The 57,671-nt window shown below is 49.7% G+C and carries 47 protein-coding genes, 1 tRNA gene and 1 pseudogene (1 of these 49 running past the window's edge); 15 read left to right on the top strand and 34 right to left on the bottom strand.

Annotation, left to right across the window (positions count from 1 at the left end):
• The 6 genes in view from moaC to HK25_RS03490 are tightly spaced (at most 37 nt apart) and all read right to left on the bottom strand, a layout consistent with a single transcriptional unit that may run on beyond the window.
• Positions 1-442, bottom strand: the 5' portion of a protein-coding gene (moaC, locus tag HK25_RS03515) for a cyclic pyranopterin monophosphate synthase MoaC (RefSeq protein WP_086554061.1). The gene continues 41 nt to the left of window position 1, outside the view; only the first 442 of its 483 coding nucleotides appear in the window; its start codon is at positions 440-442; the stop codon falls past the left edge of the window.
• Positions 442-1,299 (bottom strand): indole-3-glycerol phosphate synthase TrpC, encoded by an 858-nt coding sequence (gene trpC / locus HK25_RS03510; protein WP_086635325.1) that lies wholly within the window; start codon positions 1,297-1,299, stop codon positions 442-444. Before trpC ends, moaC begins: the two co-directional genes overlap by 1 nt.
• A 17-nt stretch (positions 1,300-1,316) precedes the next feature.
• The gene (gene trpD / locus HK25_RS03505; protein ID WP_086635324.1) at positions 1,317-2,426 is read right to left on the bottom strand and encodes an anthranilate phosphoribosyltransferase; all 1,110 of its coding nucleotides are present in this window, start codon (positions 2,424-2,426) and stop codon (positions 1,317-1,319) included.
• A gap of 4 nt (positions 2,427-2,430) precedes the next feature.
• Positions 2,431-3,027, bottom strand: coding sequence for an aminodeoxychorismate/anthranilate synthase component II (locus tag HK25_RS03500; protein WP_086635323.1), 597 nt, complete (start codon positions 3,025-3,027; stop codon positions 2,431-2,433).
• Between the two features lie 37 nt (positions 3,028-3,064).
• Entirely contained in the window at positions 3,065-4,600 is a 1,536-nt protein-coding gene (gene trpE / locus HK25_RS03495) for an anthranilate synthase component I (protein WP_369824727.1), read from the bottom strand.
• Positions 4,601-4,605: 5 nt separating this feature from the next.
• On the bottom strand, positions 4,606-6,522 hold the full coding sequence (locus HK25_RS03490) for a peptidyl-prolyl cis-trans isomerase (protein WP_086635321.1): 1,917 nt from the start codon (positions 6,520-6,522) through the stop codon (positions 4,606-4,608).
• A 215-nt stretch (positions 6,523-6,737) separates the two neighbouring features.
• On the opposite strand from HK25_RS03490, the gene tpiA reads away from it, so the two are divergent.
• The 4 genes from tpiA (at position 6,738) to kdsA (ending at position 10,459) form a co-directional block, all read left to right on the top strand.
• A complete protein-coding gene (gene tpiA / locus HK25_RS03485; RefSeq protein ID WP_086554067.1) occupies positions 6,738-7,478 on the top strand; it encodes a triose-phosphate isomerase in 741 nt (246 codons plus the stop codon).
• A gap of 26 nt (positions 7,479-7,504) precedes the next feature.
• Entirely contained in the window at positions 7,505-7,870 is a 366-nt protein-coding gene (secG, locus tag HK25_RS03480; protein ID WP_086635320.1) for a preprotein translocase subunit SecG, read from the top strand.
• Positions 7,871-7,991: 121 nt separating this feature from the next.
• Positions 7,992-9,623: a CTP synthase gene (locus tag HK25_RS03475; RefSeq protein WP_086635319.1), complete on the top strand. Its 1,632-nt coding sequence runs from the start codon at positions 7,992-7,994 to the stop codon at positions 9,621-9,623.
• A complete protein-coding gene (kdsA, locus tag HK25_RS03470; RefSeq protein ID WP_086554070.1) occupies positions 9,623-10,459 on the top strand; it encodes a 3-deoxy-8-phosphooctulonate synthase in 837 nt (278 codons plus the stop codon). The genes HK25_RS03475 and kdsA overlap by 1 nt, the downstream gene beginning before the upstream one ends.
• Before the next feature lie 261 nt (positions 10,460-10,720).
• On the opposite strand, the gene gyrB is transcribed toward kdsA, so the two are convergent.
• The 6 genes from gyrB to mutM all read right to left on the bottom strand — a co-directional run bounded on the left by gyrB (position 10,721) and on the right by mutM (position 18,710).
• A complete protein-coding gene (gyrB, locus tag HK25_RS03465) occupies positions 10,721-13,162 on the bottom strand; it encodes a DNA topoisomerase (ATP-hydrolyzing) subunit B (RefSeq protein ID WP_086635318.1) in 2,442 nt (813 codons plus the stop codon).
• A gap of 105 nt (positions 13,163-13,267) precedes the next feature.
• Positions 13,268-14,377, bottom strand: coding sequence for a DNA replication/repair protein RecF (recF, locus tag HK25_RS03460; protein WP_086635405.1), 1,110 nt, complete (start codon positions 14,375-14,377; stop codon positions 13,268-13,270).
• A 62-nt stretch (positions 14,378-14,439) separates the two neighbouring features.
• Positions 14,440-15,564: a DNA polymerase III subunit beta gene (gene dnaN, locus HK25_RS03455; RefSeq protein ID WP_086554072.1), complete on the bottom strand. Its 1,125-nt coding sequence runs from the start codon at positions 15,562-15,564 to the stop codon at positions 14,440-14,442.
• Positions 15,565-15,684: 120 nt separating this feature from the next.
• Positions 15,685-17,133: a chromosomal replication initiator protein DnaA gene (gene dnaA / locus HK25_RS03450; RefSeq protein WP_086554073.1), complete on the bottom strand. Its 1,449-nt coding sequence runs from the start codon at positions 17,131-17,133 to the stop codon at positions 15,685-15,687.
• Positions 17,134-17,471: 338 nt separating this feature from the next.
• On the bottom strand, positions 17,472-17,741 hold the full coding sequence (rpsT, locus tag HK25_RS03445; protein ID WP_086554081.1) for a 30S ribosomal protein S20: 270 nt from the start codon (positions 17,739-17,741) through the stop codon (positions 17,472-17,474).
• A gap of 99 nt (positions 17,742-17,840) precedes the next feature.
• On the bottom strand, positions 17,841-18,710 hold the full coding sequence (gene mutM, locus HK25_RS03440; RefSeq protein ID WP_086635317.1) for a bifunctional DNA-formamidopyrimidine glycosylase/DNA-(apurinic or apyrimidinic site) lyase: 870 nt from the start codon (positions 18,708-18,710) through the stop codon (positions 17,841-17,843).
• A 29-nt stretch (positions 18,711-18,739) separates the two neighbouring features.
• Between mutM and HK25_RS03435 the strand changes: the two genes are divergently transcribed.
• From HK25_RS03435 to HK25_RS03415, 5 genes are read left to right on the top strand one after another with little or no spacing between them, the layout of a single operon-like run.
• Positions 18,740-19,522 carry a class I SAM-dependent methyltransferase gene (locus HK25_RS03435; RefSeq protein ID WP_086554075.1) on the top strand — a complete coding sequence of 261 codons (783 nt, stop codon included), beginning with the start codon at positions 18,740-18,742 and terminating at the stop codon, positions 19,520-19,522.
• A 3-nt stretch (positions 19,523-19,525) separates the two neighbouring features.
• Positions 19,526-20,761, top strand: a complete 1,236-nt coding sequence (coaBC, locus tag HK25_RS03430; protein ID WP_086635316.1) for a bifunctional phosphopantothenoylcysteine decarboxylase/phosphopantothenate--cysteine ligase CoaBC — start codon at positions 19,526-19,528, stop codon at positions 20,759-20,761.
• A gap of 21 nt (positions 20,762-20,782) precedes the next feature.
• Positions 20,783-21,262, top strand: a complete 480-nt coding sequence (gene dut, locus HK25_RS03425) for a dUTP diphosphatase (RefSeq protein WP_086635315.1) — start codon at positions 20,783-20,785, stop codon at positions 21,260-21,262.
• A complete protein-coding gene (locus HK25_RS03420; protein WP_086635314.1) occupies positions 21,259-23,016 on the top strand; it encodes a hypothetical protein in 1,758 nt (585 codons plus the stop codon). Before dut ends, HK25_RS03420 begins: the two co-directional genes overlap by 4 nt.
• A gap of 16 nt (positions 23,017-23,032) precedes the next feature.
• Positions 23,033-24,391 carry a nitrate/sulfonate/bicarbonate ABC transporter ATP-binding protein gene (locus HK25_RS03415; RefSeq protein ID WP_086635313.1) on the top strand — a complete coding sequence of 453 codons (1,359 nt, stop codon included), beginning with the start codon at positions 23,033-23,035 and terminating at the stop codon, positions 24,389-24,391.
• 15 nt (positions 24,392-24,406) lie between these two features.
• Here the strand turns inward: HK25_RS03415 and msrA are convergent, their stop codons facing one another.
• The 4 genes from msrA to HK25_RS03395 form a co-directional block, all read right to left on the bottom strand.
• On the bottom strand, positions 24,407-24,943 hold the full coding sequence (gene msrA / locus HK25_RS03410; RefSeq protein WP_086635404.1) for a peptide-methionine (S)-S-oxide reductase MsrA: 537 nt from the start codon (positions 24,941-24,943) through the stop codon (positions 24,407-24,409).
• A 62-nt stretch (positions 24,944-25,005) separates the two neighbouring features.
• Complete coding sequence (locus tag HK25_RS03405; protein WP_086635403.1) at positions 25,006-27,705, bottom strand: valine--tRNA ligase; 2,700 nt, start codon at positions 27,703-27,705, stop codon at positions 25,006-25,008.
• A 123-nt stretch (positions 27,706-27,828) separates the two neighbouring features.
• A complete protein-coding gene (locus HK25_RS13340; RefSeq protein ID WP_233127647.1) occupies positions 27,829-28,878 on the bottom strand; it encodes a DUF2497 domain-containing protein in 1,050 nt (349 codons plus the stop codon).
• Positions 28,879-28,908: 30 nt separating this feature from the next.
• The gene (locus tag HK25_RS03395; RefSeq protein WP_086635402.1) at positions 28,909-30,339 is read right to left on the bottom strand and encodes a TolC family outer membrane protein; all 1,431 of its coding nucleotides are present in this window, start codon (positions 30,337-30,339) and stop codon (positions 28,909-28,911) included.
• A gap of 237 nt (positions 30,340-30,576) precedes the next feature.
• Between HK25_RS03395 and HK25_RS03390 the strand changes: the two genes are divergently transcribed.
• A tRNA-Cys gene (locus HK25_RS03390) sits at positions 30,577-30,650 on the top strand.
• A 123-nt stretch (positions 30,651-30,773) separates the two neighbouring features.
• Here HK25_RS03390 and HK25_RS03385 read toward each other — a convergent pair.
• A complete protein-coding gene (locus tag HK25_RS03385) occupies positions 30,774-31,556 on the bottom strand; it encodes an SDR family oxidoreductase (RefSeq protein WP_233127645.1) in 783 nt (260 codons plus the stop codon).
• A gap of 93 nt (positions 31,557-31,649) precedes the next feature.
• Here HK25_RS03385 and HK25_RS03380 point away from each other — a divergent pair, with 93 nt between their 5' ends.
• Positions 31,650-32,801 (top strand): hypothetical protein, encoded by a 1,152-nt coding sequence (locus tag HK25_RS03380; RefSeq protein WP_086635311.1) that lies wholly within the window; start codon positions 31,650-31,652, stop codon positions 32,799-32,801.
• 7 nt (positions 32,802-32,808) lie between these two features.
• Here HK25_RS03380 and thiL read toward each other — a convergent pair whose 3' ends face one another.
• From thiL to nrdR, 3 genes are read right to left on the bottom strand one after another with little or no spacing between them, the layout of a single operon-like run.
• On the bottom strand, positions 32,809-33,792 hold the full coding sequence (gene thiL, locus HK25_RS03375) for a thiamine-phosphate kinase (protein ID WP_369824726.1): 984 nt from the start codon (positions 33,790-33,792) through the stop codon (positions 32,809-32,811).
• A complete protein-coding gene (nusB, locus tag HK25_RS03370; RefSeq protein ID WP_086555527.1) occupies positions 33,767-34,261 on the bottom strand; it encodes a transcription antitermination factor NusB in 495 nt (164 codons plus the stop codon). Before nusB ends, thiL begins: the two co-directional genes overlap by 26 nt.
• Before the next feature lie 55 nt (positions 34,262-34,316).
• A complete protein-coding gene (gene nrdR / locus HK25_RS03365) occupies positions 34,317-34,793 on the bottom strand; it encodes a transcriptional regulator NrdR (protein ID WP_086555528.1) in 477 nt (158 codons plus the stop codon).
• 130 nt (positions 34,794-34,923) lie between these two features.
• Here nrdR and HK25_RS03360 point away from each other — a divergent pair, with 130 nt between their 5' ends.
• Positions 34,924-35,412, top strand: a complete 489-nt coding sequence (locus HK25_RS03360; protein ID WP_086555529.1) for a copper chaperone PCu(A)C — start codon at positions 34,924-34,926, stop codon at positions 35,410-35,412.
• Positions 35,413-35,464: 52 nt separating this feature from the next.
• Here HK25_RS03360 and glpK read toward each other — a convergent pair whose 3' ends face one another.
• The 8 genes from glpK to cydD form a co-directional block, all read right to left on the bottom strand.
• Positions 35,465-36,955 carry a glycerol kinase GlpK gene (gene glpK, locus HK25_RS03355; protein WP_086555530.1) on the bottom strand — a complete coding sequence of 497 codons (1,491 nt, stop codon included), beginning with the start codon at positions 36,953-36,955 and terminating at the stop codon, positions 35,465-35,467.
• Positions 36,956-36,999: 44 nt separating this feature from the next.
• Positions 37,000-37,803: an MIP/aquaporin family protein gene (locus HK25_RS03350; RefSeq protein WP_198945941.1), complete on the bottom strand. Its 804-nt coding sequence runs from the start codon at positions 37,801-37,803 to the stop codon at positions 37,000-37,002.
• Positions 37,804-37,857: 54 nt separating this feature from the next.
• The gene (gene glpD, locus HK25_RS03345; RefSeq protein ID WP_086635309.1) at positions 37,858-39,378 is read right to left on the bottom strand and encodes a glycerol-3-phosphate dehydrogenase; all 1,521 of its coding nucleotides are present in this window, start codon (positions 39,376-39,378) and stop codon (positions 37,858-37,860) included.
• Positions 39,379-39,487: 109 nt separating this feature from the next.
• Positions 39,488-40,279, bottom strand: a complete 792-nt coding sequence (locus HK25_RS03340; protein ID WP_086555532.1) for a DeoR/GlpR family DNA-binding transcription regulator — start codon at positions 40,277-40,279, stop codon at positions 39,488-39,490.
• The gene (locus HK25_RS03335; RefSeq protein ID WP_233127641.1) at positions 40,279-41,826 is read right to left on the bottom strand and encodes an ATP-dependent DNA helicase RecQ; all 1,548 of its coding nucleotides are present in this window, start codon (positions 41,824-41,826) and stop codon (positions 40,279-40,281) included. The genes HK25_RS03340 and HK25_RS03335 overlap by 1 nt, the downstream gene beginning before the upstream one ends.
• 32 nt (positions 41,827-41,858) lie before the next feature.
• Entirely contained in the window at positions 41,859-42,236 is a 378-nt protein-coding gene (locus HK25_RS03330) for an OmpA family protein (protein ID WP_086555533.1), read from the bottom strand.
• Positions 42,237-42,344: 108 nt separating this feature from the next.
• The gene (gene cydC, locus HK25_RS03325; protein WP_086635308.1) at positions 42,345-44,030 is read right to left on the bottom strand and encodes a thiol reductant ABC exporter subunit CydC; all 1,686 of its coding nucleotides are present in this window, start codon (positions 44,028-44,030) and stop codon (positions 42,345-42,347) included.
• Positions 44,023-45,750 carry a thiol reductant ABC exporter subunit CydD gene (gene cydD, locus HK25_RS03320; RefSeq protein ID WP_086635307.1) on the bottom strand — a complete coding sequence of 576 codons (1,728 nt, stop codon included), beginning with the start codon at positions 45,748-45,750 and terminating at the stop codon, positions 44,023-44,025. Before cydD ends, cydC begins: the two co-directional genes overlap by 8 nt.
• Positions 45,751-46,159: 409 nt before the next feature.
• Between cydD and HK25_RS03315 the strand changes: the two genes are divergently transcribed.
• The gene (locus HK25_RS03315) at positions 46,160-47,965 is read left to right on the top strand and encodes an ABC-F family ATP-binding cassette domain-containing protein (RefSeq protein WP_086635306.1); all 1,806 of its coding nucleotides are present in this window, start codon (positions 46,160-46,162) and stop codon (positions 47,963-47,965) included.
• A gap of 63 nt (positions 47,966-48,028) precedes the next feature.
• Here the strand turns inward: HK25_RS03315 and HK25_RS03310 are convergent, their stop codons facing one another.
• The 4 genes from HK25_RS03310 to guaB all read right to left on the bottom strand — a co-directional run bounded on the left by HK25_RS03310 (position 48,029) and on the right by guaB (position 53,738).
• Complete coding sequence (locus HK25_RS03310) at positions 48,029-48,745, bottom strand: response regulator transcription factor (RefSeq protein WP_086635305.1); 717 nt, start codon at positions 48,743-48,745, stop codon at positions 48,029-48,031.
• A 165-nt stretch (positions 48,746-48,910) separates the two neighbouring features.
• On the bottom strand, positions 48,911-50,758 hold the full coding sequence (locus HK25_RS03305) for a sodium:proton antiporter (protein WP_086635304.1): 1,848 nt from the start codon (positions 50,756-50,758) through the stop codon (positions 48,911-48,913).
• Between the two features lie 202 nt (positions 50,759-50,960).
• Entirely contained in the window at positions 50,961-52,250 is a 1,290-nt protein-coding gene (locus HK25_RS03300) for an RsmB/NOP family class I SAM-dependent RNA methyltransferase (RefSeq protein ID WP_086635303.1), read from the bottom strand.
• A gap of 9 nt (positions 52,251-52,259) precedes the next feature.
• Positions 52,260-53,738, bottom strand: a complete 1,479-nt coding sequence (gene guaB / locus HK25_RS03295) for an IMP dehydrogenase (RefSeq protein ID WP_086635302.1) — start codon at positions 53,736-53,738, stop codon at positions 52,260-52,262.
• 358 nt (positions 53,739-54,096) lie between these two features.
• Between guaB and HK25_RS03290 the strand changes: the two genes are divergently transcribed.
• Positions 54,097-55,371 carry an Nramp family divalent metal transporter gene (locus HK25_RS03290; protein WP_369824725.1) on the top strand — a complete coding sequence of 425 codons (1,275 nt, stop codon included), beginning with the start codon at positions 54,097-54,099 and terminating at the stop codon, positions 55,369-55,371.
• On the opposite strand, the gene HK25_RS03285 is transcribed toward HK25_RS03290, so the two are convergent.
• Positions 55,368-56,372, bottom strand: a complete 1,005-nt coding sequence (locus HK25_RS03285) for an asparaginase (RefSeq protein WP_086635301.1) — start codon at positions 56,370-56,372, stop codon at positions 55,368-55,370. The two genes, HK25_RS03290 and HK25_RS03285, sit on opposite strands and share 4 nt — an antisense overlap.
• A 125-nt stretch (positions 56,373-56,497) precedes the next feature.
• A complete protein-coding gene (locus tag HK25_RS03280; RefSeq protein WP_086555542.1) occupies positions 56,498-57,133 on the bottom strand; it encodes a LysE family translocator in 636 nt (211 codons plus the stop codon).
• 169 nt (positions 57,134-57,302) lie between these two features.
• Between HK25_RS03280 and HK25_RS03275 the strand changes: the two are divergent.
• A pseudogene (locus HK25_RS03275) lies at positions 57,303-57,480 on the top strand (IS5/IS1182 family transposase); the annotation flags it as partial.
• Between the last annotated feature and the right edge of the window lie 191 nt (positions 57,481-57,671).

Genomic DNA, 57,671 nt, shown 5'->3' with positions numbered 1-57,671 from the left:
GGAGCAGGTGAATATCAGAAATACACATGCCACGGTCAGCAGCCTTGCACATATCGTACAGCGTCAGTGCTGCCACAGACACTGCCGTAAGTGCCTCCATTTCAACACCGGTCGCCCCGCTGGTGGAGACAGAGGCCCTGATTTCAATTCCTCTGCCGTCGGGGATGAGGTCAACCTCAACGCTGCTTAATGACAGAGGGTGACAAAGGGGAATAATATCCGATGTTTTTTTTGCGGCCATAATTGCAGCGATACGTGCGGTTGCAAGAACGTCCCCCTTAGCTGCCCGCCCGGAAAGGACAAGCTCAAGGGTTTCCTTCGTCATAGAGATATGACCTTTAGCGACTGCTTTACGGCGCGTCGGTGCTTTTGATGAAATATCCACCATACGCGCCTCGCCGGCATCATTCAGATGTGTCAGGCCGGAATGACGGGTTGTCATCAGGCACGACCAAGAAGTACACGAGCCGCCTGCCCCGGATCCGGCTGGCGCAGCAGCGATTCACCAACAAGGAAGCCTGTCACACCGATATCAGTCAGGCGTGTTACTTCAGCATGCGTTTTAATGCCGCTTTCAGAAACAATAATCCGGTCAGGTGGCACCAGAGGCGTTAAGGCGACGGTCGTCTCGATGTCTGTGATCAGCGTTCTGAGATTGCGGTTATTAATACCAATCAAAAAGGCATCAATTGCCAGGGCCCGGTTGAGTTCCTCTTCATCATGGACTTCGAGAAGAACATCCATTTCCAGGCCTTTAGCGTGGTCAACCAGTTCCTGCAGTTCTTCATCACTCAGAATCCCAACAATCAGCAGGATACAGTCAGCGCCAATGGTGCGGCTTTCATAAACCTGCCACGGGTCTATAATGAAGTCTTTGCGTAAAACCGGCAGAGATGTTGCCGCACGTGCTACCTGGAGATCCTCATTGCTGCCGTGGAAGCATGAGCTTTCAGTCAGAACAGAAAGGCATGCTGCACCGGCCTGTTCATAAGCCTGAGCGATAGCTGCAGGATTATAATTCTCCTGCAGAATCCCGGCTGAAGGAGAGGCTTTTTTAAGTTCCGCAATGAGCCCGACAGAGCGATCTGCCGACTTTTCTTTTAATGCACGACAAAACCCACGTGGTGCCTCTTTTACGTCCTGTGCTCTTGCCGTGATCTCTTTGAGAGAGACAAGGGTCGAGCGATGTTCAACTTCCAGGCGCGTTCGTGCACAGATACGTGCCAGCACATCGGGCAGCTCATCTGATGTTTTTATGTCAGAAGGGGTTGCGGTTGATGGCGTAGTTGTTTCGGTCATAATTATCCTGTGGTGTTTTAAACGTGCGATTCAGACGATGAGAGACGTAAGTCCTGTAGCAAAGCCATAGCTGAGCCATCGTCAAGCGGGCGACTAACAACGGAAATAACTTCCCGCAAAGCGCGCGTGTCAAAACTATCATTTTTCAAAATAGATACCCGGCCTGAAACATGCAGGGCGCAGGCGGCATTGAGCAGAACTGTATCACGATACGGCCCGGTTGCACCATGCAAAAGTTCTGTCAGAGCCAGAGCGTTCTCCCCGGGGCTTCCTCCCCTGATAGCTGAAACCGGTGCAGATATGAGGCCGCTCATCTCCGGTTCAAGTAACAGGGTATTTTTTTTACCCTGCTCACAGCTGACAATATGTGTCGGGCCGGCAAGAGTAACTTCGTCAATACCCTGTATTTCACCATCAGGCATGCCGCATACAGCCCAGGCCATCTCGGCCCCAAGTGTCGCCAGAACATCAGCAATAATACTGAGCCATTCTGTTGAAAAAACACCGGTCATCTGTCGTTTAACGCCGGCGGGGTTTGAGAGTGGCCCTATCAGGTTAAAAAGAGTGCGAATGCCCAGCGCTTTTCGTGCCTGTGCCGCAAATCGCATTCCAGGGTGATGGTTAGGAGCCGCCATAAAAGTCAGATTGTGTGTATTCAGCTGCGCAGAAAGAGCCGCCGGGTCACTAAGCAGAGGAATACCCAGGGCTGAAAGCACATCAGAGGCGCCCGTCTGAGAAGAAACCGCTCTGTTACCATGCTTGGCAACAGGCACACCAAGAGCGGCAAGAACAAAAGCTGTGGCTGTGGAAACATTAAGGGTATTATAGCCGTCGCCACCCGTGCCGCAGACATCCATTGCTCCGGCTGGTGCGCCGGGAACAGCTACCATGGCATTGCGCATGGCAGTTACGGCACCCAGAAGTTCAGGCAGATCTTCTTTTTGCATACGCAGGGCAACGGCAAAAGCTGCAATGCACTCAGAAGGAACGTGCCCTTCCATAATCAGGCGGAAAGCATATTCTGTTTCTGCCTGGCTTAGTCTTTTTCCCTGACACAGATTGTTAAGATAATCTTTAAAAACAGAACGATAGTCTGATAGTGCAGGTTGCGCTGGATGTATTGTCATGCGTTCAGGCTGGAGATGTCTGTCTGGCCCATGCGCGGGCCTGGGTCATGAAGTTGCGCAAAATCTGATGGCCGCACTCTGACGCAATGCTTTCAGGATGGAACTGCACCCCGGATACCGGAAAGTGGCGGTGCCTTACACCCATTATAACATTATCTTCAGTCCAGGCCGTAACTTCCAGTTCATCAGGTATGCTGTCAGGGGCCAGTGTCAGGCTATGGTAGCGCGTGGCCTTAAACGGGTCAGGCAAATCTTTAAAAACATCACTGTTATTATGAAATACCGGGCTGACCTTACCATGCATAGGCACAGGCGCTCTTACAACTTTTGCTCCGAACACCTGCCCTATGGACTGATGCCCCAGACAAACCCCGAAAACCGGGATTTTACCGGCAGCCTTAGAAATCAGGTCACAACAGATTCCGGCCTCGTCCGGTGAGCACGGGCCGGGTGAGAGAACAATAGCTTCAGGTGCAAGAGCAACCGCTTCAGCGGCACTCAGGGCATCATTGCGATAGACGCGACACGTCTCCCCGAGTTCACCAAGATAGTGAACCAGGTTGAATGTAAAGCTATCGTAATTGTCGATAAGCAGGATCATGACGTGATGATGCCTTTGTGCAGAGATGAGGTCAAATTCAGGATGGGGATGAGAGTTTCTGAGCCTGAAGAATGGCAGATTCAGCGGCCCTAAAAACAGCACGGGCTTTATGTTGCGTTTCGGCATATTCGGCATCAGGCACACTATCTGCCACGACACCGCAGCCAGCCTGCACGTACATCATACCATCTTTTACAACAGCCATACGCAGGCCGATACAGGTATCCATATCGCCACCTGCACCAAAATAGCCAATACAACCAGCATATGTCGCACGGCGGGTTGGCTCGACTTCGTCAATAATTTCCATGGCGCGGATTTTGGGCGCGCCGGTTAGTGTACCTGCGGGAAAGGCTGCAACCAGCGCATCAAGCGCATCAAGGTCAGGAGAGAGCGTGCCTTCAACGTTAGAAGAAATATGCATAACGTGGCTAAAACGCTCAATGACAAACTGCTCTGTGACTTTTACTGAGCCTGGTTTGCACACGCGCCCGACATCGTTGCGCCCAAGGTCGATGAGCATCAGGTGTTCTGCCAGCTCTTTCTGATCGCTGAGCAGATCCTGCTCAAGGCGACGATCTTCCTCAATATCTTTCCCTCTTGGGCGGGTACCTGCCAGAGGGCGAACGGTCATTTTTCCTTCGCTTAGCCGCACCAGAATTTCCGGAGAAGACCCGACAAGTGAAAAACGACCAAAATCAAGATGGAACAGGAAGGGCGCAGGGTTAATACGCCTCAGGCTACGATATAAACTCAGAGAAGGCAGAGTAAATGGTGTAGAAAAGCGCTGGCTCGGCACAACCTGAAAGGCGTCCCCTGCCCTGATATAATCCTGGATACGTTTTACAGCCTCACAAAACTGCTCTTTCGTGAAGGTTGATCCAGGCTGCTGAAAGTCAGCAACCGGCGGGGTTATGCTTTCCTCAGGTAACCCGGCATTCAGGCAGGCACGCGCCTGAGCCAGCAGTGCCTGAGCGTTTTCCCAGCTGTCTTCACAGCTCTGCCCGGTCTTCGGGCGTACTGGTGCAGCAAGAATAAGCTCATCACTGACCGTATCAAAAACAGCAAATAAACCGGGGCGAATCATAACAGATTCGGGCAGGTTGAGGTCATCTTCAGGAGGGTGCGGCAGCTTTTCCATCTGCCTCACCATGTCATAACCGAGATAGCCAAAAAGACCCGCTATCATGGGGGGGAGCCCATCGGGCAGATCAAGCTGAGTTTCGTTAATCAGGCTGCGTAAATGGGTCAGAGCAGCTTCGGTAATCTGTTCCGGTGCGGTGTCTGCATCTTCCGGTGCGCGGTCAAGCAGAACTTTGCCCTGATGGCAGGTCCAGACAAGATCAGGTTTAAGAGCGATAACAGAGTAGCGACCACGGGCAGCCCCTCCCTCTACACTTTCAAGCAACAGACTATACTGCTGCGACGTCGCATCAAGGGACCTGAGGCGTATATAAGCAGAGACCGGCGTAAGGAGGTCGGCAGGCTCGACAGAAAACACAACACTCGCCTGGCCATTATCCCAGCGTGCTCTGACCTCCTGCAGGGAGGGAGAGGTCTGCATATGGGTCATAACACTCATCGTTGTGTATTTCCGCCAAAGCCAAGAGCGTTAATAACAGCTGCTACGGCCTGATTGTTGATCTGAGGAGGGCTCTTTTTGACCAGAGCATTGACATAAGAAGATGCAAGATCATCCGCATTGCTGCGTGCCAGACTTTGTCTGATGTTTTGCATAGCAACGACATTCTTGTCTGACTGAGGCTGATAAACCTTTGTAACCGTCGCGATGATAAAGCTGTCATCATTCTCAGTCATGGCAGACTGCCCGGCTTTCATGTGCATCAGCAGTGCCATCAGATCCTGCGGGATGGCAGAGTTTGGTGCTGAGCGTGAGAAAGAGGCATTTTTCACGACAGAAGGAGAATCTGAGGCAGCTGAAACGCCACCTTTCTGCTGTGCTGCAAGATAAACGTCAGTTGCATGTTTATTGGCTGCCTGTCGCATCATATCAGACTGCCATGCGCTCAGCACATCCTGGCGGGCCTGCTCAAACGTACGGGGCCGGGCCGGTGTGACCTCGTCAACCTGCACGGCATACCAGCTATTGTCGGGCCCTTCGATCAGGTTAGGCTGCTCTCCTTTTTTTGCAGAGAAAATTTTCTGAATAATGGCAGCGCGCAATTTACCCGATGCAGGGAGAGGGGCTGGCTCTTTATCCTGTGTATTGCCCTGAGCATCAAGGCTGCCGGCAGCAGCAACGGCACCGATATCAGAAGGAATAGTATCAAGGCCATTGCTGGCAATAACATCCTGAAGCTGACGGCTGCGTTCGCTTATCAGCTGAGGAGCCTTTGCGGTGCGGTACTGGTCAAGAATTTCAGCACGTGCCTGTTCAAAGGATGTGTTTTTAGGAGGGATAATTTTCAGCACCCTGAAAATCGCCCAGCCGGCTTCTGTTTTCACCGGACCGTCGATCTGTGAAACGGGGGATGCAAAAATAGCACTGGCGAGTGCTTCTGACGGAATAGCAGATGGTCTGATACCAGACATTTCGACCGAAGCACTGCCTTTTGATGCCGCCTGCATACCGGCCCAGTCAGTGCCGTTTTTCCACATTGCAGCAAGTTTTGCAGCTTCATCCTGGTTGTTCAGTGTGATGATCTGAACATCGCGGGTTTCAGGTACATTATAATGTGATTTCTGGCCGTCATAGGCGCGCTGAAGCAATTTATCTTCAACGGTGATGCTTTTTGCTATCGTTTCAGGCGAAATGACAACAATTCTGGCATGGCGATACTCAGGAAGCTGAAACAGCCAGGGGTGATTGCTGTAATAACGATGCAGGACTGCTTCTGAAGGCTGAGCAGGAGGCTGAAAATCAGAGAAAGGAATTCTCAAAAAATCAACAACCCGTGTCTGCAATCCGTAATCAGCCAGGTAGCGCGCAACAGTTGATGAAGAACCAGCCCCCAGCTCTATCGGCTGAAGAACGGCGCGGATAGCAAGGTCATTATGTACCAGCTTTAAAAACCCCTGCTCTGTCATGTTATTGCTGCTCAGCACAGAATTAAACAGAGTGCGGTCAAAAGTTCCTGCGGCATTATGAAATGCAGGAACAGAAAAAACTTCATCACGAATAGCTGAATCAGGCACCCTGATATCAGAATGCTGGCTGGCCAGAATAAGTTCCTGACGCTGAATAAGCTGATTCAGGCTCTGATAAGCGGCCTGCTGCCCGACATAAGGCGGAATTTGTGCAGGGTTGCTGACACCAATCCGCTTTGTAATGTCGGGGAGGCTTTTTCTCAGCTGTTCATCAAGACTCATGGTCGTGATTTCGTCACTGCCTATTTTGGCAGCAACATCATTCCCGGTGCCCATAAAGTTGATGATGTTACCTGCGCCAAAGCCAATAAAGGCGAGGAACACGCCAATGACCATAACGCGGCCCAGCCATGACTCAACAAAAATACGACGCAGGGATGAAAGCATAAATGAAAATCCGTAACAAAATCAGAGTTTGGAAAGCCGCTCAGAAGGTGGCAATATAAACAGCCCGGACACTCTTGACCAGATACAACCGTTTCATCTTCTCAGATGAAACGGAGATGGCTCACTGTGTATGGTAAAAATATGGTTTAGGCGGCAATATAGCTGAGCTGCACCTGTTTGAAGGTTGTGGCAATCGCTGCATAAGGAAAGCTGATATGAGCAGACAGATAATTGTTGGCAACTGGAAAATGAACGGAACGACCCGTGATTCGAAAGCGCTGGTCCAGGCGATTTCGGGCGGTGTGAAGGCTGAAGGTCCTGATGTTGTTATCTGTCCGCCATTTACGCAGCTCTCACTGGCGGCATCACAGCTTGAAGGCACTTCAGTCAGGCTTGGAGCTCAGGATTGCCATAAAGCGGCGTCAGGCGCTTATACAGGAGATATCTCCCCTGCGATGCTGACAGATCTTGGCGTGTCACACGTTATTCTGGGGCATTCTGAACGTCGTCAGGGGCATGGTGAACTTGATGAAACAGTAAGAGAAAAAGCCGTGGCAGCGGCAAAAGCCGGGCTGACACCTGTTGTCTGCATTGGCGAGACCGAAGATCAGCGTGAAAGCGGTGATCATTTTGATGTGCTTGGCTGGCAAATTAAAGGGTCGTTACCGGATGATTTTTCAGGTATACTGGCTTACGAGCCTATCTGGGCAATCGGGACAGGTCGCGCAGCAACGACAGAAGAAATAGCCGAGACAATGGTTTTTCTGCGTCAGGAGCTGGTGCGTCAGTTTGCTGAAAATGGAAAAAAAGTCAGAATTCTGTATGGCGGTTCCGTTAATAATGAAAATGCGGCTTCCATTCTGTCCATTCCCGAGGTAGCAGGTGCACTGGTTGGCGGCGCAAGCCTGAAGCCTGATGCGTTTTTATCTATTATTCATGCCGCTTCAGCATCCTGAGCAGTATATTCTATTCGGAAGACAATATGACCACAGTCCTGCTGATTCTCCATTTTTGCGTGACCATCGCTCTTATTGGCGTTGTGCTTATTCAGCGCAGTGAAGGCGGCGGGCTTGGTATTGGTAACAGCCAGGGCATGGGTGCGTTCATGTCAGGTCGTGGCACTGCCAATCTGCTGACCCGCAGCACAGCCGTACTTGCCGGTCTGTTTATGCTGCTGTCTCTGGTTCTTGCTGTACTGAACCGTGGCTCAGTCAGTGGTTATGGTCATGATATTCTGGCACAGCCAGCCCCTGTTGCGGCACCGGCTTCGCCCGCATCAGTTTCAGCGCCGGCTAAGCCCGCGCCAGCTCCTGTCGGCCAGGCTGCACAGCCAGCGGCGGGACACTGAGCCCCCGGAGCACTCTCACTATACTGTATCAGGCAGCTGAGAGTGCTCTGTCAGGAAACAGAAAACCTTTTTTTGTGCCTGTCTTTACTCATTTTGCTTTGTGCGTGTAGAAAGTCTGTCCATGACTCGCTTTGTATTTGTTACCGGTGGTGTTGTTTCCTCTCTTGGTAAGGGAATAGCATCAGCTGCACTTGCCGCATTGCTGCAGGCCCGTGGGTATAAAGTTCGCTTACGCAAACTTGACCCGTATCTTAACGTCGACCCTGGTACGATGAGCCCGTTTCAGCATGGTGAAGTTTTTGTCACTGATGATGGTGCCGAAACTGACCTTGATCTGGGCCATTATGAGCGCTTTACCGGCGTGAATGCGACCCGGGAAGACAACACAACAACCGGAAAAATTTACTCTGATGTGATCGCGCGTGAGCGCCGCGGTGACTATCTTGGTGGAACTGTTCAGGTTATTCCGCATATTACTGATGCGATTAAAAATATCGTCGTTGCTAATACAGACCATCTTGACTTCGTGCTGGTTGAAATAGGCGGTACTGTCGGTGATATTGAAAGCCTGCCTTTCCTTGAATCGATCCGTCAGCTTCGTAATGACCTGGGCATGGCCCAGACAATGGTTGTCCATCTTACTTTGCTGCCATGGATCCCCTCAGCAGGTGAGCTGAAAACGAAGCCGACCCAGCATTCTGTTAAAGAACTGCAGAATGTTGGCCTGCAGCCACAAATTCTCTTGTGTCGTTGCGACCGCCCTATTCCTGAAAGCGAACGCAGCAAGATTGCGAACTTCTGTAACGTCAGACCTGAAGCAGTGATTGCTGCCCGTGATGTTGATACAATCTATGCCTGCCCCCTCTCCTACCATGCTGAGGGTATGGATAACGAAGTTCTGCGTTACTTTGGTCTGCCATTTGAAGATGAACCTGACCTTTCCGGCTGGGAGAAAATTGTAGACGCTATTCGCCACCCTGAACGCGAAGTGCGTATTGCAGTGGTTGGTAAGTATACCGCCCTGCTGGATAGCTATAAGTCGCTCAATGAGGCGCTGCTTCATGGGGGTATCAGCCACCGCACGAAGGTGAAACTGGACTGGATTGAAGCTGAAAAGCTTGAAAAGTCTGACACCGCCCTTGAACAGCTGGCGCAGGCTGATGGTATTCTGGTCCCCGGTGGTTTTGGTGAGCGCGGTTCAGAGGGCAAAATTGCCGCTATCCGTTATGCTCGTGAAAATAAAATTCCATTCCTGGGTATTTGCCTGGGGATGCAGATGGCTGTTATTGAGTGCGCCCGTAATCTTGCAGGCCTGCCGGATGCGTCATCAACTGAATTTGGCCACACCCCGGAGCCTCTTGTCGGTATTATGACTGAGTGGGCACGCGGCAAAGAACGTCTGCGTCGTAGTGAAAGCGGAGAGCTTGGCGGCACGATGCGTCTGGGCTCTTACCCGGCTCAGTTAGTCGCGGGGTCAAAGATTGCACAGCTTTATGGTTCAACGGCCATTAACGAGCGCCATCGTCACCGTTACGAGGTGAATATTCACTACCGTGAAAAACTTGAAAAAGCCGGAATGGTTTTTTCAGGTCTGTCGCCCGATGGGATTTTGCCAGAAGTTGTTGAATATGCTGATCACCCCTGGTTTATGGCGGTGCAGTATCACCCTGAGCTGAAATCAAGGCCTTTTGCACCTCACCCTCTTTTCTCAGGTCTGATTGGCGCTGCCCTGCAGAAGAAAGAAGCTTGTTAATGAGTAACTCAGCCCATAATTTTCAGCTCGGTGAGCTGAAAATTGGCAACGATCAGCCTTTTGTGCTGATCGCCGGGCCATGTCAGATAGAATCTGCAGCTCATGCTCAGGAAACAGCGCAGGCTCTGAGGGAAATCTGTGGTGCTCTTGGGCTTGGGCTGATTTATAAAAGCTCATACGATAAAGCCAACCGTACCAGTGTTTCAGCGCAGCGTGGCATTGGCATGAATGAGGGGTTGCAAATTCTCTCTGATATTCGTGAGACATTGCAGATACCTGTGCTGACTGATGTACATACTGCTGAGCAGTGTGCTCCTGCTGCACAGGCTGTTGATGTGTTGCAAATTCCCGCCTTCCTGTGTCGTCAGACAGACCTGTTGCTGGCAGCGGGACAGACCGGTGCCGTGGTCAACGTGAAAAAAGGGCAGTTTCTCGCCCCCTGGGATATGCAGCACGTTGCTCATAAAATTGCATCTACAGGCAATAAGCGCATTATGCTGTGTGAGCGCGGTACCAGCTTTGGTTATAACACACTGGTGAATGACATGCGTGGCCTGCCGATTATGGCACAAACTGGCTACCCGGTTGTTTTTGATGCCACCCATTCAGTGCAGCAGCCTGGTGGTCAGGGCACCTCATCTGGTGGACAAAGAGAGTTTGCTCCGATCCTGGCCCGTGCGGCTCTGGCAACAGGTGTCGCTTCATTGTTTATTGAAGTGCACCAGGACCCTGATCGTGCTCCCAGCGATGGTCCTAATATGCTGCCAATTTCAGCACTCCCCAGGCTTTTTGAGCAGTTCAGGCAACTGGATAGCCTGGTAAAACAGTTTATCTGAAACTAAGACCCTCTGGTTTATAAAATCAGAGGGTTTTTTATACTTCGATTTTAATATTTATGACGTGTCGGTATTACGAGCTATCTTGCTGTAAACCCTGTGTTTTGTCAGGTCATCTGCAAAAATATAAAAACCAGAGAGATGGTCAGGCAGCGAGAGGCAGCCTGATCAGTCCTGACTGTTATTCCGTATAACATGATTATGAAGTGTTATGGCCGCTAAGAGCACGCGCAGGGTCACGCATGCTCTTAGCCTGTCAGATTAAACGTCGAGATTTGCCACTCTGAGAGCATTACCGACAATGAAGTCACGGCGTGGTTCAACAACATCGCCCATCAGAGTGGTAAAGACCTGCCCGGCTTCTTCAACGTCACCGATTTTCACCTGGAGTAAAGTACGCATGGCCGGGTCCAGAGTGGTTTCCCACAGCTGCTCGTTATTCATTTCGCCCAGACCTTTGAAGCGGTTAATGGCAAGACCACGCCGCCCCTGTGCCAGAAGATGTGCATAAAGTCCTGCCGGACCAGCAAATTTTGTCTCTGACGTTTCATAACGCAGGGTGACACCCGTACCAAACTGCTTTTGCAGGCGCGCAAGCTGTAAGGTAAGCCAGCGGCTGTCCCCACCAGCAAGAGCTGTGGGATCAATACGGTAAGTTTCCCCTACGCCTCTGACTTTGCGTGAAAGCTCAATGCCTGTCTCACTGATATCAACAGACCAGCCACGTTCATTTTCAGCTGAGGCGGCATCAAGTCTGGCCTGAAGATCAGAAGCTCTTTCACGCTGAGTGGCTGGTGAATCAGTGAGTATACCTGCCAGAGCAGCCTGTTCGATAATCCAGCGTGGCGTGCGTGTTGCCAGACGATTAATCGCCTGGGTAGCCTGCTGGATAAATGGCAGGTCTGCTTCAATCCCTTCTTCGCTGCGCTCTTCTTTATCGCTGTAGACAAAGGTGGCTTTATTGAGCGCTTTTTCGAGCAGATAAGCTTCAAGAGCCGCATCATCTTTCAGATAATGCTCTTCATTGCCACGCTTTGCCCGGTAAAGAGGAGGCTGAGCAATATACAGGTAGCCTCGTTCAATCAGTTCAGGCATCTGCCGGAAGAAAAAGGTCAGAAGCAATGTACGGATATGCGAGCCGTCAACGTCAGCGTCAGTCATAATGACGATGCGATGATAACGAAGCTTGTCGATAGAGAACCCGCCCTGATCGACTTCCCCGCGTCCGATGCCTGTACCCAGTGCGGTAATCAGAGTGCCGACTTCCTGTGAGCCGAGCATTCTGTCAAAACGCGCACGCTCAACGTTGAGAATTTTACCTTTCAGAGGCAGGATTGCCTGAAAACGTCTGTCCCTGCCCTGTTTTGCTGTACCACCGGCGGAATCACCCTCAACGATAAATATTTCAGCTTTAGAGGCATCGCGTTCCTGACAGTCTGCGAGTTTTCCTGGCAGCGAAGAAATATCCAGGATCCCTTTGCGGCGTGTCAGTTCACGGGCTTTACGGGCTGCCTCACGGGCTGATGCAGCATCGAGCACCTTAGAGACAATAATTTTTGCCTCTTTAGGGTGTGTTTCAAACCAGTGGCCAAGCATGTCAGCAACAACCGTGTGCACCACAGGCTGCACTTCTGAAGAGACCAGCTTATCTTTTGTCTGAGAGGAGAATTTAGGATCAGGCACCTTAACTGAGAGAACGGCCGTCAGCCCTTCTCTCATGTCATCACCGGTCAGAGAGAGAGAGTCTTTTTTGATAATACCTTCGGCATATTTACCAACAACGCGGGTCAGAGCCTGGCGGAAGCCAGCCAGATGCGAGCCGCCGTCACGCTGAGGAATGTTGTTGGTGAAGCACAGCATGGTTTCGTGGTAGCTGTCGTTCCAGGAGAGTGAAAACTCCACCTTAATGCCGCTGTCTTCATTTTCGATTTCACCGCTTACGGGTGGTGTAATCAAAGGGGTACGGGCCCGATCCAGCCAGGAGACGAAAGCTTCAAGGCCGCCTTCAAAATGAAAAACTTCTTCACGTTTTTCTTCAGTGCGGTGGTCACGCAGTGTGATTTGCAAACCTGAGTTCAGGAATGCCAGCTCGCGCAGCCGCCGTTCAAGAATAGTGAAGTCGAAAACAGTTTTAGGAAACGTCTCGCTACTTGGTTTAAACGTAACAAGCGTGCCACGCTCTTCTGACGATGTGCCGACAACAGCGAGGGGAGCGTCTCGTTCACCATGGCGGAAGCAGATAATGTGCTCCTGCCCGCCACGCCAGATGCGCACTTCCATTTTTTCAGAGAGGGCATTAACGACGGCCGCACCAACCCCATGTAGTCCACCAGAGACTTTGTAGGAGTTCTGGTTAAACTTACCGCCGGCATGAAGGCGTGTCAGAACAACCTCAGCTGCGCTGATCCCCTCTTCCTCATGCATATCGGTCGGAATACCGCGCCCGTTATCACGTACACTCACGCTGCCATCAGCGTTCAGGGTGACAAGGCAGTAGGTTGCATGACCAGCCTGCGCCTCATCAATCGCGTTATCGATGATTTCAAAAGCCATATGATGCAGACCTGAGCCGTCATCAGTATCGCCAATATACATGCCGGGGCGTTTTCTGACCGCATCAAGACCTTTGAGGACAGAAATAGACGAAGCGCCGTATTCTTCTTCCGCACCGGTTTCAGACGTAAACTGAGTTTTGTCGGTCATGAATATATGATACTCCGGATGAGGAAGAGTGAAAAAACTTGCATTGCTATCTTATACGACGGCAGGCTGCGAGACGCCAGATTAGAGGGGCTTGTTTTCTTATTTTTAAACCTGAAAAGAACCATTTTTCAGGGTGATAAACCGGGCCATATCTGAAATTTTTTCAAAAGGCGCGGAATCTGTTCCTGTAAGCAGAATTGTCGTTTGCAATGATGGCAAATATTCCAGCAGTGCTTCGCGTTTGTAACGATCAAGATGCACAAGAGGTTCATCAAGCAGCAGTAAAGGCGAAGCCTTGCGGTATTCTCTCACCAGTGCCGTCTGCGCAAGTGTTAAGCCCAGCAGCATAGCCTTTTGCTGGCCTGTGCTTGCAGTATGGGCTGGTAAGCCGGTTTTCCAGTCAGAAAGCATAAAGTCACTGCGATGTGGCCCGATACTGGTGCGGCCCCTTTGCCGGTCTTCACTGCGGCTCAGGTTTAATTTTTCTTTAAACCAGTCTTCTACGGTGAGCGCAGGTTTTTTCTGAATTTTCTCACTGAGGTCACAGTCAAAAGTGACGTGGGAGGCAGGAAAAGCTGATTTATGTGTCTGTGCAAACGATGAAAGATAATAAGCGATTTCGTTACGTGCCGCACTGATAGCGACACCGTGCCGGGCCATTGTGCTTTCAAGGCCGCTCAGCCAGCTTGTCTCTGTCGGGCGGGTTAACAGGAGCTTGTTGCGCTGTGTCATGGCGCGTTCATAAGCTGCCAGCTCACGGGCATGCCCAGGAAGAACAGTCATGACCAGGCGGTCAAAAAAACGCCTCCGGCCAGAAGCATTCTCGCTAAACAGTCTGTCCATCTGGGGGGTTATCCAGATGACGGACAGCAGATCTTCAACCCCCTCTTTTTTAGGGAATGGCTTGCCATTAAGCAGGAAGTTACGACGTTGCCCCCTGCCGGTCTCACTGATAGCCGTGCCAAGGTCAATTATTTCATCATTAAGCTGAAAGCGTGCAGCGACACCCCAGCCTGATGTTTCATTATGCCCCAGCTGCGACAAAGAAGCTCTGCGCAACCCCCTGCCCGGAGCAAAAAGTGACAGAGATTCGAGAAGATTGGTTTTGCCGCTGCCATTTTCACCGGTCAGAACGGTGAGTGCATTCTCGGGCTGCCATGTAAGATGGCGATAGTTTCTGAAAAGTGTCAGGGTGAGTTTTAAAAGGCGTGGCATAAAAACTGTCAGATCACGCAAAGAATGTGATGTTGATCAGCTCAGCCACGCCTATGTAAAACTCAGACCCGCATAGGCATAAGAACGTACAGCACTTCCGGGCTGTCAGCATCGCGCACGATGGTAGGAGATGCGCTGTCAGAGAACGCGAACTCCACGTCTTTTTCTACCTGATCGGTGATGTCATTAAGGTAGCGCGCCTGGAAACCAATTTCCAGGTTACCTTCCTCAAAGGTGATGTATTTATCGTCCAGCTCTTCGCGGGTTGTACCCTGCTCCGGGCTGCTGGCAGAGAGAGTAAGCAGGCCTGGCTCAAGCATCATTTTAACAGGCTTGGAGCGTTCCTGACTAATGGCTGCAACACGGGCCACAGCGTTAGCAAAGTCCTTTTTGCCAACACGCAGAATACGGGTGTTATTGCGGGGAATAACACGATCATATTCAGGGAACGTACCATCAATCAGCTTTGAAGTGATGGTTACCGGCCCGACAGAAAACTGAATGCGGGTTTCTGACAGAGCAACACCGATTTCCTCCGGTGCTTCATCAATCAGTTTGCGGAGTTCTGCAACGGTCTTGCGTGGAATAATCACACCAGGCATTGCCTCTGCACCAGCCGGGAGAGCGGTTTCAGCGCGGGCAAGACGATGGCCGTCAGTTGCAACGCTACGCAGCACGGGCGTGCCTTCACCCGTTATGGCATGAAAGAAGATGCCATTGAGGTAATAGCGTGTTTCTTCTGTTGAAATGGCAAAGCGTGTGCGGTCGATCAGCTGCCTGAGTGCTGCAACAGGCAACGTAAAGCTGCACGGAAAGTCACCTGCACCCATAGATGGGAAGTCATCAACGCTCAGAACATTCAGGCGTGTTGCGAATCGTCCGGCTCTCAGGTGGAGAGGCGCTTCGTTTTCGCTCTGATCAAGCTCAACCGTTGCATTGTCAGGTAATTTTCTGACGATTTCATAAAGCACTGAGGCCGGAGCAGTCGTTGCTCCGTCCTGCATAACATTTGCAGGGATAACCTCAACAACCTCAATTTCCATATCAGTGGATTTAAGGCTGATCTGATCTTTCTGCGCCTGTATCAGAACGTTGGCAAGTATGGGGATAGTATTACGCTTTTCAGCTACACTCTGGATGTGCGCCAAAGCCTTGAGCAATGTTGTCCGCTCAGCTGAAAACTTCATTTATACCTCGTCTCTGTGAACGACCCTTCAGCATTAATGCTGCCAGAGAAGTAAAATTATCCACGATGTTTAACAGTGCTCTGCAACGAGGTCCAGAAACAAAGTGCGCATCAGTTTAAATCAGTTTTCAAGCATCCGGCGCATCAGTTCAACGTCTTCAGCAAAAGCGGCATCACGTTCCATCAGTTCTGCGACGCGGGCCACAGCATGCATGACCGTTGTGTGGTCACGATTGCCGAATTTCCGTCCGATCTCTGGCAGAGAGCGGCTGGTGAGCTGTTTGGCCAGATACATCGCAACCTGCCGCGGGCGTGCTACTGCACGGGCACGGCGGGCTGAAGACATATCTGTGAGGCGGATATTCCAGTGTTCTGATACTTTTTTCTGAATTTCTTCAATCGTCACACGTCGGTCATGTGCTTTAAGAATGTCGTGCAGTACATCCTGCGTGGCTTCTAGCGTAACCGGGCGGCCAAAGAGGTTTGCATGTGCGATAAGACGGTTCAGCGCACCTTCAAGTTCACGTACATTGGTCGTAATCTTGTGAGCCAGAAATTCAAGAACCTTAGCCGGAACAATGACCCCTGATGCCGCAGCTTTGGCTTCCAGAATGGAAATGCGCAGCTCAAAGGTCGTGGCATGAATGTCTGCCACCATGCCGCACCCAAGGCGCGTGCGCAGCCTGTCTTCAAGGCCTGACAGATCAGAAGGTGATTTATCGGCAGAAACAATGATCTGACGCCCGGCATCAACCAGCGCATTGAATGTATGAAAAAACTCTTCCTGCGTATTATCTTTCCCGATCAGGAACTGGAGATCATCAATCATCAGCACATCGACTGAACGGAGCTGCTCTTTAAACTCCATCGTCGACTGAGAGCGGATCGCAGCGATAAAACGATACATAAATTTTTCGGCTGACATATAAGCGACAGAGACATTGCCTCTTTGCAGCAGTTCAGCGCCAATGGCGTGCATCAGGTGCGTTTTACCCAAGCCAACGCCACCATAAAGAAAGAGCGGATTAAAACCGACGCTTGATGGTTTTTCGGCAACGCGGCGTGCGCAGGCATAGGCAAACTCATTTGGTTTGCCGACCACAAAATTATCAAAAGAAAAACGGGTATCGAGTGTCGCGGCTATATCATTTTTATTTTCAAGACGGCCGATATCGTCAGCATCAGCTGGCAGGCCGGGAGAGAGCGGAGCCGGCGTCGGTGCTGATACAGCCGCAACCTCACTGGTAATGACCGGAGCAGCCGGGTCACCAGGGCGGGCAACCTGAAGCTCAACATGACGAATAGAGGAAACTTCCTGGTTCCAGAGCTCACTAAGCCGGTCACCATACTGACTACGGACCCAGTCACGCAGGAATCGTGTTGGCAGCAAAAGCGTAATTTCATTGCCATCAACGGGGCCAAGCGCGATTTTTGTCAGCCAGGTATGATATTCAACCTCGCCCACTTCTCCCTTTAAGCGCGAGCAGATGCGCAGCCATGATTTTTCGAGAGCCTTACCATCGTCATCAGGTGCAAGGGTATTTTTGTCATCGTCCACCCCGATACTCATTTACACTCCCAGGTGATTGAACAAAATAAATGGCCTTGGAAACGCCCCGGAAAAAAGCATATCAGCCCCTGACGAGACACCATGATGGTATATCAGTCTGGTTCTTTTCAGAGTGTTGCACCGAAAAAGATGAGGCAAAAACTGTCAGAAGGGTTTTTGCAACTTAACGTTAAACACTTCGCTCACGATAACGCAGAGCCTGTGCACGAGCAACAAAAAAGACAGTTTCGTGATAGTTGAGACCGGGGGCATGCCTTCCTGAAAAAGAAAGCCGAATCATCCTCGGGATGATCCGGCTTTTTCAGTCTTCACTGCGTTGATTTTAAAAAAGTTTAAAATCAGGCTGTGGCAAGAGCTTTAACGCGGGCAGAAAGGCGCGCAATTTTGCGAGACGCCTGGTTGCTGTGAACAACACCTTTGCTTGCAGCGCGCTGAATTTCAGGCTGAGCGAGACGCAGAGCTTCGCGTGCTTCTTCCTGGTTGCCCGATGTGATTGCGAGCTCAACTTTCTTGATGAAAGTACGCATACGAGATTTGCGAGCTGTGTTGCGTGCAGTGCGCTTTGCTGTTTGTCTGATACGTTTGCGGGCTGATGCAATATTTGCCATGAGTTTCGTGTTGTCCAGCATAAAAGAATGGAGCTGATGGCTGACAGGCCGACCAGCCAGAAAGAGTAGCGGAGCTGTAATCCACAGGTGTGGCACTCGTCAAGCTTCATCACACGAAATAGAGCTTTTTTCGCAGAAATGTTGCTTTTCAGAGCAAAAAAACGTCGACCGGCCGCTTTGCTGAATCTGTTGTATGCCAGGGCAGCCTTCTTCACCAGGGCAGGCAGGGCACGGCTGACCCGCTTTGCCATACACTGCCCACGCATGCTGGAAATAGCCAAGCCCACCATCAGGACGCACATAATCTTTCAGGCTTGATCCGCCGGCGGCTATGGCTTCGTTCAGAACCTTGCGGATAGCCGTAACGAGAGGACGCAGCTGCTGCGCTGTCAGGTTCCCCGCCGGCGTGCGCGGGTCAATGCCCGCATAAAACAGAGCCTCGCAGACGTAAATATTGCCCAGACCAGCAACGTTTCCCTGGTCAAGGAGCGCAGTTTTTACAGGTGAGTTTTTATTTCTGAAAGCATCAGCAAGTGTTCGCCACGTAAACTGAGAGGAAAGTGGTTCTGGCCCCATAGTGCGAAATGAAGAATATTGCTCTTCATCTGCTGTGTGTATGAGGTCGACAAAACCAAAACGGCGCGGATCTGTGAAAACACAGGCCTTATCATCGTCTGTTATAAAGACAACGTGATCGTGCTTTCCGTCATGGCTCTGAGAATCGAGAGTAACACGCCCTGACATGCCCAGATGCATGATAATCGTAAGGTCACCGGATAATCTTATGAGAATGTATTTTCCGCGCCGCTGAAAATTTTTAACAGTTTTACCTTTGACGCGACGGGTAAAATCGGCAGGAATCTGCCGTCTAAGGTCGTGTCGCTTTACGATAGCAGTCTGGATGATGCGATTCTGCAGAGCAGATTGCATTCCTCGTATAACAGTTTCAACTTCGGGTAGCTCTGGCATGACAAAAAAGCAGAGTATAGAATGGTGCCATGATCGACAATAGCTCCATGCCCCCCTCTTCTTCTCATGACGCAAGCGCTGAGGAGACGGATTTCGGATTTCGTTCTGTTCCCAAAGAAGAGAAAAAGCCGCTTGTGCGTGCTGTTTTTGACAGTGTGGCGAGCAAATATGACGTAATGAACGATTTAATGTCTCTGGGCATTCATCGTGTCTGGAAACGTATTTTCATTACCGAACTTGCTCCGGCGCCAGGCCTTAAGCTGCTTGATCTGGCTGGTGGCACAGGCGATATTACCTTCGGGTGGATGCGCAGTGGTGGTGGCCCCGCTATTATGACGGATATTAATGCCAGCATGCTTTCAGTCGGGCGTGACCGGGCTATTGAAAAAGGTCTGGTGTCCAACCTGTCTTTTTGTGTGGTCGATGCTGAGGCTATTCCGCTTAAAGATATGTCTGTCGACCGCGTCACGATCGCGTTCGGGCTGAGAAACTGCACCGATAAAATGGCTGTTATCCGCGAAGCACGTCGTGTTCTTCGTCCCGGCGGTAAGTTTCAGTGCCTTGAATTTTCCCGTGTTCAGGTCGCGGCTCTCGCACCTGTCTATGATGCCTGGTCTTTTAAAGTGCTGCCTGTGATGGGCGGGCTCGTAGCGAAAGATCGCGAAAGCTATCAGTATCTGGCAGAAAGCATCAGAATGTTCCCTGACCAGGAAACTCTGGCGGAGATGTTCCGTGAGGCTGGCTTGTCGAATGTTAAATATCAGTCTCTCTCAGGCGGCATCGCAGCTATTCATTCAGGCTGGCGTCTGTAAGATATGAGCCAGATCCCGCCTGTGCGTTCTGTTCTGCTGGTTGTTACCGGCAGTATAGCGGCTTTTAAAGCGCCTGAGCTGATCAGGATGCTAAGAGCTGCGGGCATAGCAGTGCGCTGTGTGCTGACAAAAGGCGGGGCTGAGTTTGTAACGCCTCTTACATTACAGGCACTCAGCGGAGAGAGGGTGCATACCGACCTTTTCTCTCTGACCGCCGAGCAGGAGATGGGGCATATCGCCCTCTCCCGTTCTGCTGATCTCGTGCTTGTGTGTCCTGCCTCTGCCGATTTTCTTGCAAAAATAACACATGGCCTGGCAGATGATATAGCCAGTACGCTTTTGCTGGCGACTGATACGCCTGTCATGGTTGCACCGGCAATGAATGTGCGTATGTGGGAGCACGCGGCAACACAGGCTAATGTTACGTTGCTCCGGCAGCGTGGTGTACAGCTTATTGCTCCTGTTGATGGTGTGATGGCCTGTGGTGAGTCTGGCCCGGGGCGTATGGCTGAACCTGCGGATATCAGTGATACTGTCATAGGGTTTTTCAGGCAGAAATTGCGTGAGGGTCGTGCTCCGCTGGCTGGCAGGCGCGCTCTGGTTACCGCCGGGCCAACCCATGAACCGCTTGACCCTGTGAGATATATTGCAAACCGTTCTTCAGGCTTGCAGGGGTATGCTATTGCTGAAGCTCTTGCTGATTTAGGGGCTGATGTAACACTGGTGAGTGGCCCCACACAGCTGCGTAACCCGGCGGGCATGACGGTGATCAGATGCGAAACTGCACGTGATATGCAGGCAGCAGTTCATGCTTTGAAACAGCAGGATATTGCCGTTTGTACAGCCGCTGTAGCTGACTGGCGCCCTGCTGCGCAGGCGACACAAAAGCTTAAAAAACAATCACGTAATGATGTCCCGCCTCCGCTTGCCCTGGCCGCGAACCCTGACATTCTGGCTGAGTTATCTCAGCCCTCTCCTATCCGGCCTCAGCTGGTCGTCGGGTTTGCCGCTGAAACCGAAAACGTCGCGCAATACGCTCAGGCAAAGTTAAAACGTAAACAATGTGACTGGATTGTTGCCAATAACGTTGGTGCAAATTCTGATGTCATGGGCGGAAGTGAGAATGAAGTTATGCTGATTACGTCTCAGACTTCTGACGCCTGGCCCAGACTCTCAAAAACAGAGGTCGCCCGTAAACTGGTCGTGGCGATCGCTGACTGGTTTTCTCGTTCTTTATAATTCGCGTTCTGGAAAAAAAATATGTCAAGTTTATCCCCGGTTGTGCATGCTCTGACTGTGCAGATTGAGCGTCTGCCTCATGCGCAGGACCTCCCGCTCCCAGGCTACGCGACTTCTGGTGCAGCCGGACTGGATCTTCTTGCCGCCGTGGAAAAAGATGTGGTGCTTCAGCCTGGTGCACGGGTTTTGATTCCCACAGGCCTTAAGGTGGCCCTCCCTGCCGGCTACGAGATGCAGGTAAGACCCCGTTCAGGTCTTGCGTTGAAGCATGGTCTTGTCCTGCCTAATTCACCAGGTACCATTGATCAGGATTACCGTGGTGAAATTGGGATTATTATGATGAATATGGGGCAGAAACCTTATATCGTTGAGCGTGGCACCCGTATTGCTCAGGCTGTTGTGGCACCGGTTATGTGCGTGCAGTGGCATGAGGAAAAGATTGTGGAGCAGACAGAGCGTGGTGCAGGTGGTTTTGGCAGTACCGGAACAACGTCGGCATGAAAGCAGGACAAACAGACACTACATTTTCTTATGCGGTGCACCGTATCCGACAGGAAAGCGGACTTTATAAGAGCGTAGAGTTTACTGTTTTTGTTTGTTTGTCTGGTTTGCTGCTGCTGGGGGGGCACTATATTTCAGGGCTTACGTCCCCCGGCTTTTTTGAAAAAAAATACTTTATAATCAACTCACCGGGAGAGTTCTTTCTGTGCGCGCTCTTCACTGTGGCGCGCCTGATCTCGGCTGTTATTTTATCTTTTTGCGTTGCCGTGTGTTACGGTTTTGCTGCGACAAAAACCAGGTTTGGAGAACGCTTTTTACCGCCTCTCCTGGGTGTAACAAGGTTCGTCCCTTCCCTCAGTATATTACTTCTGACCATGTTGCTTGTTGGGGCATACGCACCAGGCGTGACATTCCTGCTGGAAGGCGCCGTACTTTTCTCCGCAGTTTTTTCCATGGCTCAGAAAAGTGCTGAAAATATTTGTTATGCCCTTAAAAATATCCCATCAGAACTGAGTGAAGTAACACGATGCTTTAAATTAAATGCATGGCAGAAACTTCTGATACTTGACTGGCCAAAAGTTATTCCCGGGTTTCTGCATGATTTAAGAAATGCATTGGCCGGTGGTTTTATTGTGATTTTATATGCTGAGATTATCAGTGTGAATCATAATGAAAGCAGCTTACCCGGGCTGGGTTCTTATGCTGCTTCAGCTGTGTTTCAGGGAAATCTTCTGCCCGCATTGTGTGTTCTGGTTGCTATTATTCTGCTGATGGCAGGGAGTGAGTCTATCCTGCTTCGCCCTCTTAATGGCTGGGTTGCACGCTACTATGCTGATGATTATAGAGCGGATACGCATGAAGATGGTGCTGAGTTCATTTCTTTTGAAGAGAGTTATCTCCCTGTAAATAAAAGAAAATTAAATTTTAATTCGTTCTATGAAAGATGCCTCAGACTATTTTCCGAATATTTTTATCGTTGTTTTTCTAAGAAAAATATTTTTCTGAAGAAAATGCAGCTTTCAACATTGTTTTTTATAAGCTTTGTCACGCTTCCGATTGTTATATGCTTTACTCTGTTTACAGTAAGCTTCCACCTGTATCAGTTTACTCAGTATCTGGATGTTTTGTGTCGCTGTGTCATGACACTTCTGCGCATTGGCTGTGTGCTGTTTTTTGCATCATTGCTCTGGCTTCCGTTTGGTATATGGCTTGCGCTGCATGCAAAAAGAAGAGAATTTATTTTAAAAACAGTAAGTTATTTATCATTTTTCCCTGTTGTTATATTGTGTTGCTTTGTCCCGGCTTTGTACTGGTCTGGTTCTTTCCGGCCTGAAAGCTGGTGTTTTTTTCTGCTGATCGCGGGCGCGCAGTGGAGCATCCTGCTGCATGTTGTCCATCGTATGATGGCTTTTCCAGATAGTTTTTCAGATGTGATTCAGACTTTCCATACGCGTGGTTTTTTTCTGATTCGTACTATCATTATGCCATACATCATCCCGGGTTTTTTATCTGGTCTGGCAGAAGCTGCAGCCAGATCATGGTGCGTCGTTGTGGCGGCTGAATGGCTGCCGGGGCATACATCAGATTTTTTTGTTTATGGTGTGGGGTCTTATCTGGCAGAGGCATTTCAGGCGCGCTCTGTGTCTTGTTTAATGCTGGGAATAGTGATGATGGTCTTTTGTGCCATGGTAGTTAATTTTCTGTTATGGCGACCACTGATCAGTTATGTCTATCGTACTCTGAAAATCAACTGACGGAACTGCCTGCAGAATGTCTTATTCATCTGAAAATGACCAGATATCAGAGACAAAAACAGTCCTGGTGAGCAGCCGTACTGTCTCACAGGTCTATCATAAAGATAGTGCTGTTGATTTGCAGGTTCTTGATGATGTGACACTCGATATTTACGAGGGTGAAATAGTCGGTCTTCTGGGGCGTGCAGGATCAGGGAAATCAAGTTTTCTTCGCATCATGGCAGGGCTTATTTCTCCCTCTTCAGGAGAAGTTGTCTGGAATGAGAAACGCCAGCTCGAAAAAAACAGGCCAGATGTGGCAATGGTGTTTCAGTCTTTTGCCCTCTTCCCCTGGATGACCGTCAAAGAAAATATTGCACTTGGCCTGAAAGGGCAGAAACTTTCAAAAACAGATAAAGAAACGCAGGTAACCGCAGCCATAGAACTTATGGGTCTGGGAGGCTATGAAAATGCCTGGCCCAAAGAACTTGCTCCTGACATGAAACAGCGTGTTGGTATGGCCCGTGCGCTGGCTATCAGGCCTGAGCTGATTTGTATGGATGAGCCTTTTTCTGATCTGGATATTTTGACTGCCGAAAATCTTCGAACTGATTTTGTGGAGTTATGGAACGAGGATAAGCTCCCGGTTAAGTCTCTGATGATGGTGACACATAATATCGAAGAAGCTGTGCTGATATGTGATCGTATCGTGGTGTTTTCGTCTAACCCGGGTCGTGTGGCGCATATTCTGCCTGTAACGCTTTCTCATCCGCGCAGCAGAGAAGATCAGGAATTCAGAGGGATAGTTGATCATATCTATGCGCTCATGACGCAACGCGCCCCTGTTATTTCAGAGGCTGATATCTCAATAATGCCTAAACCACCGTCTGCACCTGCGCCATCGGTTCTGACTTTGCCGCCGGTTTCAGTCGCTATGATGACAGGTATGATGGAAGCCCTCGCCGCCGCCCCCCTGAATGGCCGCGCTGATCTGCCCGTGCTGGCAGAAAAATTACAGCTTGAGCTTGATGATCTTTTCCCTCTTGGTGAATCTCTTGAGCTGCTGGGACTTGCAGAGCTTGAAGATGGCGATATTTTTCTGACGGATGAAGGGGTGCATTTTGTACTGAGTGACCATGAAGAGCGTAAGGCTATTATGGGCTATGCGCTTATTCATAATGTGCCTCTGATCAAAACAATCAGAGCTGTTCTTGATGAACGTCCGTCACACAGCGCAGATGCAACACGCTTTCTCAGCGAGCTGGAAGCCGGTATGTCGCCAGATTATGCCCGGCAGACTTTACACACGCTGATCGGCTGGACCCGGTTTGCTGAGCTTTTTGATTATGATGAAGAAAGTAATCGTTTTTATACGGATGAGAAGGAAGGTGATTAACCTTCCTTCCGGATATTACCGGTAGCGTTCTGCGAACAGCTTTCTCATTTTAACAACTTTTGGCGCAATGACAGCAGCGCAATAACCGGTTTGTGGGTTATTGTTGTAATAGTTGAGGTGTTTTTCCTCTGCCGGCCAGAACGTGCTCAGAGGCGCAATTTCTGTGACCAGAGGGTTACCCCAGATATCAGCCTCTTCGATTTCTTTTTTAATTGTCAGAGCAGATTGCTGCTGCGCATCATTTGTATAGAAAATGCATGAGCGGTACTGCGTGCCGATATCATCTCCCTGCCGGTTGAGTGTTGTTGGATTATGCAGGGTAAAGAAAATTCTGAGCAGATCATCGTAGCTCATGATCTCGGGATCAAAGATAACTTTTACAACTTCTGCATGTCCCGTCGTGTCTGTGCAGACCTGCTCATATGTAGGGTTTGTAGTATGCCCGCCCGCATAACCAGGAATGACAGACTTTACACCCTTCATATCGCGCAGCACAGCATCAAGACACCAGAAACACCCGCCCCCCAGAACGGCATAAACAGGATCAGACATATAAGATACTCCGGTTGCTGAAGCATATGCAGAGTGAAGGCTCTGCATATGCTTTATATATCTTAGATAATGCGCGCCAGAGCGGTTTTAAGGCGTGCGCATTCTTCCTTCTGCGTGGCCAGACGGTCCTTCATCTCCTGCACGACTTCAGGGTTAGCACGGGCAATGAAGTTTTCGTTGGAGAGTTTTTTGACCGTTTTGGCCTCTTCCTCTTCGGCTTTGGTCAGCTCTTTTTGCAGGCGTTTTCTTTCGGTCGACAGGTCGATAATACCTTCAAGAGGTAAAACCAGAGTTGCCTCTTCAAGAATAGCCTGCGCGCAGCCCTGAGGCAGCTCACCTTCGAGAATATCAATCTCAGAGACGCGGGCCAGGCGACCAATTGCCTCCTGCCAGCGTTGTGCCCGTTCTGTAATCTCAGTGCTGGCATCTTTAAGGAAGACAGGCACTTTTTGTGAGGGCGGGATGTTCATTTCAGAACGTACCGCACGAATTTCAGAAATTAACCTGATCATCTGTTCACATTCTGCCCGGGCATTATCTGCCTGAGATAACTGAACAGGTTCAGGCCAGGACTGAGAAATTAAAGACCCCTCCTCACCAAAACCAAAGGCATGCCACAGATCATCGGTAACAAAAGGCATAACCGGCTGGAGAAGACGAAGAATTTGTCCGAGAACATGAGCGGCTACATGACGGATCTCTCTGGCTTCATCCTGATTTTCTGAAGCGAAAACAGGCTTAGCGAGCTCAAGGAACCAGTCACAGAAGCAACCTCTGACAAAGCGGTAACAGGTCAGAGCGTATTCATCAAAGCGATAGGCTTCGAGCGCCTTTGTTGCGTCTTCCACCGCCTTTGATGTTTCTGACAACAGCCAGATGCCCAGAGCAGACTGAACTGTTTCGGGCTTAAAGCCTGCAACCGCACGAATTTCGTTCATCTCGCAAAAGCGTGCGGCATTCCAGAGTTTGGTTACAAACGTGCGGTAATCCTCGACCTTTTTACGGCCAAGTTTTACATCCCGCCCTACCCCGGTCAGTGAGCAGATGGTGAAGCGCAAGGCATCTGCACCATAATCATCAATAAGCTCCAGGGGGTCGATACCGTTGCCCTTGCTTTTAGACATTTTCTGTCCGCGCTCATCACGAACAAGGCCATGAATGAAAATATCTTTAAACGGCACATCATTCATGAAGTGCTGTCCCATCATAATCATTCTGGCAACCCAGAAGAAAATGATGTCAAAGCCGGTTACGAGCACGCTTGTTGGGTAATAGCGTTCAAGTTCAGGCGTTTTGTCAGGCCAGCCAAGCGTTGAAAAAGGCCACAGACCAGAAGAGAACCACGTGTCGAGCACGTCTTCATCCTGTGTCAGGACAACGGCACTGTCATAATGTTTATCAGCCTGAGTTTGTGCTTCAGCTTCATCATGAGCAACAAACACATGACCATCGGGGCCATACCAGGCCGGAATACGATGTCCCCACCACAGCTGGCGTGAAATACACCAGGGCTGAATATCACGCATCCATGCAAAGAAAGTATTTTCCCACTGTTTCGGGATAAACGTAATACGTCCGTCTTCAACAGCTTCAACAGCAGGGCCGGCAAGCTTTGCCGCATCACAATACCACTGAGTGGTCAGGAAAGGCTCAATCACTGCGCCACCACGCTCAGCGTGTGGAACCTGGTGTCTGTGAGGTTCGATTTTTTCCAGGTAGCCGAGGGAGTCCAGCTCTGCAACAATGGCTTTACGCGCGTCTTCGCGTGAGAGGCCGTTCAGGCCGTTTACAAAGGCCGGGTCAGCCAGGCCAGCAACAGCCTGAAGATCTTCTTTAATTTCATCCAGGGTGATGCGTGCTTCTGCATCAAGTACCGATATCATCGGGAGCTGGTGGCGCTGCCCGACCTCAAAGTCATTAAAATCATGTGCAGGTGTGATTTTAACGGCGCCTGTTCCTTTTTCAGGATCAGAATAGGCATCAGCAACAACCGGAACCAGACGGCCGGTTAAAGGCAGGCGTACCTGCTTGCCGACAAGATGGCGATAGCGTTCATCTTCAGGGTTTACGGCAACAGCAACGTCACCCAGCATGGTCTCCGGGCGTGTCGTTGCAACTGTCAGGGTGGTATCTGTCAGCCCGTCAACAGGATAACGAATATACCATAACGAACCATTAACCTCTTTGTTCTCTACTTCCAGGTCCGAGATCGCTGATTTAAAGACCGGGTCCCAGTTCACCAGGCGGTTGTCGCGGTAAATAAGTTTCTGATTATAGAGAGCGACGAAGACTTCTTTCACGGCCCGTGACAGGCCTTCATCCATTGTAAAGCGCTCACGTGGCCAGTCCAGCGATGCCCCCAGGCGTCTGAGCTGCTTTGTAATGCCTCCGCCAGACTCTTCCTTCCACTGCCAGACCCGTTTGGTAAAAGCTTCGCGTCCCATTGACTGACGCGAAAGCCCCTCACTGGCCAGAGAGCGTTCAACTACCATCTGTGTTGCAATGCCGGCATGATCAGTCCCGGGTTGCCAGAGCGCGTCAAACCCCTGCATGCGTTTCCAGCGTATCAGCGTGTCCTGCAAGGTCATGGTTAAAGCATGTCCCATATGCAACGTGCCTGTGACGTTGGGCGGTGGGATCATAATGCTGAAAGGTGGTTTCTGCGTGTTTTCAGGGTTGGCAGAAAAAGCCTTATTGTGCTCCCACAGGGCATAAAGACGTTTTTCTGTTGAGGTAGGATCAAAGGTTTTGCTGAGTGTCATAATTAACCAGGCCACATGAAAAAAGCGGAAGGCATGAAAATGCCTTCCGCCTTTAAGGAGAGAGTTTCACAACTGCATGTTATAATAGCGTATACAGTTATATCAATGCAGAGGAGGTGAATCTCAGGGATTACGCTGAGAGAGACGCTCAACTTCTTTTTTAACAGAATCCTGAACGATACCGGCCAGATTAGCATCCAGCCATTTTTTGAGCATTACCCGGACTTCCTGACGTACGATATCTTCAATTGTCAGAGAACCTTGATTATTCACAGCCACTCTTCTCTCCTCATGTTCATGCAGATATTTTTCCTGAAGGGTCTTTTGCAGAATAGCGAACGAACTGTCAGTATCTGCAATAGTCTCAACATTGAGCGGAATAGACAGAGAACCATAGTCACCCTCTTCTTCCCCGCCCTTACTGACATTTCGTGGCTTAGAGACAGAGAGAGCGCTTGCAGTATTTTCCTGAACAGCATTTTCAGGCAAAGAGTTTTGTCCTGTATCGTCCCGCACTACATTATAATCCTGAGCTATATTATGATCGTGTTCGTCAACATTGCTGCTGGTATGAGCCCGATCTTCATGAGCCTCATTTTCTATAGTATTTTTACTTTCCAGTCCAGATAAAGACGCCTTTTCAGTATAGAGCTGAAGCAATATTTCACGGATGCTCGGAGGAGCTTCATCAATCAGCCGGAGTTCTTCTGTCTGTTTTTCAGTGGGTTCACTATTAACAGGCTTTGCTTCCTCTGGTGATAACTTTGCGAACTCTTCCCTGATGACACTTGCTAAAGAGGCCGCAGAATCCTCTTCCTCTTTCTCCGCGGTCAGTTCTGGTGTGAGGACGAGATCTTCTTCCTCTTTCTCCGCAGTCAGTTCTGATGTGAGGACGAGGTCGTCTTCCTCTTTTTCCGCGGTCAGCTCTGGCGTGAGGACGAGATCTTCTTCCTCTTTCTCCGCGGTCAGCTCTGGCGTGAGGACGAGATCTCCTTCCTCTTTTTCCGCAGTCAGTTCTGGCGTGAGGACGAGGTCTTCCTCATCTTCATAAAGCCCTGTGTGTAAGAGGGGAGACTCTAAAAATTCAGGTCGCTCTTCTTTTAATTTATTTCTGATAGAAGCTAAAATATCTTCAATAGGCGTCTTGGTTTCATCGGAGGGAGATGAAGTCACGGTCAAATCCTTTGGCCAACGTCTGTGAGATTACCGCCCTGGCTGATTAAGGGCGTAGTCATTGATTCCCCACAGGCGATCTTTCACTGCTTCGTAGTAGGCTTTTTCATTATAAAGCGGCACCTTAAGGTTGAGATCAAGAGCCGTTAAGCGCCCTATTGCAGCGGCAACATTGTAAGACGCAGTGACAAGCGAACTTAAACTCTGAACCAGAGCAACCTGCGCATTTAACAGGGTAGATTGTTGCTGCAGCACTTCAAGTGTGGTGCTTGTTCCAACTATAGCCTGACGTTCGACGCCATCAAGAGCAATTATACCAGCTCTGATTGCCGCTCTGTTGCTTGATATCGCAGCCTGTGTAGCAACTAGTGTCTGCCAGTTCGCAACAGCATCCTGTGCTGCGGCACGTCGCTGAGTGTCCACTTCCCGGTGAGTATATTGCAGCTGCTGCTTCGCCTGTCTTACACCAGCATACTCTGATCCTCCCTGATAAACAGGAATATTAAAGTTGAGGGTGGCATATTTGTTGTCGTTTGTCTGGTGGTCGAGGCCCTGGTTGACGCTTTTCTGATAGGCTGCGGTTGCCGATACCTTCGGCAAAATCGCAGCGACTGCGACAGAAACTGCATCTTTCTGTGCGGCTTCAGTAAAAAGAGCATTAATAACATCAGGGTTATTGCGGACGGCAAAGCTCGCTGCGGTCTGAGCATCTTTAACGGGCAGAACGAGAGGCTGAGGTGGCACCAGATTAGGCGGAGGCGCCATACCAACAATCTGCATGTAAGTTGCCTGTGCAGTCTGAAGAGTTCCTTCAGCCTGCTGACGTGTTGCCTTAGCTGTGGCATAGGCAGATTCGGCCTGTGCTACGTCAGTGCGTGTAATTTCCCCTACATGAAAACGCTCATTGGTCGCACGCAGCTGCTGTTGCAACACACGTTCGTTGTTGATGTTAACCTGCAGAAGCTGTTCGCGCTCAATAACACCGACGTAAGCGGAAACAACCTGTTTAAAAACTTTTTGCTCAGCCGAAATCAGGTTGGCCCGCGCAGCCATAACATTATTAACAGCCTGATGAGTGGCTGCAGTTGTTTTGCCGCCGGTATAGATGTTCTGGGTTATTGTAACGCCAGCACTATAACCAGGAGTATCAAACTTACGTCGATATCCGCCCTCACCGGGGGTTGTGCTGTTATACTCATTGATGCCTTTATAGTAACTTAGCCCGACATTGCCTGTAACTACCGGCCGCCAGCCGGCCAGAGCTGTCGGGACCTGCTCATCAGTAGCTCTCAGCTGAGCCCGGGCGGCCTGAAGTGTCGGGTTGGTCAGATAGGCTGAGGCAAGGGCCTCCTGAAGGGTATGAGGAACAAATTCGGGGGAGCCACTGCCATCATACTTCTGTGCCCACGCAGTCGTGCTGCACAACGCCGCAGCGAGCCCCATTCCACAAATACGCTTCATTAATCTCCCCCCATGCAGGATCAGAACGTGATAGAACATTCCCCGGGTATGAGCAAAGAGAATTTTTTCTATAGTTTGCGGCTTATCAGGATAGTAAAAAAGAAAAACACCAAGAAAAGAGTCTTTCAGGATTTCTTTTTTTATTATGCTGCAGCCTGTGTATGAAAATTTCGATTTTTTTATAATAACAACTCTTGACCTGAAGGGGAAGTCAGGAGATAAGGCAGGCACGTCATCGGTCCGGTGGCAGAGTGGCTATGTAGCGGACTGCAAATCCGCGTACGGGGGTTCGATTCCCTCCCGGACCTCCAGCGATATTTCATAAAAAATTATAAAGTCAGGAACAATCTTTTATAGTTTGTTGCTCTGACTTAAAATGGTCGCCAGGCGAGGAGCATAGTTTGCCCCCGCCAGCCAGTGTAGTAATCAGCCCTTTATTCCTGGTCAGCCCTGATCGACTTAAGGATGCGTTTACGTAAAAACTGAGGCACAAGGCGTTCAGCGACACGGAGTATCCGAAATTGCCAGGGGAAGATGCATTCTTCTTCATTGTGGTGAATGGCTTTCATAATACGTTTTGCTGCGTTTTCGACTGGTACCAGAAACGGCAGGCTGCCCTTTAGTCTCTGGCTCATCTGTGTATCGACAAAGCCCGGAGCGATATGAATGACTTTTATACCTTCTTCTTCCCATCCAAGTCGGGCAGCACTGGCGAAAGAAGCCAGGCCGGCTTTAGAGCTGCTATAGGCGGCCGAAAAAGGCAGTTCATAATAAGCGGAGACTGAGCCAATTAGCACCACCCTCCCTCCTTTGCGGGGAATCATACGTCGGGCCGCAGCTGTAGCCAGAGTAACGGGCGCTGTATAGTTCACCAGAGCGAGCTGCAGCACCTTTTGAGGGTCCTCTGTCAAATCTTTCGGTGTTTTAATGTCAGAAAGACCTGCCCCGAGAATAACCATATCGCACTGAGCTATGGCATCATCTTCATAGAAAGCTGAGAGTGCATCCTGCCCCTTTGCCAGGTCGATCTGACGAGAGATAATTTTTGCGCCACGCCCGCCGCAGACTGCTGAAATTTTTCGTAGCTTTTCTTCATCCCTGCCCCACAAAATGAGGGTTCGTCCCGGTCTGGCATAGCGCTTTGCCAGCTCACCACCAATGCCACCGGTAGCGCCTGTAATTAAAATAGATTTTGGTTCCGGCCGATTAGTTGACACGTTTTTACCTCTTTTCTCTTTCACATTTTATCAGAATGGTGCACCAGTCTGCTATCCGTAAGGTGACTTAAGGTGGGAGTGTACAGAGCGCCGATGACTACAACCGATGAAATTATTATATCTCCCGTGTCGGGAGCACGCCAGCTCGCTTTGTTTATCCGTATGCCCCGCCTTCTTTACACAGGTCTTCCCGGCTTTGTGCCTCAGCTCGAAATGGAAGCGAGAGCTATGCTCTCTCCGGCGCAGTCTCCCTTCTTTCAGCATGGCAAGGCACAGTATTTTATTGCGTGGCGCAACGGAGAACCAATAGGGCGTATTGCTGCACAGATTGATTTTCTTGCGCTTGCACAGCCTGGTCCATCAATTGGTTTTTTCGGTGCTCTTGATACGACAACGCCAGAGTGTGTCGAGCCGCTGATGGCAGCGGCAGAGACCTGGTTACGTCAGTTCGATATTGATGTGATCAGGGGGCCATGGACGCTTAACAGCAATGGTGAATCTGGTGTGATGGTTGAGGGGCAGCTTGAACCTCCCATGGTTGGCACGGCCTGGCACCCTGAAATGCTTGATCAGGCAGTTCAAAAAGCCGGCTTTACAAAAGCGATGGATCTTTTTTCTTATTCCATGCCTCTTTCTCCCGCTGCTGAGCAGGCTAACCGTATTCCTCAGGGGCTGCGTGATCGTCTGGGTGACATTACCGTCCGCGGATTGCGTCAGGATAAGCTTGTTGAAGACGCAGCTATTTTGCAGGATCTTTATAACGATGCCTGGGCAGGTACATGGGGGAATGTACCCATGACCACAGAAGAAACCAATTTTTTGCTGAAAACGCTGAAACCGGTTTTAAAGCCTGAGCAATACGTCCTTATTGAGCTGAATAAAGAACCTGTAGCGATCGCATTAGTCGTGCCTAATGTTTATGACGTTTCAGGCGATCTGAATGGTGCTCCCTCGGCCGCTGGCTGGGCTAAGCTGGCATTTCGTATAGCAACACACGATTTTTCATCGGCCAGGGTTATTTTGCTTGGGGTTAAAAAGAAACTCTCAGGCACGGCCCTTGGCGCAATTGTCCCTGCACTGCTTATTGATGAGCTGATACAGCGTGGCAGAGTTCTGCCTTACCGTACGATCGAACTTGGGTGGGTTCTTGAAACGAATGACGGTATTCGTAATCTGATCGAACGTATCGTTCCCACACCATATAAAACGCACAGAATGTATGAAAAATGGCTTAAAACAGCCTGAGATTTTTTTAAAAATGGCTCCAGCCGGGAGAGGAGAAGTTTAATGCTTCTCCGTTTTTCCCGATAATTTTTGCCCCTGAAAATGTATTATGAAAATGTCCGATGCGGGTTACCGTAACCGGTCCTGTTGCGGTGTTCACAACCGGGTTCTTTGCCAGTCTTTTTTCCTGCTCAGGAGAAACGCTGAAAAGAATTTCGTAGTCATCTCCACCTGTCAGGCAGGTTTTTAACCATGTCTCACCACATTTCTGCGCGGCTTCTGACATCGGTACAGATGTTGCTTCAATCGTAACACCAAGATTATTTTCACGCGCAAGATGTCCGGCGTCCTGCAGCAGGCCATCAGAAATGTCCATAGCTGCTGATGCAAGCCCGTAAAGTGCAGCACCAACGCGTGGTTGTGGCAGATGGTAGCGTTGCGCAAGATAACCTGACGGATCAGGAATATCCCCCTGAAGGGCGCGCAGACCCAGAGCACCGTCGCCTATGGTACCTGTGACCCACAGCCCATCCCCTGCCCTGGCGCCAAGCCGTTTAATAGCCTGGCCAGGCAATACCGACCCTATGATGGTCAGAGACAGAACGAGAGGCCCCCTGGTCGAGGTTGTATCCCCTCCCATGAGCGCAATATTAAAAATTTTCTGATCCTGCAGCAGGCCGTCACTAAAAGCTGCAAACCATTCTTCAGTAACACCCGGTGGCCTGGCTATTGTTAGCAGCCATCCTTCAGGTCTGGCTCCCATAGCCGCCAGATCTGAAAGGTTACACCGTAACAGCTTACGTCCTATCGTCTCGGGCGGGTCAGAGGGCAGAAAATGTACCTGCTCCACCATCGCATCAGCGGCAATAACAAGCTCACGCCCCCGGGGAGGCGTGTAAACAGCAGCGTCATCACGTAAATTTAATGCCGCAGGGCCTGCAAGCTTTGAGAAATGCCTGCGTATAAAAGAGAATTCCTGAGGGAGGTCAGTCAGCGTTATGACCCTTTGTATCGGCCTGAAGCTTTGTCGTGATGGTATCAAGTACACCATTGACCAGTTTTGGTTCATCCCCTGAGAAAAACCCGTGGGCGATGTCCATATACTCGTTAATCAGGACAGGTGCAGGTATTGAGTTTTCAAGCAGCTCACCCATGGAAGCCATGAAAAGAGCGCGAAGAACCGGATCAAGCCGTTCAACAGGCCATGTTTCAGGAAGCGTCTCTTTGAGAAGTTCTGTTATTCTCCCCCGATGAAGAAGAGCTTTTTTAACAACAGAATCAAACAGCTGAACATCAGGTGATGGTACACATCCCTCTTCGTATGAGAGCTGCGCCTGTTCTGCATTGAAGCGATATATAATGAACTGCTGAATTACCTCGTCAGCGAAGTCAGCGTTCTGGTCAATCTGAAAAAGAGCCTGAACGGCCGCCAGCCGGGCCGCAGTCCGGGGTCTTTGAGGGGTATGTGTTTGCACGGCCATGTCTATCTCACCAGAGTAAAGAGGACGGTTTGATGGCGTCTTTATGCGCCAAGGTCTAGTCCTTTTCCTTAAAATCAGCAGAAATTTTGTCCATTGACGTTAAAATTTCCGAAAAATCCTTAGCTTCGGTGAAGTCACGATACACGCTGGCAAAGCGTACGTAGCCAACAGTATCGACATCGCGAAGCACATCCATGGCCATGCTGCCGATCAGAGCAGAATCAATTTCTCCTTCTCCCGAGGCTTCCAGCCGGCCAACAATTCCGGTAACAATTTGCTCGATTCTACTATCAGGAACAGGTCGTTTACGCAAAGCAATGCGGATGGAGCGTGCAAGTTTCTCGCGCTCAAAAGGTGCTCTTTGTCCATCAGCTTTGATAACGACAAGCTCACGCAGCTGTACGCGTTCGACAGTTGTAAATCGTTGCCCACAGGATAAGCAGGACCTGCGCCGCCGAATAGCGGATATCTCTTCATTCGGACGACTGTCTTTTACCTGGCTATCCGGGTTACCGCAAAAAGGACAACGCATTGCATACCTTCATTATTTAATTTAGACACTATAACAAGTGTCTGCTCATATAGCATAGCAGCGTCAGGCTGCGCGCCAGACAAAATTACAGACCTGCACATGTGGCACATTAAAAATACTGGGAAAATCGATGAAGCAATTTTTTTTAAACAAAAAAACTTTTATCGTATGTTGCATGCTTGTCTGGCCGGGAGTAGCTGCTGCTGCACAAAGCTTAGAAAATTTACCTGGGCAGGAAGATGCTCAGAAGGATATTCTGATAAAAGACGCCAGCTTTGCACTTGTTGGTAACCCACCAGCCGGTGTGATTTATTTTACTATTCAGAATACCGGGGATGCCGCTCACCTGGTTACCAATGTTACTTCGCCTGCCTGTGCGCGTCTTATCGGTCATCATTCTGATCAGGAAAGCACACCAGGAACGATCAACCTGTTCCACAATCTTTCATTGCCAGCGCATAGCAGCCTTGTGTTCCCCGTGGGAGGATATCATCTGGTTTGTCTTGATATGCCAGAGAAATTTCTCAGCGCGCAGAATATCTCACTAACATTTTCGTTTCTTGGCGGTTCTTCTAAAACAATCGTTGCTCCGGTCGCAAAGTCAGCGGCTTCGCAGTAAAGCAACTTACATCACAGGGGGCTCTGCACTGCCCCCTGATATAATGCCGCTATTAATTTTGTGTGAGCGTGCGGCGTATTGCCTGATGCCAGCCGGCAACCATGCTTGAACGCTGTTCGTTAGACATCTGAGGCTGAAATTGTGAGCCACTTTGCCATTCAGCTATCAGATCCTTCGGTGTGCTCCATACGCCGGTAGCAAGCCCCGCAAGAAAACCTGCGCCAAGGGCTGTTGTTTCAATGTTTTTTGGTTTTTCAACCTTAACCTGAAGCATATCGGCGAGGAACTGACAGAACCAGTCATTAGCTGCCATGCCTCCGTCAATACGAAGCGTCTCTGTTGTCCCGGCACCATCCTGGGTCATTGCAGAAATCAGGTCCAGTGTCTGGTAAGCTACAGATTCGAGAGCTGCCCGCGCAATATGAGCGGCTGTGGCATCAAGCGTCAGGCCACAGATAAGGCCACGGGCGTCAGGGTCCCAGTGAGGTGCACCAAGCCCGACAAAGCCTGGCACCATATATACGCCGTGACTGTGAGGGATACGCGTGGCCATATCATCAGTCTGTGAAGCATGAGTGATCAGGTTAAGACCGTCACGAAGCCATTTAATAGCAGCACCGGCAACGAAAATTGAACCTTCCAGCGCATAGGTTGTTTTATTGTTTACGCGATAACCGATTGTTGTGAGCATACGGTTTTTTGATGAAACCGGCTTTTCTCCGGTATTCAGCAGCACAAAACATCCGGTGCCATAAGTTGCTTTTGCCATGCCGGGAGACAGGCAGGTCTGCCCCACCAGGGCTGCCTGCTGATCTCCCGCCATACCGGCAACGGGAATAGCCCGGCCGTAGAGTGACGGAATGGTTTCACCAAAAATAGTACTGTTATCTTTTACTTCAGGCAGGATTGCAGCGGGAATACGGAATTTTCTGAGCAGCTCCTCATCCCATTCCTGCGTATGAATATTAAACAGCAGAGTGCGTGACGCATTGGTGATGTCAGTCGCATGTACCTTGCCACCAGTCAGGCGCCACAGAATAAAGGAATCTATAGTGCCAAATGCAAGCTCACCTTTTTCTGCTCTGGTGCGTGCGTCATTCACATTATCAAGCAGCCAGGCCAGTTTTGTTGCTGAAAAATAAGGATCGAGCAGCAGGCCTGTGCGCTCACGTACTACGGTTTCATATCCTTCTTCCCGCAGTTTCTGACAAAGCTGCGCTGTGCGTCGATCCTGCCAGACGATAGCGTTATAAATGGGCTTACCTGTGGCACGGTCCCAGACAACAATGGTCTCACGCTGGTTTGTGATCCCTATAGCGGCGATGCGGTCTGCACCGCCAATTTTTTCAAGAGCTTCCTGTGATGTAGCCAGAACATCACTCCAGATGTCTTCAGGATTGTGTTCAACCCAGCTGGACCGTGGGTAAAGCTGAGGAAATTCTTTACGTGCACCGGCCAGCTCCACAGCATTTTTATCAAAAATAATACTGCGTGTTGAGGTTGTTCCCTGGTCGATAGCGAGAACGCAATCCTGCTTACTCATGAAACACAATCCTTTTTTACTAATTTGAAATTCAGATGTAGTATTCAGGCAGATCTTTTGGCTGAAGGCATAAAAGGTCTGATGAGAAACTGATAAAACCCGGCACCCAGAACACCGCCGGCCAGAGGGCCGGCTATAGGTACCCACCAGTAATTTAACGGGCCGGGTATGGCTGTGTTGCCCCATCCTGCGAGAAAACAAAACAGACGCGGACCAAAATCACGAGCAGGATTAATGGCCCAGGCCTCAAGGTAGCCGGCACATGCACCAATGGCGGCGACAAGAAGCCCGACTATTAAGGCGCTTGAGTTAGCTTGTGGTGCCTGGGTGTTGTACTCGCAGGTAATGGCAAATATCCCCATAACAAGCATTGCTGTGAGAATAATTTCATCTGCAAAGGCATGCAGTGGCGATACAAAGTCCCCGGGGTGGGTGAAGAAGACCCCGGACGCAACTCCATCGTGTAGCCGGTCAAGAGAATGCACAACGGCATAATGATCAATAACCGGCGAGAACAAAGTATAGACAACAGCGGCGCCAAGAAAACCACCAGCAACCTGCGCCAGCCAGTAGGGTAAAACTTTTTTCCATGAAAAATTACGAAAAATAGCCAGAGCCAGGGTAACAGCAGGGTTGGCATGGGTGCCGGACACTGCCCCTGTTACATAAATAGCAATCGTTACCCCAAGCCCCCAGACGATACACACCCCCCAGTAGGCCTGTTTGTAAGGACTGGGGTCATAAAGTGTGTACATTGCAGCAACAGAATCACCGAATATGATGATAATGAAAACAGCAATGCACTCAGCTATCAGCTCGCCTAAGAAGGCCTTTCTCTTACTAATCATCTTTCGCCCCGTTAATTTTATTTTTATCAGGCAAATTCATAGAGGTTTGTTGTGTCAGGCCTTACGGGCTGCGACATAAGCCGCTACTTTTTGCCTTTCAGCCTGGTTCAGATGGAGCCCCAGTTTACTGCGTCTCCACAGAACATCTTCATCTGAGCGTGCCCATTCGCGTTCAATCAGGTAATCGACTTCACGCGAGGTCAGGTCTCCGCCCAGCAATTCACCCATATCATCAAGAGACGATGCATCGCCAATGATTTCATAGGCACGGCTGCCATAATTACGCATCAGCCTCCAGGCCAGGCTTTCAGGCAGCCACGGCGCAGCCCGTGTCAGTCGCTCAAGTGCGGCAGCAAAACCACCCTCACCGATATCTCCGCCTGGCAGAGCTTTTTCAGCAGTCCATGAACGTCCTGCAACAGCTGGCAGAACCGGAGCCAGTTTCTCAAGAGCATGCTCAGCAAGTTTGCGGTATGTCGTAATCTTACCACCAAAAATAGAAAGCAGTGGTGCGTTGTCGCGTGTATCAAGGTCAAGAACATAGTCGCGGGTTACAGCAGATGCATTGGCTGAGGCATCATCATAAAGAGGTCTCAGACCTGCATAAGTCCATACAACATCCTGTTCTTTAATGTTTTTCTTAAAGTAACGGTTAACGCTGCTGCACAGATAGCTGACTTCTTCAGGCGAGATATCAACTTTACCAGGATCTTCTTTCCAGGCTTCATCAGTCGTACCGATAAGAGTAAATTTTTGCTCGTAGGGAATGGCAAAAACAATACGCTTGTCAGGGTTCTGGAAGATATATGCCTGAGGCCCGTCAAACAGGCGTGGTACGACAATATGGCTGCCTTTAACCAGACGGACCGATTTTGAGTTTGGAAGTTTAAGCGTGTCAGACAGCAAACGAGCAACCCATGGCCCCGCAGCATTGACCATACCCCGGGCCTGTACCGTATAATTTTCTCCGGTTGTACGGTCTTCAAGCTCGGCTTCCCACAGGCCGTTAACACGTTTTGCATTAATCAGGCGTGTCCGTGTACGAATATCAGCGCCACGTTCAGCTGCATCCATGGCATTAAGAACAACGAGGCGGCTGTCCTGTACCCAGCCATCTGAATAGATAAAACCTTTTTTGAAGTCGCCTTTAAGAGGTACGCCGGTCGAATGTGTGCTGAAGTTAACAGCCCGTGACTTTGGCAGTGTCATGTTAGAGGCCAGATGGTCATACAGAAACAGTCCGGCCCGCAGCATCCATGCCGGACGATCAGTCTTGGAATGCGGGAGAACAAAATGCATCGGCCAGATGATATGCGGCGCGATTTTTAAAAGGCGTTCACGTTCTGTCAGAGCTTCTCTGACCAGGCGAAATTCATAATATTCAAGGTAGCGGAGGCCACCGTGAATAAGTTTGGTACTGGCAGAAGATGTGTAGCTGGCAAGATCATCCTGCTCGACCATCAGGACTGACGCGCCGCGTCCGGCCGCATCGCGCGCAATCCCTGCTCCGTTAACGCCGCCTCCGATGATCAGGACATCGTAAGGGCCAGAGGTGGACGTTGATGACTTTGCCATTTTTCTATCCAGTTCCAAAATTAAAGTATCTTCCTCATCTGTATATTCGTATACGAAAATATAAAAAAGGCAATTTTTCGCTTATGATGAAAGAAAGAATAATTTATTTTCATTTTTTCTTTTCAGAAGAAGCTTTATCCTGCGTTGTGTGCACCGAAACATTAGCCTGAGTGGCTATGGTGTTAAGGTGGTCTGGCAAAGGCAGGTCTGTATAAAGTACATCAATATCAGCAAGGTGACCAACACGCGCCATGGGCCGCCGTTTTAATTTTGTGTGGTCCGCCAGTAAGATCACGGTCCGGGCATTGCGAATGATAGCCTGAGCGACATTGATTTCCTCGGCATCGAAATCCAGCAGGGTGCCATCTTCATCTATCCCGCTAATGCCGATGACACCAAAATCAGCCCGGTACTGTTCAATCATATGTGTGGCTGCCGGGCCAATAATACCACCATCTCTGAGGCGCACTACGCCACCTGTAATTGTCAGGCTACATGCAGGAGCCGGTGTCAGAAGAGAAGCGACATGAATATTATTAGTGATAATTTTTAAAGATTTATGATGGCGTAAGGCCCGGGCAAAAGCCTCGGTTGTTGTGCCGATATTTATAAAGAGAGAGGATCCGTCAGGTATAAGCTGAGCGGCTTTTTTGCCGATAAGGTCTTTTTCTTTGAAGTTAAGAATCTGACGCTCGGCATAATCGATGTTCTCCAGGGGTGACAGTGCCGCCGCACCGCCATGGTGCCTGTTAATCAGGTTTTCTGTCGCCATGAAATTAACATCACGTCTGACAGTCTGCACCGTTACATTAAGCTCAGTCGCGAGGTCTTCGTTGGTAACGTAGCCTCGCTTTTGAACCAGTTTCAGAATGTGCTTTTGTCTTTGTAGTGACTTCGACATCAGGCCATTTTATCCGATGTAATAAGAGCAGTTAAGGCTCTTCCATATCGTGAAAGTCGCGATGGCTCTACTCCCCTGATCTGTTTTAATTCAGTTAGTGATCGCGGAGCGGCGGATGCTATGAGGCGTAATTCGTGGTCAGAAAAAATAACATGAGCCGGAACCTCCTGCTCTCTGGCTTCATCTGCGCGCCATTGCCTGAGTATCTCAAAAAAAGGTTCATTGTCAGTTGACAGGTCTGATGTGAAATCATCTGCGCTGACACTATAAATAGAAAAATGCATCAACCTTTTGATTTTATGGTAAATTTTTTTCAAAAACGTGCAGTTATCACAATGTCCGCAAGGGTGAGGAAAATCCTCTCCCAAATAATGCAGAAGCGTTTGTGTACGACATGATGATGTCTCAGCTATCTTCTGCATTGTGGCCAGACGGTACATCGCCTTATTTTTTTCGTTTTCTGACAAACGCGATATCTGAATACCGTAAGCAGCATGTTTTATATCATTTTTCTTATAAAACAGCAGAGCTGAAGCTTTTTTCCCATCGCGCCCTGCCCGACCTGTCTGCTGATAATAAGCTTCAGGGGAGGACGGCATATCGAGATGAATAATAAATCTGATATCCGGTCGGTCTATCCCCATACCAAAAGCAATTGTCGCGACAATAATTAAGGCCTCTCCTGAACGAAAACGTAAAAGAGCCGCACGCTTTTCAAGAGGAGATAAACCGGCATGATAGGCCAGAGCCGGTAAATTTTTCAGTTTCAGGTCATGTGCAATGCGCGCAGTACGGGCACGATTTTTACAGTAAATAATGCCTGTCATATTTTTAAAATCAGATAAAACAGATATCAGCTGAGATGTATGAATTTTTTCATTTATAATTTTAAGGTCAATATTTCCTCGGTAACATATTGACCTTAAAATAAATTTTTCAGGTATAGCCAGTATATTACGAATATCATCACAGGTTTTATGATCAGCCGTGGCTGTAAGCGCAATACGTGGCACATCAGGAAAATATTCCTGCAGTAAAGACAGTCGTCGATAGTCAGGCCTGAATTCATGCCCCCAGGATGAAATGCAGTGTGCTTCGTCTATGGCAATGATGGAAAGATGGCACTGGCGCAACCAGGACAGAGTGCGCGTAGCAAGCAGCTTTTCTGGCGAAAGGTAAAGAATATCTATGCGGCCAGAGACAATTTCTTCCTGAGCGGTTGCCAGATCATCTTCTGTCAGGCCTGAATGAAGAGCAACAGCCCGAATGCCCAGATGATTAAGGCTGGCAGCCTGATCGTCCATCAGGGCTGTGAGGGGTGAAATAACAAGCCCCATACCACGTCGGCACAAAGCCGGAATTTGGTAACACAGGCTCTTCCCTCCTCCTGTCGGCATCAGGAGGAGAAGATTATGGCCTTCCATCAGGCAGGTAATCGCCTGGGCCTGCAAGCCACGAAAAGAGTCGCGGCCAAAAACAGTCTTCAGAACTGTTTCTGGCGACGTATTACAAAACCGATTCTGCCAGTTACCGGAAGCCATATGCATGACCAGGTCATGACATGCCGGGATATCATCCGTTATTTAGCAGATAACTCAATCTCAACACGGCGTGCACCTACGGCTGATGCTTCTGTGTTTGAAGGGGGGCGTGGCATCTGCACAACGCGTTGTGCATCAACGCCATCGTCTATAATCTGCTGCCTGACAAGCTTGGCACGCTGAATAGCGAGAAGTGAATCTGCTGACAAATCATTGCCGACACCAGCATATCCTTCGACTTTGACAATGCCTGAAGGATTTTGTCTGGCCAGCGATGCCGCTTCAGAAACGACATTCTGAGCAGCGCTGTCAAGTTCAACTGAGTTGTTACTAAAAAACACAACATATTTACGAGGAGGCTTGCTTGCGCACCCGGCAAGCAAAGATAGTCCCAGTGCAATAAACAGGCGACGCATTAAGTTAATCCTCTTTAAAGGAAATCTAAATCAACTAATGCGCAACCTTGCCTCATTAATGCCATAAGCACAATCATCATTATGACATTGCTTTTATTACTGAGACTATTAATTTTTTTCCTGAACAGCCTGCCCCTTTGAAAGACGCCATATCTGGTCTGGCGTTTCAACACCAGTCAGCCTGTGAGTGACCAGGAGAATTGTGTGATTGGCAGCCAGGGTATTCAGCGTCATCAGAAAGCTTTGCTCTGTCTGCGCATCCAGCCCGGTCGTGGGTTCATCCAGAATCAGGATTGGTGCCTTTGTCAGCAGCGTTCGTGCGAGCGCTATACGGCGTCCCTGCCCGCCTGAAAGTTTCATCCCGCCCTCACCCAGCCAGGTATCAAGCCCTTCAGGTAAGCTGTGAACAACGTCAGCTACGGATGCTTCTTCAAGTGCGGTCCACAACTCATCCTCTGTTGCTTCGGGGCGGCCCAGTAGCAGATTAGCGCGAATGGTATCATCAAAAATATGCGTTGCCTGTGACAGCCAGGCGATCTGCCGGCGCAGAGAATCTGTGTCGATAGCAGAAAAAGGAATGTCATCGAGACTGAGAGTTCCTGATTCTGGTGTAGCCGCCTTTAAAAGCAGGGCTGCAAGGCTTGATTTGCCAATACCTGAAGGCCCAAGGAGGACCGTGTAAGAACCAGCAGAGAGCGTTAAGTTTAACTTATTGAAAATATAGGGCCGGTCCTCTGCCCAGCGAAATTTCAGGTTGTTTATGTACACTGAAGGATTAACAGGAGCGGGTACGAGCGGAAGTGCAGGCCGTTGTACCGGCCGGGCAACTGCGATTTCGACAACACGCTGCGCTGAAGCTCCCATGGCGCCGGCCTGAAGCCCCGCTCTGGTTAACGCACTGATACTTTCAAAAGCGGCTACGGTCAGAAAGAGGCAGACAACGCCAGGAAGTGGCTGGATATGAAAAAAGACAAGGCCGGAAAGTGCAAGCAGAATAAGAAAAATAGCTGACTGACCACAGAAAAACACAGACATACTGGCTAATGATGCCTGACGTATGAGTGAAAACTGCCCGTTTAAGTAAACTGCGTCAGTCTCTTTTATATCCGCCATAATTCGCTGTTCTGCGTTAAATGTACGAATTTCTCTTAAACCACCTGTCAGGTCGAGCACCTTAACACGCAGGGCGGCAAGGTTTGATGCCTGTTTCTGCGCGTCTTTCTGCCCAAGTTTCGCGACACTGTAGGGAATAAGGAAAGCTGCAACAAAAAAGAGAAGGCTAATTAGGCTGCCCAGCAGAAAATTTTGTTTGCAAATGATAAGAATAAGCGCGGAAAATGTCAGACAGGCACAGAAAAAGGGTAAAATAATCTGCAGGTAAAGGCCGTCCAGAGTGCCGATATCTGACACAAGCCGGGAGAGCATGTCCCCTGCCCGTTTGAAGCCCAGTCCTGCTGCGGCACCATCAGCCAGAGACCTGAAAAACCATACACGCAGCTGAGCCAGCACACGAAACATTGCATCATGTGCAAATAAGCGCTCAGCATACCGGAAGAGGATACGCCCGATACCACTCATGCGTAAAAGTGCTGTACTGACAACTATGCTCCCGGTCACGACCTCTGCCAGTCGCAGTCCTGAAAACTGGACCAGAACAAGCCAGCAGCACAGGGCGGCAAGAGCAAGAAAAACACCAAAAATGAGCCGCGGAGCCTGGTCTGACCAGAGGTTGAGGATGTATTTTATAGCCTGCCAGGGAGAAAGGTGCACGTCATGGGGTTTATGTTTAGCCATCTGCACGGCTTCCTTTCTGATCATCAGTCATACCATCCCTGAGGTGAATATGTTTCCCTTCAAAGCTCATGGCCGCTGCTGAGTGAGTGGCAAGAATAACTGTTTTGCCTTTAGCCAGTATTTTCAGGCTTTCAAACACATCCTGCTCTGTTAGCGGGTCGAGATGAGCTGTAGGTTCATCAAGCAGCAAAACAGGAGCATTTTTCAGGTAAGCCCGGGCAATAGCAATACGCTGTGCCTGCCCGCCAGAAAGACCAAAACCACCCTCACCTATATATGTTTCCAGCCCGTCTGGCAGCTGAGGTAAGAATGTATCGACAGCAGCGGCCTGAATGGCTGCCGCTAATGCGGCCTCGTTAGCGTCTGGCGATGCGAACAGGATATTTTCACGCAATGTACCTGCAAATAAGACAGGCCTTTGCCCGATTGCAGAAATGATGTGAGAGAGCTTTTCCGGGGGGCAGGTTTCTGTTGGTATATTATTGAACAGAACTGTGCCGCTATCGGGGTAAATAAAGCCCAGCAAAAGCTCAACAATAGTCGATTTCCCCGCTCCCGAGGCACCTGACAGAACCAGGGTTTCACCCGGGTTGACAGAAAAAGATATATTTTTCAGCGTAGTTCCACGTGCCGGATCCCATGTAAAACTGACATTGTCAAAACATATCGAGACATTATGGCTTTCGGTAAGACTATCTACGTCAGAAGAAAATTCTTTTTGTATCGTACTGATATCCATCATAGCTGCCGCAGCACTTTGTGCATGTGCGCGGTCCTGGTAAGCCAGAGCCAGAGAGCGCAGAGGGGCAAAAAATTCAGGCGTGACCAGCAGCGCAAATAACCCGTGAATTAGGGTGATCTGCAAAGCACTTTCCATACCCTGTGCATGTAAAGTGAGAGCTGTATGAGCAGTGATAAGCGTTAATACTATAAAAGCCACAACCATGGCGCAATCGATCGAAGCTGATGAAAGGAAAGCGACCCGCAAAACTTTCATCGTTCTTACACGCAGTTCTTCCGCAGCTGCGCCGATGCGTTGAGTTTCGTCTTCAGCCCGCCCTGCCAGAACAATCGTTGCAATGCCTTTAATCCGGTCAAGAAAGCGAGCCTGCAGACGCACCATAGCCAGAAACTGCTTACGTGATGCAACAGCAGCGCCAATGCCAAAAAGAGCCTGCGCGAAGGGTACAGTCAGGCCACACAGCCCCAGGATGAGCGCCGCCTGTGGCTGAATACAATAAACCGGTATAAGTATAAGGCAGGGTGCTGCTATCCAGAGCACGGAAGCAGGAAGCCAGCGTGAAAAGAAGCCGTTCAGGGCTTCAACCCGGTCAATCACAGTGGTCGCAAGCACACCGCTGTGAGCCTGACGCAGCAGAGCCGGGCCTTCAGATAAAATAGCAGCGAGAGCTTCTTCCCGCAGGCGCTTTCTGGCCGCAAAGCCGGCTTTGGCTGCGGCAACCTCGCCCCTGGCTATACACAGCCCTCTCAGAACTGACAGTATAATAAAACCAGCCAGATAAGGCACGGGGGATGCATTAACCGGCCCCTGGGTTAGTGCCATAAGAGCATAGCCCAGAAGAGTGGCAACACACCAGGCCAGGCCTACCCCCAGAAGAGAGGAAATCAGTGAGAGAAGAATAACAGGCCTTGCTGCCTGGCGCCCAAGACGTGACTGTGCCTTCGTCCACTGGCGTATTGCTGCTTTTTCGTTGCTCATAACGCAAGCCATTATACGGATATGCTACCAAAGCAACAGCTTCATAAAATTTTTGCAGCTATGCGTTACGGTGTGATGCTTTACACAGCAGAAAAAACGCTAAAAAATGCTTCAATTAAAATTAGTTAACGCGACTCATCCGGATGAAGAAAGATGATTTTATTTGCCTTATCCTATTTAAATTGTGTGTCAGGCTGACAAAGATTTTTTATGATATGACGGTGCTGCGACGCTGATCAGAGAAAAACAGAACATAGCTGCATTATGACCAGGCTGTTTGAACCTTTAGCCTGTGTCATGGCAACATATCCGGCTGTAAGCGACTTTACCCCTCTTCATGTCTGAAGAATGTCGGTATGCTTGCCTGACAGACACATCGATGATGCTTTAACGGATATAGAAGACGTTCATGGGACCAGCACCAATCCTCCATTTGCAGGATATTTCTTTTACTCTGGGAGGGCGCCCTCTTCTTAATGGCGCAAATCTGGCAGTTACTCCCGGTGAGCGGATATGCCTCATCGGACGTAACGGAAGCGGAAAATCAACGCTTCTTAAAATAGCTGCCAGTCAGCTTTTACCCGATTCAGGCTCTGTATTTCTGCAGCCTGGCGCAACATTACAGTACCTGCCTCAGGAACCTGACCTTTCAGGGCACAAAACAGCGCTGGACTATGTTCAGTCACGTATCAGCGACCCGACAGATTTGTGGCGTGCGGCAGCGCTCCTTGATGCTGTTAATCTTAGCGGAGAAAAAGAGACGGCTCATCTTTCAGGCGGTGAGGTCCGGCGTTGCGCTATTGCTGGTGTTCTTGCGGCCTCCCCTGATATTCTTCTGCTTGATGAGCCGACGAACCATCTTGATCTGCCCACTATTGGCTGGCTCGAAAAAGAGCTGATGAGTTTAAATTGTGCGATCGTCATTATCAGCCATGACCATCGCCTGCTCTCCACACTCTCCCGGTCTGTTGTCTGGCTTGACCGCGGTGAAACCCGCAGGCTTGATCAGGGATTCGATCGTTTTGAAGAATGGCGTGAAGAGTTTCTTGAGCAGGAAAGCCGTGATGCTCACAAGCTCGACAGGCAGATTGAGCGTGAAGAAGACTGGATGCGCTATGGTGTTACGGCACGCCGCAAAAGAAATGTCAGACGTGTGGCTGAGCTTGCTGATCTGCGGAAAAAACGAAGTGAAGCCATTAAAGTGCCCGGTAAATTAACGCTGGATACATTATCAGCCGGAACATCAAGCAAACTTGTCGCCGTTGCAGAAAATATAAGCAAAAGCTGGGGTGATCGTACCATTGTAAATAATCTCGACCTGCGCATTCTCCGCGGTGACAGGTTAGCTATTATCGGCGCAAATGGTGCTGGTAAAACAACGCTCCTTCGCATGTTAATCGGTGAAGACCAGCCTGATTCCGGAACAATTGTTCTGGGGCCTTCCCTTTCTATGGCGTCCCTTGATCAGAAGCGCGAAATGCTTGATCCTGAAAAAACACTCTCAGACACCCTGACCGGTGGTGGAGAGATGATACAGGTAGGCTCAGAAAAACGTCATGTAATTGGTTATATGAAGGAGTTTCTGTTTCGCCCCGAGCAGGCTCGCACTCCGGTCAGTGCCCTCTCCGGCGGTGAGCGCGGACGGTTGATGCTGGCCTGTATTTTATCTCAGCCGTCAAATTTTCTTGTGCTTGACGAGCCAACAAACGATCTCGACCTGGAAACACTGGATTTATTGCAGGATATGCTCGCATCATACCCGGGTACTGTTCTGCTTATCAGCCATGATCGTGATTTTATTGATCGTGTTGCAACGTCTGTACTGACAACAGAAGGCGATGGAAACTGGACCGAATATGTCGGAGGGTACAGCAGTATGCTCTCGCAGATGCGAGCCAGTAGTCAGCCAGCATCTTCTGCGCCGGCAGCGGCCACTCTGCCTCAGACTTCTGCGGCAGCACCTAAACAGGCAGCAAAAAAGCTTAATTATAAAGATCAGTTCAGATTATCTCAGTTACCTCAGGAGATGGCCAAGCTTGAGCAAAAGAAAGAAGCTCTGAAAAATAAGCTTGATGATGTCGATTTATATGCCAGAAACCCGACGCAGTTTCAGAAATACTCAGCTGATCTGGAGGCGGTAGAAACCCTTCTCTCGGGGATTGAAGAAGAGTGGCTCGCTCTTGAACTGAAAAAGGAAGAGCTTGAAAATAATTAAGCTCGTTTTGCGATAAAAAAGGACCTTCTGAAATTATCAGAAGGTCCTTTTAAAAGAGCTGGCTCAGGAAGACTGAGGGCCCGTTTCAGGATAAAGTCTGTACCCGCCACCTTCTGTAATCAGCAAAGATGCATTAGCCGGATCGGGTTCGATTTTTTGTCTCAGGCGATAAATGTGGGTTTCAAGCGTATGTGTCGTCACGGCTGCATTATAACCCCACACCTCATTGAGCAAAACCTGGCGTGGAACAGGGCGTGTACCGGCACGATATAAAAATTTAAGAATAGCCGTTTCTTTTTCAGTCAGGCGGATACGCTTATTTTTTGTCGTTTCCTGAAGGAGCTTAACCGACGGGCGAAATGTATACGGCCCGATCGAGAAAACAGCATCTTCACTATTTTCAAAAAGTCTTAGCTGCGCACGCAGGCGCGCCAGAAGTTCTGCAATACGGAATGGCTTGGCAACATAGTCATTGGCACCGGCATCAAGACCGCGAACAATATCCGCTTCATCATCTGAGCCGGTGAGCATGATAATGGGTACACGCACACCGCTGCTACGCAGCTCTGCGCAGAAATCTCGGCCATCGCCATCTGGTAGTGTGACGTCAAGCAGAATGGAATCATACCGACTGTCAGGCGCTTCCAGTTTACTGCGCGCATCAGCCAGGGAGACCGCTTCTGTTACTGAAAACTCACCATCAATCTGTAGTTGCTCAACAAGAGTTTGCCGAAGTACCTGGTCATCATCAACGATCAGTATGGGACGTGCACCTGTCATAAGTATTGATACCCTTTATGTCGGCTCTTAATTTTTAAAGGACGATCCGAGCCTTTCCGGTCTGGCAGAACCATCTCATGATTTTCCTCTTTAACCAAGAGCGAATACCATATCTGGCTGGTAAAAAAAGGTGTTACCAGAGTGTGGTATCTTCAAAAAAATGTTTTATGCTCCTACGTAATGTGATCCGCCGGTTATAAGTTCAGCCTCAGAAAACTCGGGGGGCACAAGAGCGATGACACTATATCCATTCTCAAGCGAGGGGCGGATATCATCTTCGGCAGAAAGAACACTTATCGCAACGCCTTTCTGTATGACCAGAAAGGGCAGAAGATTATTATTCTCGTGAAAAACAGTATGTTTGTTTTCAGTCGTGACAATAAGCTCCATGAAGTGCCAGCCTTCACTGATAAGTGTTTCAAGCAGTGTGAAGTTCCATGAAGGGTCGCCAAAAACTTTACCTCGTGCATCCCGGCTTAGCCCGCTATACTGGTCGAGGCGCGCAATGCCGGGGCTGACCTGGAAAACCCGCTGGTGACCAAAGTGCGGCGCCAGATGAGCACAGACAAGGCCATTATAGATATTATCCGGCGTTGCGCAGATAAGATAATCAGCAGGTCGCTCTTCCAGACTTTCAGCGCCTTCTTCCGAAAGTACTTCAGTCTGAAGTATCGGAATTTTCTCATACCTGGCCCGCATTAGTTTTTTTTCAGAGCTGTCAACAAGAAGCACGGGCACATTTGCTTTATGTAATGTAGCGGCCAGGTGTGTCGACCAGGTATTGGCCCCAACGATAGCAAGAGCCGGTTCGTTAGACAGTGTAAGTTTCAGGCGCCGCCCCAGCGGCATAAGTGAAAAACCATGTAAAATCATAGTGGAGGCGATAATTGCAAAGACAGCTGGCATAACCTGCCCGGCCCCAGGGTAGCCTGCATCCTGCAGGCGCAGGCCAGCAATACCGGCAACAGCAGCTGCTACGATACCGCGAGGGGCAATCCAGCCAACAAAAATACGCTCAGGCCACGTCAGGTCTGAACGAATAGTTGCCAGCAATATGCCAAGAGGTCTGACCAGAAATAAAACAGCAAGTGTCAGCAAACCAATTGATATAGAAAGATGTGCAAGTTCAGTGCGCTGAAGATCAGCAGTCAGTAAAACAAAGAGAATAGAGACAATCAGTACAACCAGCGCTTCTTTCATGCGCTGAATTTCAGCAAAGCCTGGAATGCGCAGATTAACCAGCGCCATGCCAAATACGGTTGAGGCCATAAGGCCTGCACCGTCCATCGCCAGGGTGCCAAGAACAAATAAAACCAGCGCACTGGTAATTAACACCGGAATTTTGAGGATTTCAGGCATCATGTCCCGCACCCAGAGCCAGCGCATGCCCCACGCCGCACCAAACCCGAGCAGGATCATTAATCCCGCACTGAGAATCATATGAGGAAGGATAAAACCAAAAAAAGTGCCTGATCCCTCCCCTGGTCGCATCAGAAGCACTTCAAGCACCAGAGTTGCCAGAATAGCGCCAACGGGGTCATTAATAATAGCTTCCCACCGCAAGAAAGCTGCGACACGGGGGTGTAGCTTAGCCTGCCTGAGAAGCGGTAAAACAACTGTCGGGCCAGTCACAACAATAATTGCACCGAAAAGAAACGCCGCCCCCCAGCTCATAGCGCCAATATAATGCGCGGCAGCACTACCCAGAATAAGATTGATCGGCAGTGCAAATAACGTCAGCCGAATAACACCTTCACCTGATTGTTTGAGCTGACGAAAATCAAGCGCCAGGCCACCTTCAAAAACAATAAGCGCAACAGCGAGAGAGACAAGGGAATGGAAAGCCGGACCAATCATCTTTGTCGGATGTAAAATTTCCAGACCCGGCCCGGCGACAAGCCCCAGTGAAAAGAGCAATACAATAGCAGGCAACCGAAAACGCCAGGCTGTCCATTGTGCGAGCATACTGCCGCCCAGAACAAAAAAAATGAAAAGTAGTACACTTTCAGTCATGGCCACCTGTCTTAAACACAGCTCTGCTTTTTAAGCCTATATAAAGATATATTAACTGATGCTTCTTATTTTTGCCAACAAAACAAAAAAAGCCCTCTGTAAGAGGGCTTCGGTAAATAACAAAATTTATATAATATTTTTTATTTAAATCATAAACAAATAATAGTTTTTATAGTGCTGGTGTTTTGTTGTAATATTACAATTACTCTTTTTTCTCAAGAGTAGCTGCGAAAAACCCATCTGTACCATCACGGTATGGTGTTAATGAAATCATATCACAATCACGCAACGCGTGAGGCAGAGAACTGCTTTGCGGAGCGATGAGTCTGAAATCAGCGTGACGCGTCAGGAAAGATTCAATCTGACGGGTGTTTTCAGCTGATAAAATAGAACAGGTCGCATAAACCATTCTGCCGCCAGGTTTAACAAGAGCTGCAGCTTTATCGAGAATGGCTGCCTGTTTTTCTAGCAGCTCATCAATATCCACCTGCGTCAGACGCAGCCGAGCATCAGGGTTGCGACGCCACGTGCCTGTTCCGCTACATGGTGCATCGACGAGAACACGGTCGAAAGACCCCGCCCTGCGTTTCGTCCATTTGTCACCACTTACCAGCAGGTGGCGTTCAACATTATGTACCCCTGCTCTTCTGAGGCGCTTCACCGCACCGGTCAGCCTTTTTTCAGATACATCACAGGCGGCGATATGTCCTTTGTTTTGCATCATCATGGCAAGAGCAAGCGTTTTACCACCTGCACCGGCACAATAATCGAGAACACGCATCTCTGGCGCCGGGTCAAGAGCGGCAGCAACCAGCTGGCTGCCCTCATCCTGTATTTCTATACGACCATCTTTAAACGGTGCTGTCGATGTAACTGAAACACGCCCTTTAAACCGTAAACCCCAGGGAGATAATGGTGTCGGGGTTGTCAGAAAACCTTCCTGCCTGAGTGCTGACTGAGCCTCTTCACGCGTGGTACGTAAAATATTCACCCGCATGTCGAGAGAGGCTGTCTCTGAAAGAGCGGTAAGTTCCTGCTCCAGTGTTTCCCCAAATGTTTGCTGCAGCTCAGGCAGCAGCCAGTCAGGTATTTCACACCGCACAGACAGCGGCATGGTCTCAGTTACCAGCGCACCGGTTTTCAGGCGTGTCAGAACATTACGCTCTGACAGTGATAATGCACCTGCACAAAAGCGCCCGTCGGCGAACTGTTCTGTCAGTTCTTTCAGAGTGGTGCCCTGAAAAAGCAGGCAAGCCCCTGCCAGCAGGCGTGGCGTTGGCTCAGCCCCTGCCAGAGACAAATGCCAGCTCAGACGATACCAGCTGCGCATCACATCCCATACGAGAGATGAGACGGCCCGTCGATCTCCGCCTCCGATATAACGCCGTTCACGAAAAAAATCGCTGGCGATGGCATCGGCCGGTTTACGTGAGAGCGTTTTAATCTCAGATAAAAGATCAACAGAGGCTGCGAGACGCGCAGATGGTGTCATAGGTTCAGATCAGTCCCGCTGGTAGTTAGGAGCCTCACGTGTGATGGAAACATCATGCACGTGACTTTCACGCAGGCCTGCGCCTGTAATGCGACGGAAGCGTGCATTTTCCTGAAGGTTTTTAATCTCGTGTGAGCCTGTATAGCCCATACCAGCTTTAAGGCCACCAACAAGCTGATGCACAACAGCGGCCATAGCACCTTTATAAGGTACACGACCTTCAATGCCTTCAGGCACAAGTTTCAGGGCATCTCTGACTTCCTGCTGGAAGTAGCGATCCGCTGACCCGCGGGCCATGGCACCAAGGCTGCCCATGCCGCGATATGATTTGTAAGAGCGCCCCTGATACAGGAACTCTTCACCAGGAGCTTCTTCTGTGCCAGCCAGCAATGAGCCAACCATCACAACATCAGCACCAGCACCAATGGCTTTAACAATATCGCCTGACGTACGAACACCGCCATCAGCAATCGCAGGCGTATCTTTTTCATGACATGCGATTGAAGTTTCAAGAACAGCAGAGAACTGCGGCACACCAACACCTGCAACAATACGGGTGGTGCAGATTGAACCCGGGCCAATGCCGATTTTAATGCAGTCTGCCCCTGCTTCGATCAGTGCAAGCGCGGCCTCTGGTGTTGCAACGTTACCTGCAATAATCTGAATATTCTGATCATATGATTTCAGGCGCTCAACCGCACGCAGCACACCGGCTGAGTGACCATGAGCTGTGTCCACGACCAGAACATCAACCCCGGCTTCAACCAGGCGTTTTGCTCTGTCAAAGCCATCATCACCAACGCCGGTGGCTGCTGCACAACGCAGGCGCCCCATGCTGTCTTTGATCGCCAGCGGATAAGCAACAGCTTTATCCATATCTTTAACAGTGATGATACCGATGCAGCGGTTCTGCTCATCAACAACCAGCAGTTTTTCAATGCGGTGTTTATGCAGCAGGTGGCGTGCTGTGTCTGCATCAACGCCTTCACGCACCACGACCAGGTTGTCGCGGGTCATAAGCGTATCAACCCGTGAGGTCGGGTCAGTTGCAAAACGCACATCACGATTGGTCAGAATACCAATCAGCTTCTGCGTGTCAGGTTCAATCACAGGCAAACCACTAATGCCATGATGCTGCATAATGGCCTGAACTTCGGCCAGTGTCTGTTCTGGTCCGACTGTAACAGGGTTAACAACCATGCCTGATTCAAAGCGTTTAACACGACGAACGTGCTCTGCCTGTTCTTCAGGTGTCAGGTTTTTATGAATAACACCCAGACCGCCCTGCTGTGCCATCGCAATCGCCATCTGGCTTTCGGTAACGGTATCCATAGCAGCGGAGATCAGAGGAATATTCAGCTCGATAGAGCGTGTGAGGCGTGTCCGCACAGAAGTCTGGCCTGGGACGACATCTGATGCGCAGGGAACAAGCAGCACATCATCAAACGCCAGGGCTTCAGTAACGCGACTATAAGGGGAAAGGGTCATACTACAGGAATCCTTAGCTTAAGATGTCAATTGGGATCACCCGATAGCAGCAGATTTGTGTCTTCAGGCCATCAGACAGATGGCAGCCGGGGATATAATATCTTAACGATAAACACAAGATCTATCTTGTTCGATTTCAGGCATGATGCCTCGTCATGCATACCTTAAAAGCAGGTATAATGTTAATAAAATGCTGATGGCTACTATTCAGATATTGCGTGCTGAGACATAGTGAAGGTGTTTGTTTTTTGATGAAACGTTCATTTTATTAAAAAAGCTTTTATTCATGCAAGCCTCTCCCTCCCGGTCACCAGTACCTTCCGATCATGCAGAATACCCGGAACAAAACTGTTCTGGCATGTCTGCCGGGCCGGGTGTGAAAGTGCCTGACGGCGCCTCGTCGTTCAGGCGGTTTCTGGCTTTTGTCGGGCCAGGCTATATGGTGTCAGTGGGGTATATGGACCCCGGAAACTGGGCCACAGACCTTGAAGGCGGCGCGCGTTTCGGGTTTGTGCTGCTCTCTGTCATACTTTTGTCAAATGTTATGGCTGTCTTACTCCAGTCCCTCTCGGCTAGGATCGGGATTGCTACCGGCTATGATCTGGCACAGGCCTGCCGGGCTTACTTTCCGCCTTTTATTAATTTTTTTCTCTGGCTGACCTGTGAAATTGCAATTATAGCCTGTGACCTTGCCGAAGTTATTGGTACGGCCATTGCCCTGCAATTACTTTTTCACATCCCCCTTATTGCCGGAGCCTGCCTGTCTGTACTCGATACGTTTCTGCTGCTTTTACTGCTCAAACTTGGGATGAGATGGCTTGAGGCCTGTGTCATGGCTTTTCTTGCTATTATCGCAGCCTGCTTTGCCATTCAGGTTGTTGCGGCCTCCCCGGCCCTGCCAGCTGTGCTGAAGGGGTTTTTATTTTCTCCGGTCGTGCTGACTAATCAGGATATTTTATACGTTGCGATCGGCATCGTCGGGGCTACAGTCATGCCTCATAACCTGTATCTGCATTCAGCTTTAGTGAAAACGCGTGCTTATACGCAGGATGAGGCCGGTAAGCGCGAAGCTATACGCTTTGCGACACTAGACAGCACCATTGCTCTGACGCTGGCACTGTTTGTGAATGCGGCCATCCTGATTGTATCGGCTGCAGCGTTTCATGGGACAGGACATCAGGATGTAGCCGATATCGGTCAGGCTTATAAACTGATCTCTCCTTTACTGGGGCTTGGTATTGCCTCAACCCTTTTTGCTGTTGCACTGCTGGCCGCGGGCACAAACTCGACAATTACCGGCACGCTGGCTGGGCAGATTGTGATGGAGGGCTTTTTAAAACTGACGATCCCCCCCTGGTTAAGGCGTCTTGTAACGCGTGGCCTGGCTCTTATCCCTGTTTTGCTCGTTATTTTATTATATGGAGAGAAAGGCACCACCTCACTTCTTATCCTCAGCCAGGTGGTTCTCTCCATGCAGCTGCCTTTTGCTGTTATTCCTCTGGTGATGTTTGTTTCTGACCGCAAAAAAATGGGCAGCTTTGTAATATCGAAGAAAGTTTCATGGCTGTCATGGGCTGTTTCAGCCATCATCCTCGCGCTTAACTTCAAACTGCTGTACGATACCGTTTTTTAAAGGTAACCGCCTTCAAAAGCCTGTCGTATCGCAGACGCAGACGTTGTTTTGCTGGCAATGAGCAGCTGAAGCAGAATACGGGCTTTATGTGGCGATAAATTACATGATACATTAAAACCGCGGATATCGTCAGAGACTTCAATATTGCGTTTTACCAGACCACTGCCAACGCGGCTGGCACGTATAACATGCACACCCTGCGCGACAGCCCGGTCGAGGGCTGCGAGTGCTGTATCTGATGCATTACCGTCACCTATGCCGGCAAGAACAATACCTTTCACACCGTCAGCCAGAGCATGGCAGATCAGGCGATCGTCCATATTGCTATGGGCATAAATAATATCAACACACGGCAGGCTCTCATGTTCTGGTAAACTGAACAGAGGTACCGGCGGCGCGGCAGGTGTTACAAAGTAAACTCTGTCCGTATCAACATAACCTGCAGGCCCGCCATTGACAGACTTAAATGCATTCACTTCTGAGGTGTTAATTTTACTTACTGTACGGGCATCATAAATGGTTTCATTAAAAACCACCATAACACCCCGCTCGCGGGCTTTGGGGCTGGCTGCAACTTTCAGGGCGTGAGAGATATTAACCGGACCATCTGCACCGGGGGCACCACCCGGGCGCATTGCACCAGTCAAAATCACCGGTTTCTGGTTTTTAATAACGTGCTGCAGAAAAAAAGCTGTTTCTTCAAGCGTGTCTGTACCATGAATAATGACGGTGGCATCAAAGTCCTCCTGCTCAAATGCCTGCATTATACGACGTGCAAGCGCAAACCAGAGCGCATCATTCATATTCTGGGAGCCAATGCTGGCAATCTGCTCAGCATGAATATCTGCCCTTTCCGGCAGATTGGGTACGTGATGAAGCAGGTCCTGAACAGACACATTGCCAGCATCATAACCTGAGGCTGAGCGGGCGTTCATCTGCCCGGCAATTGTGCCGCCTGTGGCTAAAATCAAAATACGGGAGGGTGGTGAGTGCTCAGTCATTATCAGGCGCCTGCTACAGGTGTTACTTCCGCAGCTTATAGCCTGTCTTATTTTTTTCGTTAAGTCAGAGCTGAGCGTTAACGCCTGATGCTGATTATCTGGTTATCTGACAGGATCAAAAAAGTTTATGGGTTTAAGAGCAGCCTGACAGCAAAGAACACAAAAACCAGCCCTGTCAGCGTGTCAAGCATACGAATAATAGCAGGTCTGGCCAGAAAACGGCTCAGAGAAACAGCCATAATGACAAGGGTAAAATACCACAGCAACGTCAGAATAACCTGCACAATCAGAAGCAGGAATGAATATGACAGCACACTAACGCCAGGCGGAATAAACTGAGGGAACGCAGTCAGGTCAAACACGCCGACAAGAGGGTTCAGAACAGTTGTTAATGCCCCCCTCTGAAAACCAGACCAGAAAGCCTGAGGCGTGTAGCCACCATGAGCTTCAGCCTGCTGGGGGTGTGCTTTCAAAACATTTATAAAAAGCCTGACTGCGAGATAAAGCAGATACCCCGCACAGGCCCACTCCAGCCCCAGGAAAAGCGGCCGGGAAGTTGAGATCAGAGCACTCAGACCAAAAGCAGTCCCAAACCCCCATAATGTCAGGCCTGTTGCTATACCCAGCACCGCGCCTGTTGCCGTTGTGCGCCCCACACTGATACCCAGGCGGATAACCAGTGCGGTTTCGGTGCCGGGAGTCAGAACAAGAATGCCCCAGGTCGTGGCGAATGCCAGAACAGGCAACAGAAATTGAGGCATTATTATTTAAAGTCTCCCGGCAATTTTATTTTTATTAAGTGTATTGTTTTGATAGGTTGTCTGCGCAGCCATAATAGAATTTTTCTCATTTTACCAGAGGATGCCATGTGCTTTCTGGTATGAGTATTGCAGAACAGATGGATGAATACTGCACGCAAACCATATCCGTCTGACAATTGATACGACACATCTCAAAGCACACAGAACGGCAGCCTCCCTGCCTAAAAAAGGGCTTTTCCCGCCATACCGGGCGAACCAAAGGCGGTCTGAACGCAAAACTCCATGCCGTGTGCGATGGCCAGGTCAGTGACTTCAGGGGAGCAGATGTTCTTCTGGCTGATCTGCCAGACGAGACAGAAGAAATCACCTGTGACCGGATATAGACAGCAACAGGCTGTCTCTCGCAGACCGGAATATCACCGCCTGTATCCCGCTGAAGAAGAACCGGAAATTAAAGCTACCTTACGACTGCCCACTAGGCTCAGGACCTGTTAATTTATTGAACTGAGCGAGAGATTGTGATTCACAGGCTTACCGA

Source organism: Acetobacter sp. DsW_059, from assembly GCF_002153695.1.
Classification (GTDB): domain Bacteria; phylum Pseudomonadota; class Alphaproteobacteria; order Acetobacterales; family Acetobacteraceae; genus Acetobacter; species Acetobacter thailandicus.
This window is presented reverse-complemented; position numbering and strand designations above follow the sequence as displayed.

Coding starts and splice junctions, on each gene's coding strand:
- HK25_RS03415 (WP_086635313.1), top strand. CDS start 23,033: ATGTCTTATTCATCTGAAAATGACCAGATATCAGAGACAAAAACAGTC.
- HK25_RS03475 (WP_086635319.1), top strand. CDS start 7,992: ATGACTCGCTTTGTATTTGTTACCGGTGGTGTTGTTTCCTCTCTTGGT.
- HK25_RS03420 (WP_086635314.1), top strand. CDS start 21,259: ATGAAAGCAGGACAAACAGACACTACATTTTCTTATGCGGTGCACCGT.
- trpC (WP_086635325.1), bottom strand. CDS start 1,299: ATGACCGAAACAACTACGCCATCAACCGCAACCCCTTCTGACATAAAA.
- HK25_RS03340 (WP_086555532.1), bottom strand. CDS start 40,279: ATGTCGAAGTCACTACAAAGACAAAAGCACATTCTGAAACTGGTTCAA.
- HK25_RS03290 (WP_369824725.1), top strand. CDS start 54,097: ATGTCTGCCGGGCCGGGTGTGAAAGTGCCTGACGGCGCCTCGTCGTTC.
- glpD (WP_086635309.1), bottom strand. CDS start 39,378: ATGGCAAAGTCATCAACGTCCACCTCTGGCCCTTACGATGTCCTGATC.
- dnaN (WP_086554072.1), bottom strand. CDS start 15,564: ATGAAGTTTTCAGCTGAGCGGACAACATTGCTCAAGGCTTTGGCGCAC.
- guaB (WP_086635302.1), bottom strand. CDS start 53,738: ATGACCCTTTCCCCTTATAGTCGCGTTACTGAAGCCCTGGCGTTTGAT.
- kdsA (WP_086554070.1), top strand. CDS start 9,623: ATGAGTAACTCAGCCCATAATTTTCAGCTCGGTGAGCTGAAAATTGGC.
- glpK (WP_086555530.1), bottom strand. CDS start 36,955: ATGAGTAAGCAGGATTGCGTTCTCGCTATCGACCAGGGAACAACCTCA.
- HK25_RS03280 (WP_086555542.1), bottom strand. CDS start 57,133: ATGCCTCAATTTCTGTTGCCTGTTCTGGCATTCGCCACGACCTGGGGC.
- HK25_RS03315 (WP_086635306.1), top strand. CDS start 46,160: ATGGGACCAGCACCAATCCTCCATTTGCAGGATATTTCTTTTACTCTG.
- dut (WP_086635315.1), top strand. CDS start 20,783: ATGTCAAGTTTATCCCCGGTTGTGCATGCTCTGACTGTGCAGATTGAG.
- HK25_RS03395 (WP_086635402.1), bottom strand. CDS start 30,339: ATGAAGCGTATTTGTGGAATGGGGCTCGCTGCGGCGTTGTGCAGCACG.
- cydC (WP_086635308.1), bottom strand. CDS start 44,030: ATGGCTAAACATAAACCCCATGACGTGCACCTTTCTCCCTGGCAGGCT.
- HK25_RS03405 (WP_086635403.1), bottom strand. CDS start 27,705: ATGACACTCAGCAAAACCTTTGATCCTACCTCAACAGAAAAACGTCTT.
- HK25_RS03435 (WP_086554075.1), top strand. CDS start 18,740: ATGATCGACAATAGCTCCATGCCCCCCTCTTCTTCTCATGACGCAAGC.
- HK25_RS03500 (WP_086635323.1), bottom strand. CDS start 3,027: ATGATCCTGCTTATCGACAATTACGATAGCTTTACATTCAACCTGGTT.
- HK25_RS03350 (WP_198945941.1), bottom strand. CDS start 37,803: ATGATTAGTAAGAGAAAGGCCTTCTTAGGCGAGCTGATAGCTGAGTGC.
- tpiA (WP_086554067.1), top strand. CDS start 6,738: ATGAGCAGACAGATAATTGTTGGCAACTGGAAAATGAACGGAACGACC.
- gyrB (WP_086635318.1), bottom strand. CDS start 13,162: ATGACCGACAAAACTCAGTTTACGTCTGAAACCGGTGCGGAAGAAGAA.
- cydD (WP_086635307.1), bottom strand. CDS start 45,750: ATGAGCAACGAAAAAGCAGCAATACGCCAGTGGACGAAGGCACAGTCA.
- nrdR (WP_086555528.1), bottom strand. CDS start 34,793: ATGCGTTGTCCTTTTTGCGGTAACCCGGATAGCCAGGTAAAAGACAGT.
- HK25_RS03380 (WP_086635311.1), top strand. CDS start 31,650: ATGACTACAACCGATGAAATTATTATATCTCCCGTGTCGGGAGCACGC.
- HK25_RS03300 (WP_086635303.1), bottom strand. CDS start 52,250: ATGACACCATCTGCGCGTCTCGCAGCCTCTGTTGATCTTTTATCTGAG.
- HK25_RS03330 (WP_086555533.1), bottom strand. CDS start 42,236: ATGCGTCGCCTGTTTATTGCACTGGGACTATCTTTGCTTGCCGGGTGC.
- HK25_RS03490 (WP_086635321.1), bottom strand. CDS start 6,522: ATGCTTTCATCCCTGCGTCGTATTTTTGTTGAGTCATGGCTGGGCCGC.
- HK25_RS03360 (WP_086555529.1), top strand. CDS start 34,924: ATGAAGCAATTTTTTTTAAACAAAAAAACTTTTATCGTATGTTGCATG.
- dnaA (WP_086554073.1), bottom strand. CDS start 17,133: ATGAGTATCGGGGTGGACGATGACAAAAATACCCTTGCACCTGATGAC.
- HK25_RS03310 (WP_086635305.1), bottom strand. CDS start 48,745: ATGACAGGTGCACGTCCCATACTGATCGTTGATGATGACCAGGTACTT.
- trpD (WP_086635324.1), bottom strand. CDS start 2,426: ATGACAATACATCCAGCGCAACCTGCACTATCAGACTATCGTTCTGTT.
- HK25_RS03335 (WP_233127641.1), bottom strand. CDS start 41,826: ATGCATATGGCTTCCGGTAACTGGCAGAATCGGTTTTGTAATACGTCG.
- recF (WP_086635405.1), bottom strand. CDS start 14,377: ATGCCACGCCTTTTAAAACTCACCCTGACACTTTTCAGAAACTATCGC.
- coaBC (WP_086635316.1), top strand. CDS start 19,526: ATGAGCCAGATCCCGCCTGTGCGTTCTGTTCTGCTGGTTGTTACCGGC.
- rpsT (WP_086554081.1), bottom strand. CDS start 17,741: ATGGCAAATATTGCATCAGCCCGCAAACGTATCAGACAAACAGCAAAG.
- mutM (WP_086635317.1), bottom strand. CDS start 18,710: ATGCCAGAGCTACCCGAAGTTGAAACTGTTATACGAGGAATGCAATCT.
- msrA (WP_086635404.1), bottom strand. CDS start 24,943: ATGTCTGATCCTGTTTATGCCGTTCTGGGGGGCGGGTGTTTCTGGTGT.
- nusB (WP_086555527.1), bottom strand. CDS start 34,261: ATGGCCGTGCAAACACATACCCCTCAAAGACCCCGGACTGCGGCCCGG.
- HK25_RS03305 (WP_086635304.1), bottom strand. CDS start 50,758: ATGACTGAAAGTGTACTACTTTTCATTTTTTTTGTTCTGGGCGGCAGT.
- secG (WP_086635320.1), top strand. CDS start 7,505: ATGACCACAGTCCTGCTGATTCTCCATTTTTGCGTGACCATCGCTCTT.
- HK25_RS03285 (WP_086635301.1), bottom strand. CDS start 56,372: ATGACTGAGCACTCACCACCCTCCCGTATTTTGATTTTAGCCACAGGC.
- trpE (WP_369824727.1), bottom strand. CDS start 4,600: ATGACCCATATGCAGACCTCTCCCTCCCTGCAGGAGGTCAGAGCACGC.